This is a genomic window from Thauera mechernichensis (assembly GCF_029588855.1).
Lineage (GTDB): Bacteria > Pseudomonadota > Gammaproteobacteria > Burkholderiales > Rhodocyclaceae > Thauera > Thauera mechernichensis.
Genome location: NZ_JARQZE010000007.1, coordinates 56,442 through 112,751 on the forward strand (window position 1 = coordinate 56,442; position 56,310 = coordinate 112,751).

The following is a 56,310-nucleotide window of genomic DNA, read 5'->3' on the forward strand; positions in this document are numbered from 1 at the left end:
TGTTCCCGTGGCGCCTCGAGTTACATCGCGAGGCGTTCGGCGTAGCCCGTCATCTCGAGATAGCCTTCACCGATCGCACGCGCCTCGTCTGCCGCACCAAGTTCGAACAGGCGAACCGCGCCCTCCCAGTAGATCGCCCCGGTCGACGCGCGGCTATCCAGTTCCTGGTCATCGATCAACGGTCGCAGGCGCAGGCGGCGCCCGGCGAGCTCGATCTCCCACTCCACCGGGTAGCGGATGCCGGTACGCGGTGATTGCCAGTGGCGCAGCGGGGTAAAACGCAGCTCGTCGGGGCCATGGATGCGTGAGGCACCGTCCTCTTCGCTCAGCGTGCCTGCTTGCCAGAGCGCCCTGCCCTCGCCATCGCGCATCTGAAAGGCCATCAGTCCGCCGCCGCCATACAGATTGATACCGACCCAGTCCCAGCCGCGCGCGCCTTCGGGCAGGATCTCGCTCGACCACTCGTGATCGAGCCAGGCATGGCCCTCAACCTCGCGCACCTTGCCACCGATACGCATGCGCCCGCCCACCATCATCTGTGGTCGGCTGTAGTAATAGCTGGCATTGAGTGGATCCGGCGCCTTCTGGCTGAAGCCCTGCTTGCCGTTGAGGACAGGCGCACGACCCGGCTCGAACACCAGTTCGAAGCCAAATTCATCAGTCTCGATGTTCGTCCGATAAGGCGCCAGCACCGTATCGCCGCCTTCCAGGAACCAGTCATCCACCCGCACGGACGTACGCCCCTCGCCCGCCTCGACCAGCCCCGGATAGGCGCGCGCCGAACGCTCGGCGTGGCGCAACCTGCCAATGGACGGGTCCGCGATGGCGGCATGGGCAAGGATCAGCTGACGCGGGGCAAAGCGGCTCGGATTGTCCTCGCCGATACGCGTACGTACGCGGAAAAAGGTGAGCTGGAAACCATAGCCTCCAGCCCTTACTTCGGCCCCTCCCTCTCCGGCGCCCTGCCAGTGCCTGCCTGTCCCGCCGCCCGCTTCGCGCAACCAGCCGGTGACATACCACCACTCGGTGCGAAACTGCGGATGAGCACCAAAGTCCTGCGGAAACTGCAACAGCGCACCCTCCACCACCGGAGGGTAGGCCGAGGCCTCTGCACTGGCCGCATGCCCGCCTGCACGTGCAAGCAAAGGCACGCCCGGCAAGGCCAGTGCAAGCAAGCTGCCGACGACCGGGCGCAGCAGAAAGTGCCGCCGATCCGCAGCAGTTGGGGGTAGCCGCTTGTTCCTCATCCAAACTCCGTCAGCTTGTCTGCCATGTCATTCGGGGCCTTGCTTACCAGTCCGCCTTCACCGCCTGAACGGCCGAGCGCTGCATCGCGTGCCGGCCTGCCAGCCGGGCAACCCCGCCTGCCAGTACCACCAGGCTGGTAGCGAACACGCCAAGCGCCAGCCACGGCACGGCAAGATCCATGCTCCAGTGAAAACTCTGGCGGTTGATGATCTCGATCAGCACCCAGGCGATCGCGCCGCCCGCGAGCAGACCCGCGAGCACTCCGAGCCCTGCTGTTAGCGCACCCTCAAGCGCAATCAGCCGGCCGATCTCGCCGCGGGTCAGGCCGAGATGGCGCAGCATGCCGAATTCGCCCTGGCGCGTGGTCGCCAGCGCGGCGAAGGTGGTGGCAATGCCGAACAAGCCGATCAGGATGGCCACCGCCTCCATGAGGTAGGTGATCAGGAAGGTGCGATCGAAAATCTCCAGGCTGAGCGCGCGGATCTCGCCCGGCAGCGCGACCGTGATGTGCTCGGGGCCGAAGCGCTGACGCAGCGTTTCGGACACGCTGTGCGGATCGACACCGGCTGCGACCCGGATCGCCACATCGTTGATGCGCGTGTCGCCGGTCAGCGCAACGTAGTCGCGACTGTCGATGAGGGCTGCGCCATGCTGGCGGGCGTAGTCGCGCCAGATGCCGGCGACCACGAAGCCCTGCATGCGGCCGCCGATCGGCAGCTCGAACACGCTGCCCGGCACCAGTCGGTGACGATCGGCTGCGGCCTCCGACACCCAGGTCGCAGGAAGCGTCCCGCCGGCAGGCGCAACAAGGCTTCCTGCAACCAGTGGCAAGCCCCACTCTCCCTGCCCGTCTGCATTTACCGGGCGTGCCAACAGGCTGAACAAGGGTTCGGTATCGGACAGGCGCAGATTGACCAGGCGGGTGGTATCCACCGCAGCCACGCCCTCGACCGCGGCAATGGTGGCGAGCGCGCTTGGGTCGAGGTAGCCACTGGCGGCGGATGATGACGCCCTCACATAGAGATCGGCAGGAAGAACCTGGCCGAGCCATTCGTCCACCGACACGCGGAAAGAACTCACCATGATCGCCATCGACACCGCCAGTGCGACGCTCGCGATCACGCCGGCCCCTGCGACCACGGCCTGTGCAGGCGTTGCGCTCAGGCGCGCGTGGGCAAGTCGCCACAGCACGCTGCGTCCGTGTTCCAGCAATGGCAGCACTGAGCGCGCCAGCGCCGGCAGGGCGAGCACAGCTGCAGCCAGCACCAGCGCGACGGCCGCATAGCCGCCGACCGGGATCCCGCCCTGGGGCGGCAGTAGGCAGGCGAGCGCTGCAAGGCCCAGCAGCCCGCCTGCAAGCCGTCCGTCGACCTTCGCCTGGGGCAGGCCTGCACGTTCGGCCTCACCTGCGCGCAGGGCGCGGGCGGGGGCCACACGCGCCGCTTCATGCGCGGGCACCCAGGTACCGAGGACACCGGCGGCGACGCCAAGCAGCAGGTAAGCCAGGCTCAGTACAGGATCGACCTGCAGACTCGGTGCGAGTCCGCGGAAAAAGCCCGCACCCAGGTCGCCACCCACCAGGCGAAAGGCGCCCCCCGCCAGCGCATGACCCAGCACGACCCCGAGCAGGCCGCCGACGAGGCCGACCAGTGCGCCCTCGGCGAGCAGCCCGTGCATCAGCGCACGCCGCTCCAGGCCGAGCGCCCGCAGCAGCGCGAATTCGCGTCGCCGCCGTGCCACCGCCAGCAACTGGGTTGAGAAAACGAGGAAGCCCCCTGTCAGCAAGGCGATCGCAGCCAGCATCGTGAGGTTTACCCGGTAGGCGCGCGACAGCGAGCCCGCCTCGCTCGCCGCCGCCTCCGGCACACGCAGCGCCACCCCCGCCGGCAACAGCGGTGCGAGCGCGCGCATGGCAGTGTCGACCGCGACCCCATCGGCGAGCTTGAGATCGATGCGGCTGAGCTGACCCAAGCGCTCGAAGTGCTGTTGTACCCCTGCGATGTCCATGACGCCGACCAATCCACTCGCCCCCGGCACCTCGCCGGCCACCCGCAGTCGCAGGCTGCGCAGCCCCGACTGCGCGAGCAACCAGCCATCCTGAATCGCGGGCGGTTGCAACTCGCCCTCAGCTCGGCCGTTGCCCCCGGCTGCCTGCTGACGCCCGCCAACGCGCAGCGGCTGCTGCAGGAGCGCACGCGCATCTGCACTCAGGAACAGGTTCGACGGTTGCAGCGCAGCAAGGCGACCATCGCCCCCGGCGTCATCGACGTCGCGCCCCGCCGTTGCGACGACGCGAGGCATCAGCCCGGGCTGCACCTGCATCACCCGGAACAGGTCCAGGCCGAGGATGCGCAGGCTGTCGTCTCGCCCGGGCAGGCGGGCCTCGATCTCGAGCACCGGGCTGGCGGCAGCGACCTCGGGCCGCATCGCCAGCAGAGGGTAAAGTGACTCGTCGAAGCCCTCGCGCGCACCCACGACCTGCAGGTCTGCCTCGCCGGCCAGCAGGCGCACGCCGCGGCCGAACTCGTCGAGCGCGGCGCCATGGATCAGCTGCACCGCCAGCCCAAGCGCGACGCCGAGTGCGATCGCGACCAGAGATAGCGCGGTGGCGAGCCGTCTGCGCAGCAGGCTGGCGAGAAAGAGATGACGCAGCCGGGTGTTCATGATCCGTGGCGCACCGCATGCAGGCGGCCATCCACGAGTTCCATGACGCGGTCTGCCCGTGCCGCGGCCGCCCGCGAATGGGTCACCAGGATGCCCGCTGCGCTGCGGGCGCGGAGTTGCTCGAGGAGCAGGTCGAGCACCTCCATCGCACGCCCGGGGTCGAGGTTGCCGGTAGGCTCGTCGGCAAGCACCACCGCAGGCTGGTGCACCAGCGCACGTGCGATCGCCACGCGCTGCAACTCGCCACCCGACAGCAGGTGGGGCGAGTCGTCTGCTCGCCTCCCAAGCCCCACGCGGCCGAGCATCTCGCGCGCACGCCGGTCGGCCTCAGCCTCCCGCTGCTGCAGCAACCATAAGGGCAAGGCCACGTTCTGCGCCAGGCTCAGATGCGGCAGGATGTGGAAGGCCTGAAAAACGAAGCCGAAGTGCCTGCGGCGCAGGCGTGCGAGGCCGTCGTCATCGAGCCGCGCAAGTTCCGTCCCGGCCACCCGGATCTCGCCGCCATCGAAAGGCTCAAGGCCAGCGATGCAGTTGAGCAGGGTGGATTTGCCCACGCCCGACTCGCCGACGATGGCGACACATTCGCCGCCGGCGACCTGCAGTTCGAGCGCATCGAAGAGCACGCGTGGTGGCGCACCGGGAAGGGTCTTTATCAGTCCGGATAGTTGCAGCATGAGATCCCCGCGTGCGCGGCCGTGTTCTGGTGTTCTTGCGGTGACCGCGCAATGTCCGCCTTGTGTCAGCTGTCGCGGCCGAAAGTTGCATGCCGGCACGGTATACTCCGCCCGCCCTGCAAGGCGATGCCCGCTGTGCACGGCAAGCGCTGTCCCTATTACTCGCACCCGCATGGTGTGCACCCAGTCCAGGTCATGCCGGTCGAGCACTACGAGAACTTTCCTGTTGCGTCCCTGCTGCTGCCGGCGCGCTTGCGCGAGCCGGTCGAGGCCATCTACGCCTTCGCGCGCAGCGCAGACGATGTCGCCGACGAGGGCGACGCGGCGAGCGTGGAACGTCTGGCCCGCCTGCACGACTATCGTCTCGCGCTCGAAACCAGCGCGCGTGGCGGCCCGGTTCGCGACCCGACCCTGGTGCCGATCTTCGACCGCCTGGGACGAAGCATCCGTGCCCACGGCCTGCCCGTCCAGCCCTTTCGCGATCTGCTCGACGCCTTCGCGCAGGACGTGGTCAAGACACGCTACCGCGACTTCGCCGAGCTGCTCGACTATTGCCGGCGCTCGGCCAACCCCGTCGGACGTCTGATGCTCTGCCTCTACGGTGCGGCGACGCCCGACAAGCTGCGTCAGTCGGACGCCATCTGCACCAGCCTGCAGCTGATCAACTTCTGGCAGGACGTCGCCATCGACTGGCGCAAGGCGCGCATCTACCTGCCGCAGGATGAACTCGCCCGCTTCGGTGTCGATGAGGTCTTCCTCGAACGCGCCAGCACGCAGGGCCTCGATGGCGTGGACGGCGAGGGCACCGCCCGCTGGCGCGCGCTGATGGCCTTCCAGGCCGGGCGCGCGCGCTCGATGATGCTCGATGGCGCCGGCCTTGCGCGCGCCCTGCCCGGACGCATCGGCTGGGAACTGCGCCTGGTCGTGCTGGGCGGACTGCGCATCCTCGAGCGCCTGGATGCAACCGGCTACGACGTCTTTTCCCGCCGCCCGACCCTGGGCAAGAGCGACTGGCTGCGCCTGGCATGGCGCGCACTGAACTACGGACCCCGCGCATGAACCCGCACGACTACTGCCAGGACAAGGCCGCCAAGAGCGGCTCGAGCTTCTACTACAGCTTCATGTTCCTGCCCGCCGAGCGACGCCAGGCCATCACCGCGCTGTACGCCTTCTGCCGCGAGGTGGACGACGTCGTAGACGAGTGCCACGACCTGTCGCTGGCGCAGACCAAGCTCGAATGGTGGCGACAGGAGGTTCAGCGCACCTGGGCCGGGACGCCCACGCACCCGGTCGGCCATGCACTCAAGGATGTGCTGACGCGCTTCAACCTGCCACAGGAACAGCTGCTCGAGATTATCGACGGCATGGCGATGGATCTCTCGCAGACCCGCTACCTCGACTTCAAGGCGCTGCAGCTCTACTGCTACCGGGTGGCGAGCGTGGTTGGCCTGCTCGCGGCCGAGATCTTCGGCTACCAGGACCGCCAGACACTCAAGTACGCGCACGACCTCGGCATGGCTTTCCAGCTCACCAACATCATCCGCGATGTCGGCGAGGACGCCCGTCGTGGCCGCATCTATCTGCCGATCGAGGACCTGCAGCGCTTCAACGTGCCGGCCAAGGACATCCTCGAGGCGCGCTACTCCGACAACTTCCGTGCGCTGATGGCCTTCCAGGCCGAGCGCGCGGAAAGATTCTATGACCAGGCCTTCGCCCAGCTGCCCGCGAGCGACCGCAAGGCCCAGCGCCCGGGGCTGGTAATGGCCGCCATCTACCGCACCCTGCTGCGCGAGATTGCCGCCGATGGCTTCATGGTCCTCGATCGGCGCACCTCGCTGACGCCGCTGCGCAAGGTCTGGCTCGCCGGCACCACCTGGTTCAAGGGCTGAGCGCATGAGCGTCCCCGTCGTCGCCGTCATCGGTGCTGGCTACGCCGGCCTGGCCTGTGCCGTCGAACTCGCGCGAGCCGGCGTGCATGTCACCGTGTTCGAGCGTTCGCATACCCTGGGCGGGCGGGCGCGGGTGGTGCATAAGGACCACCACTGGCGGGTAGACAACGGCCAGCACATCCTCATCGGCGCCTATGGCGAGCTCACCCGCCTGATGCGTCTCACTGGCTGCTCGCCCAAGCAGCTCGCACACCTGCCGCTCACCCTGCACGTTCCCGACCGGCTGCAGCTCAAGGCCGCAAGCCTGCCCGCGCCCTTTCATCTCGCCGTCGGGCTGCTGCGCGCGCGCGGGCTGAGCTGGGCCGATCGCCTGGCCATGCTGCGGCTGATGCGCTGGCTCAAGAAGCGCAGCTTCCGCGTACCCGCCGACATGACCGTTACCGGCCTGCTGCAGGCAACGCGCCAGACGCCGCCATTGGTGCAACTGGTTTGGGAACCGCTCTGCGTCGCCGCGCTAAACACCCCGGCCGCCGAGGCCGATGCACAGGTGTTCGCCAACGTGCTGCGCGACAGTCTGGCCGCAGGCGCCGCAGCCAGCGAACTGCTGTTGCCGCGCGTCGATCTGTCCGAACTCTTCCCCGTGCCTGCAGCGCGCTACCTTGCCACCCGCCGTGGCAAGCTGCGCACCGGCAACGCGATCGAGGCGGTCGAGCCGGTGGCCGGCGGCTACCGGCTGCAGGGCGACCCCGGGAGCCAGCCCTGGCCGCAGGTCGTACTTGCCACCGCGCCCTATCATGCGAGCCCGCTACTGGCCAGCGCGGGTGGCTGCGAACGCCTGGTCGAGCAGATCGATGCGCTCGATCATGAGCCGATCACGACCGTGTACCTCGCCCTCGGCAAGGGCCAGCGCCTGCCCGAGGCGATGATCGGGCTCGTCTCAGGAACCGCAGTCGACCCTGCGCAATGGGCGTTCGACCGCGGCCAGCTCGGCGGTCCCGAAGGCCTGATGGCTTGCGTGATCAGCGCCAGCGGGCCGCACGAGGCCCTGGAACGCGACGCACTCATCGTCGCCTGCCACGCCCAGCTCGAACGCCAGCTCGGCCGTCGCCTGCCCGCGCCCGAGTGGTCGCAGGTGATCACCGAGAAGCGCGCCACCATCGCCTGCCGCCCCGGCATCCTGCGCCCGGGCATTCGCACGCCCCTGCCCGGCCTGTGGCTGGCGGGCGACTACCTAGACTCCGATTATCCGGCCACGCTGGAATCCGCGGTGCGTTCCGGCGTCGCCTGCGCCGCCGCCATCCTCGCCGAACTGGGACGCAAGGCGGGCGGCTGAGCCCTGCCCGTCCGTCCTTGCCGTGACCTCGTTACGAGCCGCGGCCGCGCCCTGAGTACCTTCTGCGCCGGAACTCAGGCGCTGGATGAAGTTGCTGCGTCAATGAGATGGCGCAGGATCGGGTTGAGCATCGCCGCGCCCAGGCGCTTGCTGCGGGCGCCGTTCCATCCGGCCACCGGATCGGGCAGCAAGGCATTGTCCTTGAACGGCATCTCCAGCGTCAGCGACACGCAGCCAAAGCGATGCGCCACCCACTTGCTCGCCAGCGTCAGCAATTCCTCGCCGAAACGGCCCGGTTTGTAGCCTTCGACGGTCTGGAAGTCCGGGCTTGCGGCAGCAAAGGCTTCGATGAAGCGTGCCTGAGCACGCGCCGCTTCGGCGCTGAAGCCGGGAACCTCCTCGGCGGTCGAGAAGAAGACGTAGGGCAGCGATTCGTCGCCGTGGATGTCGAGGAACAGCGCGCAGCCGGTGCGCTCCATCTCCGCGCGCACCAGGAAGACCTCCGGGCTGGCGAGCGGATCGGGCTCGCGCCATTCGCGGTTCAGGTTGCGCCCGGCCACATTGGTGCGCAGGTTGCCGCGCACGGCGCCGTCCGGGTTCATGTTCGGCACGATGTAGAGCACGGCGAGTTCGCGGATGCGCCGTGCCACGGGGTCCGCAGGGTCGAGCAGGCGCTCGAGCAGGCCTTCGACGAACCACTCGGCCATGGTCTCGCCCGGGTGCTGGCGGGCGATGATCCACAGCGGCGGACGGCCCGCCGCTGGATCGCCGACGACCACGAGGTCGAGGTCGCGGCCATCGACGGTGCTGCCGAGATCACGGATCCTGGCGAAGGGCGACTGAGCGACATGGCCGATCAGGTCGAGGTGGCGTTCGTAGGAATACGGCTCGAAATAGGCGTAGTAGACGCTGTCGCGCTCGGGCGTGTGCTCGACGATCAGTGCGCCGTCGCGGAAATGCGTGCCCTCCACGCGGAACCAGTGCTGGCGGTCGTAGGACGCGACGCAGCGGTAGTCCGGCCAACCGTCCGGGTAGGCCGCCGCCGCGGCGTTCTCGAACACCATGCGCACCGCCCTGCCCGCAGCGCCATGCAGGCGGAAGTGGAACCACTGGTGGAAGGCTGCGGCATTGTCCGCACGCAGGCGCAGGCGGATGTCCTGCGGATCGTCGAGGCTGAGTACCTCGATTGCACCGGAATCGAAACAGCTGCTGATCTTCATTGGCGCTATCCGGTTGCGCCCGCACGAGGCGGGCGGTGGATTCAGGCTTCGCGGCGACGGAACACGAGCGTGTCGGCGTCCGACGCGTCTGCGGCGAAGACATAGCCCTCGCTGTCGAAGTCCTTCAAACCGTCGACCTCGTCGATGCGGTTGCGGATCACGAAGCGACTCATCAGGCCTCGTGCACGCTTGGCGTAGAAGCTGATGATCTTGTAGCGCCCGCCCTTCCAGTCCTCGAACACCGGCGTCACCAGCCGGGCCTTGAGCAGCTTCGGCTTGACCGACTTGAAGTACTCGTCCGAGGCGAGGTTGAGCAGCACGCGCTCGCAGCCGCCCGCTGCATCGCCATCGAGCAACTGGTTGAGCGCCGCGGTGATGCGCTCGCCCCAGAACTCGTAGAGGTTCTTGCCGCGCGGGTTGGCAAGCCGCGTTCCCATCTCGAGGCGGTAGGCCTGCATGAGGTCGAGCGGACGCAGCACGCCGTAGAGGCCTGAAAGGATGCGCAGGTGGTCCTGCGCCCAGGCCAGGTCCTCTGCACTCAGGCTGCCGGCATCGAGGCCCTCATAGACATCGCCATTGAAGGCCAGCACGGCCTGCTTGGCGTTGCCGGCATCGAAAGGCAGCGACCAGTTCGCGTAGCGTGCGACGTTGAGGCTGGCGAGCTGGTCCGACAGCGACATCAGCTCGGCGATCTGTGCGGGCGAGCGCTCGCGCAGCACGTCTATGAGTTGTGCGGAATCGTCGAGGAAGTCGGGCTGGGTGCAGACAGTGGTGGTAGGCGGCGTCTCGTAGTCGAGCGCCTTGGCTGGAGAGATGACGAGGATCATGTGCAAAGCGAGCGGTGAAAGGCGTGAAGCCCAGGGCCTTCGAATGGTAGCGCGATTCGCTGCGCCGATCGTGCTTCGAAACGCGCCCAACCAATGATCGGGGTCGGCGACACGTGCCGCTGGTCATTCGAGCAGACTTCTACATCACCTTGAGCAGTCTCTCCGAGAGCTCGTCAGCGCGCTTGCGTCCCATTGTCGTCTCAGTGATCGCCTGTAGCCATTCGTCAAAGAGTTCACGCAGTTCTTCTTCACGCCGCGATGCGTGGATACGCTTGACGAGATCGAGCTTGGCGTAGGGGCCGTTGAAGGTGCGCAGCGTGTTCATCATGAAATCGCGGGCCATCTGCAAGTCCTTGGCTCCGCCCGGGGCGCCCGCGAGCGCTTGAACGGCGTTGGGCGTCGGTACGGCACCCCCTGCAGGGGGTGCAGCGGCTACGCGCTCCAGAAAGCCGCCGTCCTCGAGCTCCTGAAGCGTGGCCGCGGCGTTCTCGTCACCCGAGAGCCGCGTCAGTTCGTCCAGTGTGCGCTGCCCGTCGGCCAGGATCAGAAGTCGGCGCGCGCGCGCACCGAGTCTGCCGCTACGTGTGGTGAGCTCTTCTTGCCCGCGCGCCGTCTTGACGAAACACGTCATGGGGGTCTGTCTCCTCGTCGAGGATGCGGCCTTTGGCCGTCTGAAGGTTGGATGCACTACCTGCGGCCGGCGCACGCGCGGGACCGCCGCCGACGCCTTGCCGACTCATGCGCCGAGCATGCCGCCCGGGGTCCGCGCACGTCAAGTCGCCATGGCCGAAATGCGTGACGATTCTAACGCAGGCTCCGTTGCCGAACCTGCTCGAACAGGCAGACTGCCACCGCGGCGCCCACATTGAGTGACTCGACACCCGCACACATCGGGATACTGACGCGGCGGTCGGCCATCGCGAGCAGCGCGGATGACAGGCCTTGCCCCTCTGCACCAAACAACCAGGCAACCTGCGCTCGGATGTCTATCTGGAAGAGCCCCTGTGAGCCCTCCCCGAGCGCAGTGGCAATGCGCGAGCCGGGGAAGTCCACCAGACGGTTGGGGAGGTCCACCCGCTCTTCGAGCTGGAGCAGGAAATGCGCGCCCATGCCGGCACGCAACACCCTGGGTGCCCAGGCCTGGGCACAACCTTCTCCAAGCAGGACATGGTGCACGCCCGCGGCCGCAGCCGTACGCAGAATGGTGCCGAGGTTGCCGGGATCCTGTATGCCATCGAGCGCGAGCACGTCGGCTCTGAACGGCAAGTTGCCGGTCGAGGCGGGGAGATCGATGAGCGCCAGAATGCCTGACGGCGTATCTACCGGGCTTACGTGCGCAAACAGCGTATCGGCGAGCACGATCTGCTGTACCGCAGCTGGCGCCTTCGCTCGCAGTTGGGCAATCTCTCCGTGCTCCTCGATCCCTGCGGCAACAATCAGGCTCTTGATCGGCCAGCCTGCCGCGAGTGCGGCGTCGATCAGGTGCACCCCGTCGAGCAAGGTCTCGCCGTGCTTGCGCCTGTCGCGCGCGGAATACGCGAGCGCGTGCAGACGCTTCACGGTCGGGTTGTCGCGGGAGCTGATCTCCTTCGTCATGGCCGAGGGCTTCCGCAGCCCTGCTCAATCAGCCTGCGCACGGGGCCGAAGCTCCTGCGGTAGAACGGCGCGACGCCATGCTTCTCCAGTGCTGCAAGGTGCGCCGGAGTTGGATAGCCCTTATGGAGGGCCAGTCCGTAATGAGGCCAGCTCTGGTCGAGGGTGCGCATCATGCTGTCGCGGGCGGTCTTGGCCAGGATGGAGGCGGCCGAGATCGCGGGTTCGGTCGCATCGCCCTTGACGATGGCTCGCACCGCATACGGCAGGCGCGGACAGCGGTTACCGTCGACAAGCACCTGAGCGGGCTGAAGCTTCAGCGCCATCACTGCACGCTGCATTGCCAGCATCGTTGCGTGCAGGATATTGAGCTGATCGATCTCCTCGACGCTCGCTTCGCCCAGCGCCCAGGCCAGCGCATGCTCGCGGATCTGCGTGGCCAGGCGCTCGCGCGCCTCCGCGCTGAGCTTTTTCGAGTCGGCTAGGCCGGCGATCGGACGGGTTGGGTCAAGGATCACTGCGGCTGCGACCACGGGCCCGCATAAAGGCCCGCGTCCAGCCTCGTCCACGCCGCAGACATGCGCGCCGTCCGCGTCGGCGGCTGCGAACAGGTCTCTTGTCATCGTTCCACTCTCAAGCCCGCGTGCTGGCGAGGTAAGGCAGAATAGCCTCTGCCGCACGTCGCGCTGTATCCTGGCGCAAGCTCAGGTGCAGCTCCCGGAAGCGGCTCTCGGCTGCTGCCCGCCGTGCAGGGTCGCGCAGCCAATCCGCCACCGCCTCCGCGAGTCTGTCGGGTGTCGCCTCGTCTTGAAGCAGCTCGGGCACGATCGTCTCGCGACAAAGGATGTTGGGAAGCCCCACCCAGGGTAGATAGGCCATGTGCTTCATGAGTCTGTACTGCCACTTGCCGATGCGGTAGGTGATGACCATGGGGCGCTTGAGCAGGGCCGCCTCCAGACTGGCCGTGCCGCTTGCAACCAGGACAACGTCGGCTGCAGTCATCGCATCGACAGCGTGGCCGAACAGCATCCGCACTGGCAGATCGGCTGCCTGGTTACGCCGTAACGCCTCTTCAAAGATCTGTCGCGTTTCCCGCGTTGCGAGCGGCACGAGGAATATGATCTCCGGGTTGCCGGCTTGCAGTAGCCTGGCAGTGGCGATGTAGGTGTCGGCCAGGTTGCGCACCTCCGACTGGCGGCTACCAGGAAGTAGCGCGACGACTGCCGCGTTGGCGGGCACCCCCAGCCGGGCCCGTGTCTCAGCGCGATCGGGTTCGAGCGGGAACACGTCGGCGAGCGGATGCCCCACGTAGCTCACCGGAACGCCAGCACGCTCGTAGATCTCGGGCTCGAAGGGAAACAGGCACAGCATGTGCGATACCGAACGAGCGATGCGCTTTATGCGCCCTCCCCGCCAGGCCCAGATCGACGGGCTGACGAAGTGGATGGAAGGCATGCCTTCGTCGCGCACCTTCCCCTCGAGCCACAGGTTGAAATCGGGGGCATCGACGCCGATGAATGCCGTCGGGCGCTCCTTGCGGATCTGTGCCAGAAACGTCCGCCTGATTCCCGACAGCTCACGGTAGCGCTTCAGGGCGTCGACGTAACCATGAACCGCCAGTAGCTCGCTCGGCCAACGCACTTCGAAGCCTTCGGCTTGCATCTTGGGGCCACCGATGCCGAAAAACTCGGCGTCCGGGATGTGCTGACGCAGCGCGCGGATGAGATGACTGGCAAGAAGATCGCCGGAGGTTTCTCCGGCGACCATCGCGATGCGGACCTTCATTGCCGAAACCGACCCTCAGCGAACGATGCCACGCCCCGACTGCGCGATGAAGTCGGAGAACAGCTGGACCTCCGATTGCCCGGCAGCGAGCTCGGCGACGCTTTGACGAGCCTCCTCCAGGGACAGGCCGGAGCGATAGAGCGCGCGATAGGCACGCTTGATCGCTGCAATGCCTTCGGCCGAGTAACCACGCCGCTTGAGGCCCTCGCTGTTGATGCCGTGCGGCTTCGCCGGATTGCCGGCAACCGTCACGAAAGGAGGCAGATCCTGCAGCAGCACGGTACCGACGCCACAAAAACTGTGGGGACCCACGCGGCAGAACTGATGTACCCCGGTAAACCCACCGAGGATCGCCCAATCGCCCACCTGCACATGACCTGCGAGTGTCGCATTGTTGGCAAAGATCGTGTGGCTACCGACCTGGCAGTCGTGCGCGATGTGCACGTAAGCCATGATCCAGTTGTCGTTGCCGATGCGCGTGACGTGCGCATCCTGGCTGGTACCGACGTTGAAGGAGCAGAACTCGCGGATCGTGTTGCGGTCGCCGATCTCGAGCCGGGTAGGCTCGTCATCGTACTTCTTGTCCTGCGGACTTGCGCCGATCGAGCAGAACTGAAAGATCTCGTTGTCGCGGCCGATGCGGGTGTGCCCTTCGACCACCACGTGCGGGCCGATGCGGGTACCCGCGCCGATCTCGACATGCTCGCCGATCAACGAGTAGGCCCCCACGCTGACGCCTTCCCCGAGCTTGGCGCCGGGGTGGATGATCGCGGTCGGATGAATCATAGGGTCTTGATCGCACACATCAGTTCGGCTTCTGCGGCGAGTTCGCCATCCACGCTTGCACGCGCCTTGTATTTGTAGATGTTGCGCTTGGACTGGGTGATCTCGACGTCGAATATCAACTGGTCACCCGGTACGACCGGCCGCTTGAAGCGCGCATTGTCGATGCCGGCGAAGTAGACGACCGAGTTGTCATCGGGCTTGACGCCACTGCTCTTGAACGAAAGCAGCGCTGCGGTCTGCGCCATGGCTTCGATGATCAGGACTCCAGGCATCACCGGGTGGTGGGGGAAATGGCCCGGGAAGAAGGGCTCGTTCATGGTGACGTTCTTCAAGCCGCGCGCACGCACGCCCGGCTCGATCTCCAGCATGCGATCCACAAGGAGGAAGGGGTAGCGATGCGGCAGGTACTGCAGGATTTCCTTGATGTCCATGACGGCTCAGCCTGGGTCGCGGTCCTTGGGACCGTCGTTGTTCTGTTGTTCGAGATGGCGCACTCGCTTGGCGAGCGCGTCGAGATGACGTAGATGCGAGAAGTTCCTGACCCAGTCGCCGTGCGTCTGAAGAGGCAGGTTGCTGGTGTACACCCCCGCCTTGGGAATCGACTTGGCAACCAGAGTCCAGGCGGAGACCACAACGTCATCGGCGATGTTCAGATGCCCCGAAATGCCGGCCTGGCCACCGATCATGCAGCGTGCGCCGATCTGGGCACTTCCTGCAACACCGGCGCAACCCGCCATGATCGTGTGATCGCCGATGCGTACGTTGTGTGCGATCTGGATCAGGTTGTCGAGCTTGACGCCATCGCCGATAACCGTATCGTCGAGCGCCCCACGGTCGATCGTGGTGTTGGCACCGATCTCCACGTCGTTGCCAATGAGTACGCGTCCAACCTGAGGAATCTTGACCCACGCACCCGAACGTTCGCGGGCAAAGCCGAAACCGTCTGCGCCGATCACCACGCCAGCATGCAGGATGCAATCTTCACCGATCACGCAATCGTGGTAGATGGTGACATTGGCGGCCAGGCGGGTTCCCCGCCCGATCCGGGTACCGCGCCCGACATGACAGTTTGGTCCGATCACGACGTCTTCGCCGAGCTCGACCCCCTCTTCAATCGACGCGCCGGGCCCTACCTGAACGCTGCCGGGCACTGCACAGGCGACTGCAGCGAGGCGATGAACGCCCGGCTGCACCGCCGGAGGCGGACTGAACAGTTGGGCGACACGTGCAAAGTAGAGGTAAGGGTCGGGGGTGACGATGAGGCTGCGACCACTCATCTGCTCGACGGCATCGGGGCTGACGATAAGCGCCGTCGCCGCACAGGCCCTGGCTTGTGCGACGTACTTGCGGTTGGCGAGAAAGGCCAGGTCACCCTCCCCGGCCTGCTCGAGCGTGGCAACGCGTGCAACCGCAAGTGCCGGTTCGCCCAGCAGATCACCCCCGAGGCGATCGACGATTTCCTGAAGCTGGAACATCCTGTCGGTGGGCTTACTTCGCGGCTGACAGGGCCTTGATGACCTTGTCGGTAATGTCGATGCGCGGGCTGGCGTAGACCGCCTCCTGAAGGATGATGTCGTACTTCTCGCTCTCGGCAATCTGCTTGACCGTGCGGTTGGCTTGGTCAAGCACCGATGCCAGTTCTTCGTTACGCCGCTGGTTGAGATCCTCGCGGAACTCGCGCTGCTTGCGCTGGAAGTCGCGGTTCAACTCGTTGAACGTACGCTCCTTGTTGCGGCGGTCGTTTTCGCTCATCGTGGGTGCGTTACGCTCGAGGTCTTCCTGCATCGATTGCAGGTCGCGGGCCAGGCGCTGGAGCTCCTGGTCACGCTTCTCGAATTCCTTCTCGAGGCGTTGCTGAGCGCGGACGGCGGGAGCCGCCTCGCGCATCAGGCGATCCGAGTTGACAAAGCCGATCTTGGATTCGGCGATTGCAGCCTGGGACGCCCCAAGCAACGCTGCAGCGATCAGGGAAAGGGGGATGAATCTCACATGTGCCTCCGGAAAACTCTTCTATGCCGGCGCGTCAGAAGACACTGCCAAGTTGGAACTGGAACCGCTGGATCTCGTCGTTATCCTGCTTCTTGAGCGGGTGACCGAAACTGAACTTGAGGGGGCCGATCGGCGAACTCCAGGAGAACGCCAGGCCGGTACTGTAGCGCAGGTCACTGAAGCGAACCTTCTGGTTGACGAAGTTGTCACTGCCCAGCGGCCGCTCGTCCTCACCCCACACGTAGCCGGCATCGAAGAAGGCTGAGATACGGAAGGAACGATCCTGACCCGAGCCCGGCATGGGGAAGAAGAACTCGGCGTTGCCGACCACCTTGCGGGTACCGCCGGTCGAGGTTACGTCACCGTCTGTGTCGCGGAACTTCGGACCGATCGAGCCCTGATCGAAGCCGCGTACCGAGCCGATGCCGCCGACGTAGTAATTCTTGTAGAACGGCACATCCTTGCCACCAAAGCCCTTCGCGTAACCGACGTCCGCATTGAGCATCAGAGCATAGTCACGTCCGATCGGGAACCAGTGCTGGTACTGGTAGCCAAGCTTGCCATAGCGCAGATCGCCAACAGGAACCGTTGCTTCACCGTACAGGCGCTGATAGCTGCCAGAACGCGGATAGATGAAGCTGTCGCGGCTGTCGCGCGACCAGCCGACCGTCGCCAGCAGGCTGCGTACGGTCACCGTACCGGTGCCGTCGGTATTGTTGCAACCGCCGTAGTCCTTGCAGAAGTCCTTGTAGAGCTTGGGACTCTGCGGGTACGTCGTGATCTCGGTCTGGTCGGCGGTCAGGCCGAAGTTGACCTGGTCATCTTCGGCAATCGGCCATCCCAGGCGAATGCCGGCACCTGTGGACACGGTCTTGTAGGGCGACACCGAGTCGAGCTCATCGGCGTCGTAGGTGCGGTGATAGACATCCCAGCCCAGGCTCACGCCATCGGGGGTGAAATAGGGGTTGGTGAACGACAACGCGAGTGTGCGGCTCGACTTGCTGGTGTTCAGGCCAAAGGTCAGCGCGTTGCCGCTGCCGAACAGGTTCTGCTGGGAAATCGACGCCGACAGCACGATGTTCTCGGCACTCGAGAAGCCAGCGCCGAGCATCAGGTTGCCGGTCGGTCTTTCCTTGACGGTGAAGTTGGCGTCGACCTGGTCGGTGGTACCCGCCACCGCAGGTGTCTCCACGGTCACTTCGTCGAAGAAGCCCAGGCGATCGATGCGGGTCCGCGAGCGATTGATGGCCGAGGCATCGTACCAACCGCCTTCCATCTGGCGCATCTCTCGGCGCACTACCTCGTCGCGCGTCTTGGTGTTGCCGCCGATGTTGATCCGACGGACATAGACCCTGCGTCCCGGATCGACGAAAACCGTGAACTCGACTTCACGCTTTTCCTTGTCTACTTCGGGGGCAGCGTTCACGTTGGCGAAGGCGTAACCCTCGTTGCCGAGTCGGTCCGTGATGGCCTTGGTAGTCTCGGTGAGGCGCTCGCGGGAGAAGGTCTCGCCCGGACGGATACGCGTCAGCGCGAGGTACTCCGATTCAGGCAGGACGAGATCACCGGTGAAACGTACGCCGGTGACGGTGTACTTCTCGCCCTCGGTGATGTTGATGGTGATGTAGATGTCCTGTTTGTCCGGCGTGATCGATACCTGGGTCGAGTCGATGTTGAAATCGAGATAGCCCTGGTTCAGGTAATAGGAGCGCAGGCTCTCCAGGTCAGCCGACAGTTTCTGACGGGAGTACTGATCATTCTTGGTGTACCACGTCAACCAGCCCGGCGTGGTGAGCTGCATCTGGCTGATGAGGTCCTTGGTGCGGAAGGCATTGGCACCAACGATATTGATCTGGCGGATCTTGGCGACACCGCCTTCCTCGACGGCAAAGTTGATCCCCACCCGATTACGCTCGAGCGGCGTGACCGTCGTCTTCACCGTGGCCGCATACTTGCCGCGCGACAGATACTGACGCTTGAGTTCTTGTTCGGCACGTTCGAGCAAAGCACGATCGAAAATCCGGGACTCGGCGAGACCGACCTCGCGAAGCCCCTTCTTGAGCGCATCCTTGTCGAACTCCTTGACGCCGTCGAAGGTGATGTCGGCGATCGCCGGTCGCTCATCAACGACCACCACGATGACCTCGCCTTCGGTCTCGATGCGCACGTCGCTGAAGAAACCGGTTGCGAACAATGCGCGGATCGCGTCAGCCGCCTGCGACTCGGTAAAGGTGTCGCCGACACGCACCGGAAGATAATTGAAGACGGTGCCAGCTTCGGTGCGCTGGATACCCTCGACACGGATGTCCTTGACCACGAAGGGATCGAATGCAAACGCCGGGGCAGCGGCAAGGAGGGCCATGACGAGCCCGGGCAGGAGCTTGCGTTTCATGCAGGAGGTTCAGCCGGAAATGAGACGATTGATGTCGTTGAAGAAGGCGAATGCCATCAGCATCACGAGCAAAGCCAGACCGATCTGTTGACCGATCTCCATTACACGTTCTGGAATGGGTCCGCCCTTGATGATTTCGACCGTATAGTACATCAAGTGCCCCCCGTCCAGAACGGGGATGGGGAGCAGGTTGAGTACCCCGAGACTGATGCTGATCAGGGCCACGAACTTGAGGTAATGGCTCAGCCCAAGTTGCGCAGTCTGGCCTGCGTAATCGGCGATCGTGACCGGGCCAGAGAGGTTCTTCCACGACACCTCACCGGTGAACATGCGCCCGATCATGCGCAAGCTCAGCACACTGGTTTCCCAGGTCTGGCGCACCGCCTTGGCCATTGCCTCGAGCGGGCCGTAGCGCACCTCGGCAAACATCGACAGCCCGCCAGGTGCCGGGTCGGCAACACCGACACCGATGCGTCCCACCCGCGCCCCCCCCTCGTTCGCCTCATCGGGCGTCACGACTACCGAGAACGCCGCGGCGTCGCGGCGAAGGTCGAAGCGCAACTCACGCCCCGCACCGTCTCGGACGATCTGCACGAGATCACTCCAGGACGTTATGGCGACACCGTCTATCGCAGTCACTTCGTCCCCGGACTGCAGGCCCGCGCGCGCGGCAGCCCCGCCTTCAACCAGACGCCCGATGACTGCAGGAATCTGCGGACGCCAGGGTTTGAGTCCAAGCCGTGCGATCAGATCGCCACTGTCATCGTCAATGCGCACTCCCGCAAGATCGAGCCTGCGGAACGCTTCCACATCTTCGAGCGTACGTACGCGCAGCACGACCTCGCGCTGATCGAGCGTATGTTGCAGCAGGATCCAGCGCAGGTCCTGCCAGCTGCGCACCGACTGTTCGTCCACCGCCAACACCAGGTCGCCGTCACGCACACCCGCCGCCTCGGCAACCTGCGGCGTTTCAGATAGTGCGACGCGCGCCCGCAGCTCGTCCGTGCCAGCGACAAAAAGCCCCCAATAGAGCACGATCGCAAGCAGGAAGTTGGCCAGGGGGCCGGCGGCAACGATTGCGAAGCGGCGGTAGACCGATTGCCGGTTAAAGGTGCGATGCAGCTCTTCCGGCGCGACCGGAGCTTCGCGCTCGTCGAGCATCTTGACGTAGCCGCCCAACGGAAAGGCGGCAAGAGCCCATTCGGTGCCATCGCGACCCGCACGGCGAACGATCAGAGGCTTGCCGAAGCCGATCGAGAAGCGCAGCACCTTGACGCCACACCAACGTGCAACGAGGTAGTGGCCCAGCTCGTGCACGAGGATGAGCACACCCAGCGCGAGCGCAAACGGAAGGAGGTAGTCTAGAAGGTTCATCGGCCAGGGGTTCGGTTGCGGATCTCGGCATGCGCCCATTCCCGAGCGCACGCATCGGCTGCGACAACAGCCTCCAGGCAATCGACCGCAAGGCCGGCACTGCGTTCCAGGCAGCGCTCGATAACGCGGGCGATATCGAGAAAGCCGATACGATGATCCAGGAAGGCCGCGACAGCCTCCTCGTTGGCGGCGTTGAGCACCGCGGCTGCGGCGCCTCCCTCGCGCAGCGCGTCGAAAGCGAGACGCAGGCATGGAAAGCGCGCAAAGTCCGGCCGTTCGAAATCGAGCCGCGCAATCTCGAACAGGTCGAGTGGCCTGACGCCGGCCTCGATGCGCTCGGGCCAGGCCATCGCGTGCGCGATCGGGGTGCGCATGTCAGGATTGCCAAGCTGAGCGAGCACCGATCCGTCCGCGTACTCCACCATCGAGTGGATAACGCTCTGGCGATGCACGACCACCTCGATCATGTCGGCAGGCACGCCAAACAGCCAATGGGCCTCGATGACCTCGAGCCCCTTGTTCATCATGCTGGCAGAATCGACGGAGATCTTGCGGCCCATCACCCAGTTCGGATGCGCACACGCCTGCTCTGGCGTCACAGCCTCGAGGTTGGCCAGCGGTGTCTCGCGAAACGGACCGCCAGATGCAGTCAGGAGAATGCGCCGCACCCCAGCAGGCGACGGCTCCCGGGCATAACCCTGCGGCAGCGCCTGAAACACGGCGTTGTGCTCGCTGTCGATCGGCAGCAACTGCGCTCCGCTGTCGGCTACTGCGCGCATGAAGATCGCACCGGACAGCACCAGCGCCTCCTTGTTGGCGAGCAGCACCTTCTTGCCGGCCCGCGCAGCAGCCAGCGTCGGCTTCAGCCCGGCCGCGCCAACAATGGCCGCCATCACCATATCGACATCAGCAGCTGAAGCGACGCCCTCAAGGGCAGCCTCGCCATGAAGCACCTCTGTTGGACAGCCCCGCGCCCGTAATGCAGCAGCCAGGCGTTGGGCGGCTTCCGGACTCCCTACGACGGCATGGCGGGGGCGAAAGCGCAGGCAGGGCTCGACCAGCTTGTCGTCCTGGCGATGCGCCGTGAGTGCGAACACCTCGAAGCGGTCGGGGTGGCGCCCAACAACGTCCAGGGTGCTCTGGCCGATCGATCCGGTCGCCCCAAGAATGGTGATGCGCTGCATTGCGTGTTCAGCCTCGAGAAATGCGGCCCTGAGGAGCATGAGCGGCCCAGCCGCTGCGGGGCCTCAGTGTGACAACAGGACGAAAACGAGCGCCACGATCGGCAGCGTGGACGTGAGGCTGTCGATCCGGTCAAGGATGCCGCCGTGCCCGGGAAGGATACTACCGCTGTCCTTGAGCCCCGCCTGCCGCTTGAGCAGCGATTCGAACAGATCGCCGATGATGCTGAGCGCCGTCCAGGTCACCAACGCCAGGCCGATCACCAGCGCACCGCCCGCCTGGCCTGCGCCGAGCCAGACGAGGACGCCGATGCCATAGAGCAGGACGGCAGCCACGGCACCCATCGCGCCCTCCCAGGTCTTGCCCGGGCTGATTGTTGGGGCAAGCTTGTTTCGTCCGAGGGTGCGTCCGGTGAAATAGGCGGCAATGTCGGCAACCCAGACCACAGCCATCGTACCAAGCAAGACCCACGGCCCGACGACGCGCAGGTGGGCGAGCGCCAGCGCGGTCGGGATGAGGACGATGAAGCCCACAAGTGACGCAAGCATCGGTTTGTCCAGCGGCCACTTGCGCAGCAACCACATCGGTACGACGAACATCCAGAACAAGGCGCTGATCGCATACAACGGCAGCAGCAGCGGAGTGCCAGCAAGCGTGCCGCTACCAAGCCCGGTCAGGTAGCCGAGCATCAGGCAGGACACCGCGAATACCACCGCCGTGGACATGCGCAAGGGCCGATCGAAGCGGGCGAGCCCGCCCCACTCCCATGCTGCCAGGCCGCATAGCGCCGCGCACACGGCAAGCCAGGCTATCGCCGGCAGCAGGAATACTGCGCCCAGCAGGCCGGCAAGCAGCAACAAGGCGGTGACGACGCGATCCTTAAGCATTGGGTTCCTGCAGTTCGGCAGCGCTTTGCTTGAGCTGCTCGCTGGTACGCCCGAAACGGCGCTCCCGCCCCTGGTAGGAGTCGATCGCCATGTCGAGCGCAGCCTCATCGAAATCGGGCCAGAGCGTATCGGTGAAATACAGCTCGGTGTAAGCGAGCTGCCACAGCATGAAGTTACTGATCCGCTTCTCGCCACCGGTGCGGATGAACAGATCAGGCTCTGGTGCGAAGCTCATCGACAACTCGGCTGCGAGCTCATCCTCGCTGAAGTCCCCGTCACGCCCAGGGTTGTTGGCGATCAAGCGCGACATGGCGTTCATGAGGTCCCAGCGCCCGCCATAGTTGGCCGCCACCGTAAGGTGGAAACGGTCGTTGGCGGCCGTGAGCGCCTCGGCCTCACGCACCACGCCCACCAACTGCGAGTCGAACCGTGACAGGTCGCCGATGACCCTGAAACGGATACCGTTCTCGTGCAGGCGCTTGACCTCGCGGCGCAGCGACTTCAAGAACAACTGCATCAGAAAGGAGACTTCGTCTGGCGGACGCCTCCAGTTCTCGGAGCTGAAGGCAAACACGGTGAGATAGCCGACGCCACGCTCGATGCACCCCCGGGTCACTGCGCGCAAAGCCTCGACGCCACGGCTGTGCCCCGCTACGCGCGGCATCAGACGCTTGCGCGCCCATCTGCCGTTGCCGTCCATGATCACCGCAATGTGCTGCGGCACGGATGCAACTTCCGGAATCTCCCTTGTGGAGCTCCTGAACAATCTACCGACCATGACCTGCCTCCTGTCCCGCCGTGCTGGCAACTGCCGATCCGGGGCCGGATCAGATCTGCATCAGCTCCTGTTCCTTCTGCGCGAGCAGCTTGTCGATCTCGGCAACGTATTTGTCGGTGAGTTTCTGGATGTCATCCTCGGCGCGACGCTCGTCGTCTTCCGAGATGAGCTTGTCCTTCACCGCGTCCTTGAGCTGCTGGTTCGCGTCACGGCGCAGGTTGCGGATGGCGACCTTCGCATTCTCGCCTTCGTGGCGAACGACCTTGGTGAGGTCGCGGCGGCGCTCTTCGGTAAGCGCGGGCATGGGCACGCGCAAGAGCTCGCCCATGTTCGACGGATTGAGACCGAGATCACTGTCGCGAATCGCCTTTTCGACCTTGGGCAGCATCGGCTTTTCCCAAGTCTGTACGCCGATGGTACGAGCATCGATCAGGGTGATGTTGGCGACCTGGTTCACCGGCACCATCGAGCCGTAGTACTCGACCATGACATGGTCGAGCAGGCCGGTATGGGCACGCCCGGTGCGGACCTTGGCGAGATCGGTCTTGAGCGATTCGACCGACTTCTGCATCTTCTGCTCGGCCGTTTTTTTGAGTTCAGGAATCATGCGCGCACTCTCCAGTAATCAGGAATGGACCAGCGTTCCTTCGTCCTCGCCCATCACCACGCGCTTGAGCGCGCCCGGCTTGAAGATCGAGAACACGTTGATCGGCAGCTTCTGGTCACGGCACAGCGCGAACGCCGTGGCATCGAGGACCGCCAGATTGCGGCCGATGGCCTCATCGAAGCTGATGCGATGATAGCGCTGGGCGCTCGGATCCTTCTTGGGGTCTGCCGTGTAGACGCCATCGACCTTGGTGGCCTTGAGGACGATCTGGGCGCCGATCTCCGCGCCGCGCAGGGCGGCAGCGGTATCGGTGGTAAAGAAAGGGTTGCCGGTGCCGGCAGCGAAGATGACGACCCGCCCCTCTTCGAGGTGGCGGATCGCGCGACCGCGGATGTAAGGCTCGACGACCTGGTCGATACGCAGCGCGGATTGCACGCGAGCCTCGAGGTCCATGCGACGCATCGCATCGGCCAGGGCCATTGCATTCATCACCGTCGCCAGCATGCCCATGTAGTCGGCCGTGGCGCGATCCATGCCGGATGCCGCCCCCTTCATGCCGCGAAAGATGTTGCCGCCGCCAATCACCACACCCACCTGCACACCGAGCCGTGTAACCTCGGCGATCTCGGAGACGATGCGGGTTACGACATCCTCGTTGATACCATAGGCGTCATCTCCCATCAGGGCTTCGCCCGAGAGCTTGAGCAGGATGCGTTTGTAGGCGGCGGACATATCCATCTCCCTCTTACTTCTTTGCAGCAGCTGCGGCCTGCTCGGCCACTTCGGCAGCGAAGTCGGTCACTTTCTTCTCGATGCCTTCGCCGACGATGTAGAGGGTGAACGACGCGACGCTTGCGCCCTTCGCCTTGAGCAATTGCTCGATCGTCTGCTTGCCGTCCTCGGCCTTCACGAAGATCTGGCCGAGCAGGGTGACTTCCTTCAGGAACTTCTGCACCGTACCTTCGGCGATCTTCTCCAGCATCGCCTCCGGCTTGCCGGCTTCACGCCCCTTCTCGATGGCAATGCGGCGCTCGGCTTCGATCAGCTCGGCCGACACACCGGAAGAGTCGAGCGACTTCGGCTTGGAGGCCGCGATATGCATCGCGATGTCACGCCCGAGTTGCTCGTCACCGCCGACGAGGTCCAGCAGTACGCCGATCTTGGCGCCACCGTGAATGTAGGAGAACAGCTGGCCCTTGGCTTCGACGCGAGCGAAGCGGCGGATCGACATGTTCTCGCCGATCTTGCCGACCAGCGCGGTACGGGTCGACTCGACCGTACCCTCGCCCAGCGGCAGTGCCGACAGCGCAGCGACGTCGGCCGGATTGTTTGCCGACACCAGCTCGGCGCAGTTCTGCACCAGCGCGAGGAAGTCGTCGTTCTTGGCCACGAAGTCGGTCTCGCAATTGACCTCGATGATGGTGCCGAGCTTGCCGTCCGCAGCAATGCTGATGCCGACGATGCCTTCAGCGGCAATACGGGCGGCAGCCTTGGAAGCCTTGTTGCCGAGCTTGACGCGCAGGATCTCTTCAGCCTTGTCCATGTCGCCGCCGGCCTCGGTCAGCGCCTTCTTGCACTCCATCATCGGCGCGTCAGTCTTCTCGCGCAGTTCCTTGACCATGCTCGCGGTGATTTCCGCCATGCTAGCTCCTGAATGTTCGGTTGTGTGTCAGATATGGGTGGAGTCCCGGCCAGGCGGCCGCTCCACGGAGACCAGATTGCAAAAGGGGCCTCGCGGCCCCTGTGCAGAGGATCAGGCCTGTTCCTGCGTACCTTCTTCCTCGACCTCGACGAATTCGTCGCCGCCCGCATCGACGATCTCCTGCAGCACCTGGCTGCGGCCCTGCAGCACGGCATCGGCCACGCCACGAGCGTAGAGACGGATTGCGCGCGACGAGTCGTCGTTACCCGGGATCACGTAATCAACGCCATCCGGCGAGTGGTTGGTATCGACCACGGCAACGACCGGAATACCCAGCTTCTGTGCTTCGGTAATGGCGATCTTGTGGTAACCGACGTCGATGACGAAGAGCGCATCGGGCAGGCCACCCATGTCCTTGATGCCGCCGATCGACTTCTGCAGCTTCTCGAGTTCGCGGCGAACGGTCAGCGCTTCGCGTTTGGACAGACGCTCGATCGAACCGTCTTCCATCATCGCCTCGACTTCCTTGAGACGCTTGATCGACTGCTTGACCGTCTTGAAGTTGGTCAGCATGCCGCCGAGCCAGCGCTCATCGACGAAAGGCATGCCGGCACGACCCGCCTCTTCGGCGATGATCTCGCGCGCCTGGCGCTTGGTGCTGACAAACAGAACGTTGCCGCGGTTGGCAGCGAGCTTGCGGACGAAGTCCATCGCCTCGTTGTACTTGGCCATCGTCTTTTCGAGGTTGACGATGTGAATCTTGTTGCGCTGACCGAAGATATACGGGGCCATGCGCGGGTTCCAGAAACGGGTCTGGTGACCGAAGTGGACGCCGGCTTCCAGCATCTGACGCATCGTAACGGACATGAATAACTCCAAATTTCAAAGGGTTGTACCTCCGCCCTGAGGTGCGCAAGCTCGCCGCAAAATGCTAACGAACAAGCCGCAAAAAACGCCACCGGCAGGCCGTCAGGTACCTGCAGCCCTTGAACGGCGTACTGGCACCACAGCGCTGACCCGGCAGACCCCCTTCCATCAGGACGTGCGGATTTTGCCTGTCACTACAGACAAGCCGGCGATAATATCACGTCAGAATCACAGCACTCAAGGCGCGATTCACTCCGGGTTTGCCGGCAAGGGGCGCATGCGATAGCCTTCAGTCCTTGGCAGGGGCCTTCAACCCCTCCCTCCCCCAACTCCCACGCCACTCGCACCCATAAACATAATGAGCATCGTCATCAAAACACCGGAAGAGATCGAGCAGATGAGGGTGGCGTGCCGCCTGGCTGCCGAAGTCCTCGACTACATCGAACCCTTCGTCAAGCCCGGCGTCACCACGGCCGAACTCGACCGCCTGTGCCACGATTACATGGTCGGCGTGCAGAACACGGTTCCGGCACCGCTCAACTATGCGCCCCCGGGTTACTCGCCCTATCCGAAGTCGATCTGCACCTCGGTCAACCATCAGGTGTGCCATGGCGTACCCGGCGACAAGGCACTCAAGAAGGGCGACATCGTCAACCTCGATATCACCGTCATCAAGGATGGCTTCCATGGCGACACGAGTCGCATGTTCATCGTCGGCGGCGAGGCCAGCATCATCGCCAAGCGCCTGACCCAGATCACCTATGAGTGCATGTGGCTGGGTATCGCCGCGGTGCGAGCGGGTGGGCGACTGGGCGACATTGGTGCGGCCATCCAGAAGCACGCCGAAGGCAACGGCTTTTCCGTGGTGCGCGAGTTCTGCGGACACGGTATCGGCCGCAAGTTTCACGAGGAGCCACAGGTTCTCCACTACGGCAAGGCAGGCACCGGCCCCGAGCTCAAGCCGGGGATGATCTTCACCATCGAGCCAATGATCAACGCCGGCAAGGCGGCGATCTCCGAACTGCCGGACGGCTGGACAATCGTGACCAAGGACCGCAGCCTGTCGGCGCAGTGGGAGCACACGATTCTCGTCACCGAGTCCGGCGTCGAGGTACTCACGGTTTCGCCCAAGGCGCCCGCTCCGCCCGCCATCGTCGCCGACCGTTTCGCCGCGACACACTGAGACGGACAAGGCGCATGAACGACGCGCTCACCGAATCACTGCAGGGCTTCGTCGCCGCGGCCAGGCGCCGGCTCGGCGAGGGCATGGCCGCACTGCGCACCGCCTACGAGGCGCGCCCGCACACCGGCAACATGCTCAAGGGGCGAGCCACGCTCGTGGACGATGAGATCGTCCGTCTATGGCACGACTGCGCAATGCCTGCCGATGCCGCAGTCGTTGCAGTGGGCGGCTATGGCCGTGGCGAGCTGTTTCCGGCCTCCGACGTTGACCTGCTTATCCTGCTACCGAAGGCTGCCGATGCGGCACTGCAGGGCAAGCTCTCCGGCCTCGTGAGTGCGTTGTGGGACATGGGCCTCGAAATCGGCCATTCAGTGCGCACGATCGACGAGTGCCTGGTGGCCGCAGCCGACGACATCACCGTCCAGACCAGTCTTCTTGAGGCTCGACTGCTCACCGGCGACGGCAGGCTGTTCGAACTGCTCAACAGCCTCTTCCGCGATGGCCTCGACCTGCGCACTTTCTATAAGGCCAAGCTGCTCGAGCAGGAACAGCGCTACGCGCGCTTCAATGAAACGCCGTACGCACTGGAGCCTAATTGCAAGGAGAGCCCCGGTGGGCTTCGCGACCTGCAGATGCTCGGCTGGATCGCGCGCGCCGGTGGTCTTGGACGCAGCTGGCGGGATCTCGCGCGGCGGCGCCTGATTACCGGAAGCGAGGCCGGGGAGCTACGCAATGTCGAGCGTTTCCTCCAGCACCTGCGCATCCGTCTGCACTTGCTGACCGGGCGCAGCGAGGATCGGCTGCTGTTCGACCACCAGGAGAAGCTCGCGCGCATCCTCGGCATCGAACCCACGGCGACCCGACGCGCATCCGAAGTTCTGATGCAGCGCTACTACGTGACCGCGAAGATGGTCATGCAGCTCAACACTGTACTGCTGCAGAACTACGGCAGCGTGATCTTCCCCGACCGCGGCGCGGCGATCACGGTCAACCCCCGCTTCCAGGTCGTGCGCGAACTGCTCGACATCCGCCATGAGGATGTGTTCGAGCGCGAACCCGCCGCACTGCTCGAGTGCTTCCTGTTGCTGCAGCAGCGCTCCGAACTTAAGGGCATGACTGCGCGCACGCTGCGAGCCCTGTGGATCAATCGCAACCGTGTGAATGCCGCCTTCCGGGCGCGCCCCGAGCATCGCGCCCTGTTCCTGCAGATCCTGCAGCAGAAGCGCGGCATCGTGCGCAGCTTCAGGCGCATGAACGAATACGGCATCCTGTCGCGCTACATTGTCCCGTGGCGCCGTATCGTCGGACAGATGCAGCACGACCTGTTCCATGTCTACACGGTCGATCAGCACATCCTCATGGTGTTGCGCAACATGCGGCGCTTCACGATGGGCGAACATGCGCACGAATACCCGCTGATGACCCGGCTCATCATCGGCTTCGAGCGCCACTGGCTGCTCTATATCGCCGCCCTCTTTCACGACATCGCAAAGGGACGCGGCGGCGACCATTCGACGCTTGGCATGGCCGATGCGCGGGAGTTCTGCACCCAGCACGAACTGCCGACCGAGGACACCGAACTCGTGGTCTGGCTCGTCGAGCACCACCTCACCATGTCGCGTGTGGCGCAGAAGGAAGACACCTCGGACCCCGAAGTGATTCAGCGCTTTGCAGATACGGTGGGCGAAGAGCGCCGCCTGACAGCCCTCTACCTGCTCACCCATGCCGACGTGCGCGGCACCAGCCCCAAGGTCTGGAATGGCTGGAAGGGCAAGCTGCTCGAGGATCTTTTCTTCGCCACCCAGCGCCTGCTGCGCGGTGCAACTCCGCAGGCGGCACTGGGCCTGGATGACCGACTGGAGGACACGCGGCGCCTGCTGCGCTACCACGGCCTGCGCCCCGGCGTGGAAAACACGCTCTGGGATCACCTCGATCCGGTGTATTTCATGCGCCACTCTGCCGAGGAGATCGCATGGCACACCCGTCTGCTTTACTATCGCAGCGACTCGCCCGAACCGGTCGTCAAGGCGCGTGTGGCTGAAGACGAGGATGGCGTCCAGGTGATGGTCTTCACGCGCGACCAGCGCGACCTCTTCGTGCGCCTAACCGGCTTCTTCGGGCGCATGGGGTTCTCGATCCTCGACGCCAAGGTACATACGACGCGCCATGGCTTCGCACTCGACAGCTTCATGCTCCAGGACCCGGGGCAACGAGCATCCTACAGGGATATCGTGACCCTGATCGAGCACGAGCTGGCCGTGCGCCTGCAACAGCAGGGCGCGCCCGAGCGCCCCGCGCGCGGACGCATGTCGCGCCACGTGAAGCACTTCCCGATCAGCCCCGAAGTCAGCATCCGCGCCGACGAAGCCGGGCGGCATCACGTCCTGTCACTGACCGCGGCCGACCGCCCCGGCCTGCTCTTCGATGTTGCCTCTGTGCTTGCCGATCATGGCATCCGCCTGCATACGGCCAAGATCGCCACACTGGGCGAGCGCGTCGAAGACACCTTCCTGCTCACTGGCCAGGCCCTGAACCAGGACGCGCTCGTGCTCAAGATCGAGCGCGAGATCCTGGACCGCCTGCAGACATGACAAGGGGGCTTTCGCCCCCTTGCCTCTTCCTTGCGCCCATCCGGGCCCCAGCAGCCTGCAGGCGTCCGCCGCAGGGATCAGTGCCCCTTGCCGGCAATGCGATCCATGGCTGCGTAGAGCAGGCCGGAGAACAGGAAGGTGACATGGATGCCCACCATCCAGGCGAGCTGACGGTCGGTCATGTTGTGGGCATTCATGAAGCCCTTGAGCAACTCGATCCCCGAGATGGCGACGATCGAACCGATCAGCTTGAGCTTCAGGTCCGAAAAGCCTATGTGTCCCATCCAGTCCGGCCGGTCGCGGTGGGAGTGCAAGTCCTCCATCTTCGACACGAAGTTCTCGTAGCCGCTGAACATGATGATGATCAGCAGATTCATGATCAGCGCAACGTCCACCAGGGTGAGCACGCCGATGATCAACTCGCTCCCCGATGCGGACCAGATCTCGGCGAACAGCCCGAACAGCTCCTTCATGAACTTGAACAGCAGCAACAGCATCGCCATCGCCAGGCCCAGGTAGACCGGCGCCATCAGCCAGCGGCTGGTGAAGAGCACATGCTCGAATGTGGTTTCGATACGTTTCATGCGATTTGCTCCGGCCCCTGGCCTCAAACCCTGCACAAGCACTCGAGTACGTTGCGCACCCTCAGCATGGATTCCTGCAGCACGATCTCGATGTCGGGAAAGTGGATGCCCGCCTCGCTCGACCAGCGCCCGGCAGCGTAATTGACCACCACACCAATCGCTGCATAGGGGAGATCGAGCTCGCGCGCCAAAGCAGCCTCGGGCATGCCGGTCATGCCGACGATGTCGGCACCATCACGGTCGAGCCGGTTGATCTCCGCTGCGGTCTCCAGCCGCGGCCCCTGGGTGCTGGCATAGACACCGCCATCGACCGCGTGCTCGCCCGCAGCGGAGATCGCCGCAAGCAGGCGCTGGCGCAGCGCCTGGTCGTAGGGGTGAGTGAAGTCGATATGGCGCACCGGGGTATCGCCACCCTCGAAGAAGGTGCTCTTGCGACCCCAGGTGTAATCGATGATCTGGTCGGGCACCATCAAGGTGCCCGGCGCCAGTTCGGCCCGGATGCCACCGACCGATGCCACCGAGACGATGCCGCTTACCCGCGCATCCTTGAGCGCCCAGATGTTGGCGCGGTAATTGACTAGATGCGGAGGAATCGTGTGGCCGTATCCATGTCGCGCCAGGAACACGACGGGCTCGTTGCACATGCGGCCAAAGACGAGCGCGCCCGAAGGCTCGCCAAACGGGGTGCGCACAACCTCGCGCCGCTCGATCTCCATGTTCGACAACTGGGTGAGTCCGCTGCCGCCGATGATCGCAAGCATTCGTGGTCTTCTCCGTGATGGGCGCGCGATTCTAGCACGTCACCGGACAGGCTCGATAATTCCATGCTGCGCCGCCGCAGCACGTGATAGAATCCTCGCCCTTTCAAAGACTTCGCACGCCCTCCTCCATGTCCCGCGCCATTCGCAACATCGCCATCATCGCCCACGTCGATCATGGCAAGACCACCCTCGTCGACCAGCTCCTGCGCCAGTCCGGCACCTTCCGCGAAAACCAGCAGGTCGCAGAACGCGTCATGGACTCGGGGGACATCGAAAAGGAACGCGGCATCACGATCCTGTCGAAGAACTGTGCCATCCAGTACGGCGACACCCACATCAACATCGTAGACACCCCGGGTCACGCCGACTTCGGTGGCGAGGTCGAGCGCGTGCTGTCGATGGTCGACAGCGTTCTGCTGCTGGTCGATGCGGTCGAAGGCCCAATGCCGCAGACGCGTTTCGTCACCCGCAAGGCACTCGCCCTGGGCCTGAAGCCGATCGTCGTGATCAACAAGATCGATCGCCCGGGCGCGCGTCCGGACTGGGTCATCAACCACACCTTCGACCTCTTCGACAAGCTCGGCGCCACCGAAGAGCAGCTCGACTTCCCCGTGATCTACGCTTCGGGCCTGAACGGCTTCGCGATCATCAACGAGGGTGACGAGCGCAAGGACATGCGTCCGCTGTTCGAGGCCATCCTCGAGCACGTGCCGGCGCCCGAGGTCGATGCCGACGGCCCGCTGCAACTCCAGGTCTGCTCGCTCGACTACTCCACCTACATGGGGCAGCTCGGCATCGGCCGCATCAAGCGTGGCCGCGTGCGCCCGAACCAGGAAGTTGTGGTCATGTACGGCGACGAGAACCGTGGCAAGGGCAAGGTCAGCCAGATTCTGACCTTCAAGGGCCTGGAGCGCTCCCCTGCCGAATCGGCCGAAGCCGGCGACATCGTGCTGATCGCGGGCATTCAGCAGGTCAATATCGGTGTCACGCTGTGCGACCCGGACTGCCTCGAGGGCATGAAGCCGATCGCGGTCGACGAGCCGACGCTGACCATGAACTTCATGGTCAACACTTCGCCCTTGGCCGGCCGCGAAGGCAAGTTCGTCACCAGCCGCCAGATCCGCGAGCGCCTGGAAAAGGAACTGCTTAAGAACGTCGCATTGCGCGTGAATTACACCGGCGATTCGGACGTCTTCGAGGTGTCGGGCCGTGGCGAGCTGCACCTGACGATCCTGCTCGAGAACATGCGCCGTGAAGGCTACGAGCTGGCGGTTGGCCGCCCGCGCGTGGTGTACAAGGAAATCGACGGCGTGAAATGCGAGCCGTACGAAATGCTCACAGTGGACGTCGAGGAAGACCACCAGGGCGGCGTCATGGAAGAACTCGGCCGCCGCCGCGGCGAACTGCAGGACATGCAGCCGGACGGTAAAGGTCGTGTGCGTCTCGAATACCGCATTCCGGCCCGCGGCCTGATCGGCTTCCAGGGCGAATTTCTCACCATGACGCGCGGCACCGGCCTTGCCAGCCACGTGTTCGACGACTACGGTCCGATGGCCGGCGCGATGGCCGAGCGTCGCAATGGCGTGCTGATCTCGCAGAACGACGGCGACGCGGTCGCCTACGCGCTGTGGAATCTGCAGGACCGCGGTCGCATGTTCGTGAGCCCGGGCGAAGCGCTGTACGAAGGCATGATCATCGGCATCCACACGCGCGACAACGACCTCGTTGTAAACCCGATCAAGGGCAAGCAACTCACCAACGTGCGTGCCTCCGGCACCGACGAGGCCGTGCGCCTGATCACGCCGATCGCGCTGACGCTGGAGTCCGCGATCGAGTTCATCGCCGACGACGAACTGGTCGAGATCACGCCGAAGAACATCCGCCTGCGCAAGCGTCACCTGAAGGAAAACGATCGCAAGCGCGCTGCAAAGGCGGCCGAAGCCTGATTACTGGCCCGGCTGCCAACGGTCGGGCCGGTTTCGTAAGGCAAGCATGCCTCAGAACGCTCGCATCAGGGGCCGCTCCTACGGCCCCTGATGGCGCTGGGTCCTGCGGTTACAACCGCGCCGCGGCTTGGGGTCTTTATGTAGGAGCGACGCCAGTCGCGAGCCCCGAAAAGCTCGCGACTGGCGTCGCTCCTACAACGGCGCTTGCGGCCCGGCTTACTTCTTCTTGCTGCCGCCGGACTCTGCGCCGAAACGGGCGTTCAGGTACTGGGCAAATTCGCCACCTGTCTCCGGGTGACGCAGGCCGAACTCGATCGTGGCCTTCAGATAGCCGAGCTTGGAGCCGCAGTCGTAGCGTACGCCGTCAAACTGGTAGGCCAGCACGGCTTCTTCCTTGAGCAGCGAGGCGATGGCGTCGGTCAGCTGGTACTCGCCACCGGCGCCAGGCTTGAGTGCGCGGATGTGATCGAAGATGCGCGGGGTCAGGATGTAACGCCCCACCACCGCCTGCGTCGTCGGTGCCTCTTCGGGCTTTGGTTTTTCCACGATGCCGGTCATGCGCTGCACCTGCCCGTTCTGGGTCTCCGTGCTGACGATGCCGTAGCTGCGGGTTTCCTCGCGCGGAACGTTCATGGTGCCCAGCACCGAGCAGCGGTGGTAGTTGTACACATCAACCATCTGCTTGAGTACCGGCGTATCGTTCTTGTTGTCGAGCAGATCGTCGGCCAGGATCACGGCGAAAGCCTCGTCGCTCACGACATGGCTGGCGCACATCACGGCATGTCCCAGGCCCAGCGCTTCGGACTGGCGGATGTAGATGCAGTTGACCCCTTTCGGCACCGTCTTGCGCACAATCTCGAGGAGTTCCTTCTTGCCGCGTGCCTCGAGTTCGGTCTCGAGCTCGTAGGCCTTGTCGAAGTGATCCTCGATCGAGCGCTTGGTACGCCCGGTAATGAAGATCATGTCGGTGATGCCGGCTGCCACCGCTTCCTCGACCGCGTACTGGATCAAGGGCTTGTCCACGATCGGCAGCATCTCCTTGGGGCTGGCCTTGGTTGCGGGCAGGAAGCGCGTGCCCATGCCGGCAACCGGAAAGACCGCCTTGGTGACCTTCTTCATTGTTCTCTGACTCCCATATTGACTGACCGGGCTGTATAGCGAGCCCGAAACGACCCGAAATGACTATGATGTGATTGTGCGGCGCAGCAGCCCGCCATGATGCCTTAAGCCGGGACCGGCGGTATCAACGATCTGTATCCGATTCGTTCATAAGCGTGCGCAATGCCTGCTCGTCGACCACGGTGACGCCCAGCTCGAGCGCCTTGGTGAGCTTGGAGCCGGCCTCAGCACCGGCGACCAGATAGTGGGTCTTCTTCGATACCGAGCCCGCAACCTTGCCGCCTCTCGCCTCGATCTGCGCCTTGGCCTCGTCGCGCGTCATCGACGGCAGCGTCCCGGTAAGGACGAAAGTCTTGCCCACCAGTGCGCCGACTGCACCCTCGGCTGGTGCCCCCTCGGTCCAATTCACGCCGGCGGCCCGCAGTTGTTCGATCACCTCGCGGTTGTGCGGCTCGGCAAAGAACTCGGCAATCGAACGCGCAACGATGGGACCCACGTCGGCAACCTGCTGCAAGGCATCCACGTCGGCCTCCATCAGCGCGTCAAGCGCACCGAAATGGCGCGCGAGCTCGCGCGCGGTGGCCTCGCCCACGGTGCGGATGCCAAGCGCAAAGATGAAGCGCGCGAGCGTTGTCGAACGGCTCTTGTCGATCGCCGCCAGCAGGTTGTGCGCGGACTTCTCGCCCATGCGCTCGAGGTTTGCCAGTGCAAGCAGACCAAGTCGATAAAGGTCGACCGTCGTCTTCACGATCGCTGCATCGACCAGCTGGTCGACGAGCTTCTCCCCCAGGCCCTCGATATCCATCGCACGCCGGCTGGCAAAGTGCAGCAAGGCCTGCTTGCGCTGCGCGGGGCAGAACAGCCCTCCCGTGCAGCGTGCGACCGCCTCGTCCTCGCCACGCACGACGTGGGAACCGCACACCGGGCAGTTCGGAAAGCGTTCAAGGAGCACGAAGCGCGGCAGTGCCGTCTGCCGGCGCTCGGGCACCGGTGCCACGACTTCCGGAATCACGTCACCGGCACGGCGCACGACCACCCAGTCGCCGATGCGCACATCCTTGCGATCGATCTCGTCCTGATTATGAAGGGTCGCGTTGGTGACCGTGACGCCGCCCACGAAAACCGGCTCCAGTCGCGCAACGGGCGTCAGCGCGCCGGTTCGACCAACCTGCACCTCGATATCGCGCAACAAGGTGATCGCCTCCTGCGCCGGGTACTTGTGCGCGACGGCCCAACGCGGCTCGCGCGTGACGAAGCCCAACCGTTGCTGCAAGGCGAGCGCATTCACCTTGTACACGACACCATCGATGTCGAAACCGAGGCTGTCGCGCAGGCCGGCGATCCTGGCGTGGAAAGCCGCGAGGCCCTCGGCGCCGCTCACCACCGCGCGGTGCGCGCATACCGGAAGCCCGAAGGCCTCGAGCGCATCGAGCACCTGTGCATGGCTGTCGGGCAGCAGCCAGCCGTCCACGTCGCCCACGCCGTAAGCGAAAAAAGACAGCGGTCGGCGGGCGGCGACCGTGGGGTCGAGCTGCCGGATGCTGCCTGCGGCGGCGTTGCGCGGGTTAACGAAGACCTTCTCGCCTGCCGCTGCCTGGCGGGCATTCAGGCGTTCGAAATCGTCGCGCCGCATGTAGATCTCGCCACGCACCTCCAGCACCGGAGGGGGCGCGCCGCGCAGACGCAGGGGAACGGCCTTGACCGTGCGCACATTGCTGGTGACGTCCTCGCCGGTTTCGCCATCGCCGCGCGTGGCGGCCTGCACGAGCAGGCCGTGCTCGTAGCGCAGGCTGATGGCAAGTCCATCGAACTTGAGTTCGGCAGCATACTCGACGGCGGGTGCCGCCGACGCCAGGCCCAGCTCACGCCGCACCCTCGCGTCGAAACCCTCAGCCCCGCTCGCCTCGGTGTCGGTCTCGGTGCGGATCGACAGCATCGGAATGCGGTGGCGTACCGCCGGAAAGGCAGCCAGAGGCCGCCCGCCTACGCGTTGAGTGGGCGAGTCTGCGGTCTTCAGATCGGGGTGCCGGGCTTCTATCGCCTGCAACTCGCGGAACAGGTCGTCGTACTGGGCATCGGCGATGGTCGGCGCGTCGAGGACGTAGTAGGCATGGTCATGCTGCGCGATCAGGGCGCGCAACTCGGCCGCGCGCGCTTCGAGCGCGCGCAATGCATCACCCTGCGCCCGGGCATGTTCGAAGAGATCCATCAGACTGCAAACAGGCGTTGGGCAAGGGAGCTGCCGGCAGGGATGTCATTGGCCGCCATACGCCCCTGGAACTGCTCGATCTGTACCCGGATGAGGTTGGCCGCCTCGTCACCGAATGGCGCACGGTTGTCGTCGACCACGACGCCACCGAGCTGCTCGGCCAGGTCGACCGCGATGCGCATCATGCGGTCGAACACGGCGCGGCCGTCGCTCACGCGTGGAACGTCGATCACCAGGGTCAGGCCCTGTGTCACGATCTGCCGCATTGCGTCGGGCGCGAACAGGCCCGGCTCCAGGTTGCCGAGGGAAAACAGGCTTGCCCCGCGCTCATCGAGGGCATGAAAGCAGCCATCGTTGGCGAGGCTGAGACCGTGGCGTTCGGCGAGCTGCTGGATCGCACGGCCCTCAAACTGGCCGTCGCGTGCAACGACGTTGACACCGATCTGGACGTCCACGTCGGCGCAGAAGCGGTCGAGTTCGGTCGCATTGCGCAAGGTATCGGCGCGCTGCGGCAATCCGGGCGGCAGGGCCATCACCGCATCCGCCACACGCTGCACACCACCGGTGAAGCGCAGGAAATCGCCTTCGCCGATCGAGCCCTGGCGATCTACCAGCTGCAGCGCAGCGCAAAACCAGTGGCAGGCGCCAGCACTGTGTGGACCGAGCGCTTGCCATACGTTCTGCGCATCGTTGAACCCGAACCAACGCACGGGCTTGTTCACGCCCGCGAGCTGCTCGGCCTGCGCCGCCCAGACTTTGTGCACATCGAGCGCCTCGATGGCCTCCAGGCGGATGACGCAGTCGGCGCGCTCATCCAGAAAGTTCGGAATCTCGGGCACGCTGCGCTTGACCGGCGCCTCGCTGAAGCGGCGCGGCGACTCGTCGAGCCCAAGTCCCGGCTCGCGGCGCTCGTCGGCTGCAGCACCGTCGGTGCGCGGCTCGAGCAAGACGTCGCGGTGCTCGGACTTGAACGCACGTTCGGCCTGACGGCGATGCTTGCGCTCCTGCCACTTGTTGTAGCCAACGATCAAGACGACCGCGGCAAGCCCTGCTCCAATCAGCGCAATCTGAAGTTCGCTGTCCATGTATGTTCCCGAATGACCCCGTGTATTCCCATGCCTCAGGCTGCCGCCGGCTCCGCCAGGCGCAGCGCTTCCTCGATGTCCACTTCCACCACTCTCGACACCCCTTGCTCCTGCATCGTCACGCCGACCAGCTGCTGTGCGAACTCCATCGTGATCTTGCTGTGACTGATGAAGATGAACTGTGTCTGCGATGACATGCGTTTGACCATGTTCGCGTAGCGCTCGGTGTTCGTATCGTCCAGCGGGGCATCGACCTCGTCAAGCATGCAGAACGGCGCCGGATTGAGCTGGAACATCGAGAACACCAGCGCGATCGCCGTCAGCGCCTTCTCGCCGCCGGACAGCAGGTGTATCGAGGTGTTCTTCTTGCCCGGCGGTTGCGCCACGATCTGGATGCCCGCATCGAGGATCTCCTCGCCCGTCAGCACCAGTTCGGCACGCCCGCCGCCGAAAAGCTGCGGGAAGAGCGTGCCGAACTGCCGATTGACCGTATTGTAGGTGTCCTGCAGTTGCTCGCGTGTTTCGCGGTCTATACGGCGGATCGCATCCTCGAGGGTGTCGATCGCCAGCAAGAGATCTTCGGTCTGAGTGTCGAGATAGCCCTTGCGTTCCGAAGCCGTCCGCAATTCATCCAGTGCCGCGAGATTCACCGCCCCAAGCTCGGCAATCTCCCGCGCCAGGCGCGCCACCTCGCGCTGCAGGCTGTTCTCCTTGAGCTCTGGCGTAAGCAGCGGCGCAAGCGCGTCCTCGTCGGCGGCGACCTCGCGCAGGCGCTCTTCATGCTGGCTCACTGCAAGTTCGGCCGCCTGTACCGCCAGGCGCAGTTCGCCGACCCTGACCCGCACTGGCGCCGCCTCATGTTCGGTGCGCATACGCAGCTCCTCGGCCTGACGCAGGGCCGCACTGGCCTCCTCGAGCGCATCCCTGCGTACCCCGAGCGCGGCCTCGCGGCTGCCACGCAGCGCAAGCGCCTCGTGCAAGGCTTCCACGCTGCGGCGATCGTCGGCCGCTTCGAGTTCGCCCCGACGTACCACCGCCTCATTCGCGATACGCGCGAGTTGCTCGTCCGCAAGCTGTCGGTTGCGTGCAATGTCCTCGAGCTTGCCGTCGCACTCGCGTGCCGAAAAGCGTGCCTCCTGCAGGTCGCGGCCAGTTGCCTGCTCGAGCGCACGTGCTTCACGCAGCGCCTGCTCGCGCTCGCGCAGGACCTCGCCCGCCGCATCCAGCCGTGCGCGTTGCATGTCGGCGAGTTCGGCCGCGCGAGCCTGCTCCAGCTCGGCTCGCGACAGATGTTCGCGCTCGATCGCCGCCAGCTGAACGATGTCGTCGAGGTCGCGCGCAAGCTGGCCACGGCGCTCATCCGCGCGACTGCGCGCCTGGCTGAGCTTGAGCAGCTCGACCTGTTCGGCATGTACGCCCGCCTGCCGCACCTGCAAGTCCCGGCGCAGTTCCGCGACACGCTCCTGCAGTGCGGCAGCATGCGCTTCTGCAGCCGCCAGCGCGTCATGGGCAATGCTGGCTTCGTCCTCGAGGGTGGCCTGCTCCGCTGCGAGCATGTCGATCTCGCGCTGGCGCTCGATTACGCCATGAGTACGGCTGTCCACCGCGAAGTGACGCAATGCGTTGCGATCCAGCACCTGCCCACGCGGGCCGACCAGCGTCACGCCCGCGGGCAGTTCGGCCCGCCGGGGTAGCCACTCCTCGAGGTGCTCGGCTGCCCAGCTGCCGTGCAGGAAGCCTGCGATCAGCGGTCGCAAGCCGGGATCGGTGACGTCGACCAGCGCCTCCAGCGGCCGCAGGCCGGGCGCGGAAAAGTCCGCAGCTACGCCACCCTCTGTCGCCGGCAAGAGCACAATGGCCAGCGATTCGGGCGGAGCCTCGTCGAGCACAACCCGCGCAGCCGCCAGCGCCGCCTCGGCGTCGACAGCAAGCAGCGCCGCCAGGCGTTCTCGCAGCACCGCCTCCACCGCCGTATCCCAACCCTGCTCGACGCGTAAGTGTTTCCACAAAGGGGCCAGGCCATCCAGCCCATGACGCTTGAGCCAGTCGCCCAGCTTGCCCTGGGCCTGCAGTCGGGCCTGGAGCTGCGCCAGCGCATCGCGACGGGCACGCAGCTCGGTCAGCCGGCGCTGGACCATGCGCTCATGGTCCAGCGCCGCCTTGAGCCGGGCCTGGGTATCCGGCAGTCGTGCCTGTTCGCTGGCAAGCGCGTGCTGCAATGTCTCGAGCTCATCTTCCATATACTCCAGGCGAGCCTCGCGTTCCGCTATCGCCCGCTCATCGGGGCCGACGATCGCACCCTGCTCGGCCTCCAGCCTGGCGCGCCGCTGCGCCAATGCATCGAGCGCACGAACGGCACTGTTGCGGTTGGCGTCCTCGACGCGCAGCTGTTGCTCGGTGTGGGCCAGCTCGCGCCGTGCTGCGCCGACGGTAGTGTCGGCCGCCTGGCGGGCGGCGTCGAGTTCGGGCAGGCGCTCACTGACCTCTGCATGACGCGCCTCGGCGTGCTCGGCACGCAGGGCGGCATTCTCGGCCAGCGCCTCCCAACGCGCCTGATCCTCGCCCAGCGCACTGGCGCGCGCGCGCCAGTGCGCATCGTCGAGTTCGAGCTGGGCAAGCCGGGCCTCCAGCCGCTTGCGGGCCTCGCCGACGTGCTGGAGTTCGGTCTCGAGGCGTGCCACCTCCGCACTCACTGCAAACAGATCGCCTTGCGCGACATGCACGGCTTCCGACGCTGCGAACTGGGCATCGCGTGCCGCTTCGACACGCCCCTCGAGTTCCTGCAGGCGCGCGTTGTCGGTGTCGATGCGCGCGCTGGCTTCACCCAGCTCAGCGCGGCTGCGCTCGAGTTCGGTGCGCGCCTCGTTACGCTTGAGCAACCAGAGCAGCTGCTGCTTCTGCACATGCGCACCGTTGAGGGCGTTGTAGCGCGCTGCCACTTCGGCCTGCGCCTCGAGGTGGGCGATGCGTTCGCCCAGCTCCATGCGGATATCGTCGAGGCGGGCAAGGTTATCGCGCGCATCGCGCAGCCGCCCCTCGGTCTCCTTGCGCCGCTCGCGATACTTGGTCACCCCAGCGGCTTCTTCCAGGAAGCCGCGAATATCCTCTGGCCGCGCCTCGATGATGCGCGAGATCATGCCCTGCTCGATGATCGCGTAGGCCCGCGGCCCGAGCCCGGTACCCAGGAAAAGGTCGATCACATCCTTGCGCCGGACATGGACGCCATTGATGTAGTAGGTGGACTCGCCCGAGCGGTCGAGCACGCGCTTGACCGAGATTTCTGCATAACGCGACCACTGCCCGGCCGCCTTGCCCTCGGCGTTGTCGAACACCAGCTCGACGCTGGCGCGCGATACCGCCTTGCGCGTGGTCGAACCGTTGAAGATGACGTCCTGCATCGACTCGCCGCGCAGCGCCGACGCGCGAGTCTCACCCAGCACCCAGCGCACGGCATCGATGATGTTGGATTTGCCGCAACCGTTCGGTCCCACCACGCCGACCAGGCTACCCGGGGTGAGCACGGTCGTCGGATCGACAAAGGTCTTGAAGCCGGCGAGTTTGAGCTTGGAGAGGCGCACTTCGGGAAACAGGCAGGGGCGAGAGCGTGGCAGCGCCGCCACGGACGGGCGCAGAGGCTTCGCATGATAACATTTCCGCCCCTACCGACTTCGCGCGGACGCGCCCGGCGCGTACCCGATCCGTATCAAAGTGAATCCAAACCTCGCCCGACTGCAGCCCTACCCGTTCGAGAAGCTGCGCGCACTGTTTGCCGGCATCGAGCCGCCCGCGCACCTGAAGCCGATCCGCCTGTCGATCGGCGAGCCGCAGCACCCCACCCCCGGCTTCATCCGCCAGACCCTGGCGGACAACCTGGGCGGGCTGTCCAGCTATCCGGTGACGCTGGGCTCGGATGCCCTGCGCGGCGCGATCGCCCACTGGCTCGAGCGCCGTTTCGGGCTGCCGCAGGTCGACCCCGCCACCCAGGTCATACCGGTGGCGGGTACGCGCGAGGCGCTCTTCGCCTTCGCACAGTGCGTGGTCGATGGCAGCCGCCCTGGCGCCAAGGTGCTGTGCCCGAATCCGTTCTATCAGATCTACGAAGGCGCTGCGCTGCTTGCCAACGCCGAGCCACTCTTCATCAACAACCTGCCCGAGAACGGCTTCGGTTCGGACTTCGCGGCGATCGACGACGCGACCTGGCGGGACATCCAGCTCGTCTACGTCTGTTCGCCTGGCAATCCCACCGGTCGCCTGCTCAAGCTCGACGAGTGGAAGACCCTTTTTGAGCTGTCGGACCGTCACGGCTTCGTCATCGCGGCCGACGAATGCTACTCGGAGATCTACTTCGACGACCACGCCAAACCGATCGGCGGCCTGGAAGCCGCATGGCGCCTGGGGCGCACCGACTTCCGCAATATCGTCATGTTCTCCAGCCTGTCCAAGCGCTCCAACGTCCCCGGGATGCGCTCGGGCTTCGTCGCCGGCGATGCGCGCATCCTCAAGAACTTCCTGCTCTACCGGACCTACCACGGTTGCGCCTTGAGCCCCGCGGTCCAGGCCGCCTCGGTGGCAGCATGGAACGATGAGACCCACGTCGAGGAGAACCGCCGTCTCTATCGCGACAAGTTTGCTCGCGTCACGCCCATGCTGCGCCCCTACCTTCCCGTTCAATTGCCCGATGCCGGCTTCTACTACTGGGTACGTACGCCATTGCCGGACACCGAGTTCGCCCGCAGGCTGCAGGCTGAATATAATGTGACGGTCCTGCCCGGCAGCTATCTCGCGCGCGAGGCCCAGGGCGTCAACCCGGGCGCCGGCTTCGTCCGCATTGCGCTGGTGGCCGATACACACGAATGCGTCGAAGCCGCCGAGCGCATCATCGATTTCTGCAAAACCCTCTGAGAGAGAAACCCCCAATGCACGCTCTGCAACAGATCATCGACGACGCCTTCGAAAACCGCGCCAGCCTTTCGCCCACCTCCGCTCCGGCCGAGATCCGTGACGCGGTCGAGCAGGTGATCGCAGGCCTCGATGCCGGCACCCTGCGCGTGGCCGAGAAGAAGGATGGCCAGTGGGTGGTCAACCAGTGGATCAAGAAGGCGGTGCTCATTTCCTTCCGCCTGCGCGACAACGAAGTGGTGCAGGCCGGCGGCCTCAACTTCTTCGACAAGGTCGCGACCAAGTTTGGCGACTACACGCCGGATCAGTTCCGCGATGGCGGCTTCCGCGTCGTTCCCCCGGCCGTGGCCCGCAAGGGCAGCTTCATCGGCAAGAACGTGGTGCTGATGCCCTCGTACGTGAATATCGGCGCCTACGTCGACGAAGGCACGATGGTCGACACCTGGGCAACCGTCGGTTCGTGCGCGCAGATCGGCAAGAATGTGCACCTGTCAGGCGGCGTCGGTATCGGTGGCGTGCTCGAACCGGTGCAAGCCGGCCCGGTGATCATCGAGGACAACGTTTTCGTAGGCGCCCGCTCCGAGGTCGTGGAAGGCGTCATCATCGAGGAGAACGCCGTGCTGTCGATGGGCGTGTACATCGGCCAGAGCACCAAGATCTATGATCGCGAGACCGGCACCGTCACCTACGGCCGTGTACCGGCCGGCGCGGTGGTCGTTCCGGGCAGCCTGCCCTCGGCATGCGGCAAGTACAGCCTGTACTGCGCGGTGATCGTCAAGAAGGTGGATGCCCAGACGCGCGCCAAGACTGCCATCAACGAACTGCTGCGCGGAGCGTAAGCCGCACATCGCAGCCGGGGGCTGCGTGCCCCCACGCACAACATTCGCAGGAGTCCGGAGCCATGATTTTCGACAGCCTTTTCCAGCTCATGGCCGAAAAGAAGGCCTCGGACATCTTCATCACCGCAGGCGCCCCGATCCACATCAAGATCCAGGGCCACACCATGCCGATCAACCAGCAGGTCATGGACCCGCTGATGATCCAGCGCATCATCCAGGAGGCGATCACCCCTTCGCAGATCGCCGCGCTCGAGCGCGACCGGGAACTCAACCTCTCGTTCGGGCGCCGGGACCTGGGCAACTTCCGTATCAACGTCTTCTGGCAGCGCAATTCGATGGCGATCGTCGTGCGCTACATCCAGAGCGACATCCCGGAAGTCCAGTCACTCGGCCTGCCTGCGGTGCTGACCGAGGTGGTGATGGACAAGCGCGGCCTGATCCTCGTGGTCGGCGCCACCGGTTCGGGCAAATCGACCACGCTGGCGTCGATGCTCGACCACCGCAACCGCAACCGCAGTGGCCACATCCTCACGGTCGAGGACCCCATCGAGTACCTGTTCAAGCATCGCAAGTCGGTGGTCAATCAGCGCGAGGTCGGGATCGATACGCTGAGTTGGAACGAAGCTCTGCGCAACGCGATGCGCCAGGCCCCTGACTGCATCCTGATCGGCGAGATTCGCGACCGCGAGACCATGCAGGCCGCCATATCGTACGCACAGACAGGCCACCTATGCCTGGCGACCCTGCACGCGAACAACGCGTACCACGCGCTCAACCGCATCGTGAACTTCTTCCCGATCGAGAACCGCCAGCTCCTTTACCTCGATCTTGCCGTCGCGCTGCGCTGCATCGTCTCCCAGCGCCTCGTGCGCAAGCCTGACGGCAAACGCGTACCCGCGGTCGAGATCCTGATGAACACGCGCCACATCAGCGAGCTGATCGAGCGCGGCGAGCTCAACGGCATCAAGGAGGCCATGGAGCAATCCCTGGCGCCAAGCTCGCAGACCTTCGAGCAGGCGCTGTACCAGCTCTACACCGAAAAGACGATCACCCTGGAGGAGGCACTCGCCAATGCCGACTCGCCAACCAACCTCCACTGGCTGATCAACAATGCCCAGATCAACGAACCCGAGTCGCCCTCGTTGAAGAGCGCGCGCGAAGGCAAGGCGCTGGACTTCGAGGGCATCAACGAAGAGGGAGCGTCCTTCAAGGAATTCACCCTCGACATGAGCAACAACTGAGCGTCAGGGGCGCGGCATGCCGCGCCACCGCGCCATACTCCCCCAACCGACTCTTCACATGCACGCCAACCATACCCCGACGCTCACCCTCGCCTGCGAGCTCATCGCCCGTCCCTCGGTCACCCCTGAGGACGCCGGCTGCCTCGACCTCATCTCCGCACGCCTGCAGGCGCTGGGTTTTACCTGCGAACGCATCGACACCGGTGGGGTGTCGAACCTGTGGGCGCGCCGCGGCAGCCAGGCACCGGTGCTATGCCTCGCCGGCCACACCGACGTGGTGCCGCCCGGCCCTGCCGCAGCCTGGGATACGCCCCCGTTCGAGCCGAACCTGCGCGACGGCCTTCTTTACGGGCGTGGCGCTGCGGACATGAAGACCTCGCTCGCTGCTTTCGTAACCGCAATCGAACGCTTCGTCAGCGCCTGCCCTGATCATGAAGGCAGCATCGCGCTGCTGCTGACCTCGGACGAGGAAGGGGTCGCCACCCATGGCACGGTCAAGGTGGTGGAGGCATTGGCAGCCCGCGGCGAGCGCATCGACTACTGCATCGTCGGGGAGCCGACCTCGGTCAGCACGCTTGGCGACATGATCAAGAACGGCCGCCGTGGCTCGCTCTCGGGCTCGCTTCGCGTCAAGGGGCTGCAAGGGCATGTAGCCTACCCGCAGCTCGCACGCAATCCCATTCACCTCTTCGCCCCGGCACTGGCCGAACTCGCCGCCATCCGCTGGGACGAGGGCAACGAGTTCTTCCCGCCGACCACCTGGCAGGTGTCGAACATCCACGCCGGCACGGGTGCCAACAACGTGATTCCGGGCGTGTGCGAGGTGTTGTTCAACTTCCGCTTCGGCTCGGTGTCGACTGCGGACGATCTCAAGCGTCGCACCTGCGAGATCCTCGACCGCCATGGCCTCGACTACGAGATCGACTGGCATCTGTCCGGCAAGCCCTTCATCACTGGCCGAGGGCAGCTAGTAAGGGCACTGTCGGCTGCCATCCACGACACCGTCGGCGTCACCACCGAGCTGTCGACCACCGGCGGCACGTCGGACGGCCGCTTCATTGCCGATATCTGCCCAGAGGTGGTCGAGTTCGGGCCGGTCAACGCCACCATTCACAAGATCAATGAGTGCGTCGCCATCGACGCGGTCGAACCGTTGTCCGCGATCTACGAACGCACGCTTGCTGCCCTGCTCCAGCCCGCGGGCTGACTCCTATCGGGCACGACCAACCTCTTCGCCGGAAAAACCATGCAAGACAATCACTTCGAGCAAGCGCAGGACGAACATGATCATGAGCACGACCATGGCCACGAACATGGACCGCTCGCCGAGCTCGTCACCGTGCGCGACTGGCTGCGCTATGCCGTGACGCGCTTCAACCGTGCCGGCATCTTCTGCGGCCATGGCGTTTCCGACACCTACGACGAGGCGGTCTGGCTCATCCTCGGTACGCTCGCGCTACCGCTGAACAGGCTCGAACCCTTTCTCGATGCGTGCATACCGAGCGAGGAGCGCATTTCAGTGCTCGAAGCCATCGAACAACGCGCGGACGAGCGCATCCCCACGGCTTACATTCTTGGCGAAGCCTGGCTGGGTGACTTCCGTTTCACCGTCGATCCGCGCGTCATCGTGCCGCGTTCGTTCTTTGCCGAGTTGCTTGAAGATGGGCTCGCCCCCTGGATCGAGGAGCCCGAAGCGGTGCACAGCGCACTCGACATGTGCACCGGATCGGCGTGCCTGGCCATCCTGATGGCTCATGCGTTCCCCAACGCGGACATCACCGGGGCGGACCTGTCCGAGGATGCGCTTGAACTGGCGCATCTGAACGTGAACGACTATGGTCTGAGCGAGAGGGTCGAGCTTGTCCATAGCGACGTGTTCTCCGGACTTGAAGGTCGCAGCTTCGATCTGATCCTGAGCAATCCACCTTACGTCACGGCCGAATCTATGGACGAACTGCCTGCGGAGTATCTCCACGAGCCGCAGATGGCCCTCGCCGCGGGCGAAGACGGGCTGGATGTCGTGCGTACCCTGCTCGCTCAGGCACGCGATCACCTCAATCCGAATGGCATCCTCGCTGTAGAAGTCGGGCATAATCGCCACCTCGTCGAAGACGCCTTCCCCGACCTGCCCTTTACCTGGCTGTCGACCGCTGGCGGGGATGACTCGATCTTCCTGCTTCGCAGGGAGGACCTCTAGATCGCCTTGCCCGGTTCGAGATCGGGCGGGCATGAGCCACAAGGAATCCAACATGGCAACTGCGCGCCCCATCCTGCTTGTCGAAGACAACCCCGACGACGAGACCCTGACCTTGCGCGCATTGGGTAAGAACCAGATAGAAGCGCCTGTCGTGGTCGCACACGATGGCGTCGAGGCCGTGGATTACCTTTTCGGTCTCGAGGCCAATGGCAGTCGCCACGCGAATCCGCTGCCCGTCGTCGTCCTGCTTGACCTGAAGCTTCCCCGCATCGACGGGCTGGAGGTGCTGCGCCGGATCCGCGCCGACGAGCGCACAGCCACCTTGCCAGTGGTCGTGCTGACCACCTCCTGTGAGAGCCTGGACCTGCGCCAGGCCTATAGCCTGGGCGCCAACAGCTACATCCGCAAACCCGTGGATTTCGAACGCTTCGAGCGCGCCATCGGCCTCATTGGCCATTACTGGCTGGACCTGAACGAGACCACTGACAGCGCGGCACGCAGCGCCTACTGAGGCGCTGTCGCGCGCGCACTCAAGCGAGCTCGTCGATCCAGGCCTGCTGAATGCCTTCGAGGATGCGCTCGCCACAGCGCTTGGGGTCGCCGTCGAACTCCGGCAAGGCCAGCACCCAGTTCATCAGATCGACGAAGTTCACCCGCGTCGGGTCAACATCGGGGTGAGCGTCGGCAAGCTGAATGGCGATTTCTTCCACCTCGGTCCACTTCATGTCAGTGCTTTCCTTCGCGAGCCATGTTGATCGTATAGCGGGGAATCTCGACCACGAGCGCAGCCTCGCCGACCACGGCCTGGCATGACAGGCGGGATTGCGGCTCGAGGCCCCAGGCCTTGTCGAGCAGGTCCTCCTCGTCTTCGGTTGCCTCGTTCAGCGATTCGAAGCCCTCGCGCACGATGACATGACAGGTCGTGCAAGCACAGGACTTCTCGCACGCGTGCTCGATGTCGATACCGTGCCCCAGCAGGCTGTCGCAAACGGTTGTGCCGGGAGTCGCTTCGATCACACTGCCGTCGGGGCAGAGTTCGACGTGAGGTAGGACGATGATCTGGGTCATGATGTGTTCGGATCAGAGTTCGAGTTCGTCGACCTTGTGGCCGGCGAGCGCAGTGCGGATGCTGTTGTCCATGCGGCGTGCAGCAAAGTCGTCGGTGGCGCGCGCGAGAGCGTCGATACTCGCCTTGATCGCACGATGGTCGTCGCCGGCAAGCAAGGCGCGCAGGTTAACGATCGCGGTCAGGATGGCGTCACGTTCGTGCACTGCCAGCAGCCCGCCATCCTTGTCCAGCGCGTGTTCGGTCGCCTCGATCACACGCTCTGCCTCGACCTGTTGCTCGCGCAGCGCGCGCGCGCGCATGTCTTCGCCCGCGTGCTCGACACCCGATCTCAGCATGCCAGCGATCTCCTCGTCGGACAGCCCGTAGGATGGCTTGACGAGTACGCTTGCCTCGACGCCCGAGGACATCTCGCGCGCGGACACCGACAGCAGACCATCCGCATCAACCTGGAAGCTGACACGAATACGGGCTGCGCCCGCCACCATCGGTGGGATGCCGCGCAGTTCGAAGCGAGCGAGCGAGCGGCAGTCGGCGACGAGCTCGCGCTCGCCCTGGACGACATGGAAAGCCATCGCGGTCTGGCCGTCCTTGAAGGTGGTGAATTCCTGCGCGCGAGCGCTGGGGAGCGTCGAATTGCGCGGAATGACCTTCTCGACCAGCCCTCCCATGGTCTCCAGACCGAGCGAAAGGGGAATGACATCGAGCAGCAACCAGTCGTCCTCCGCCGCACGGTTGCCGGCAAGCACGTTCGCCTGCATCGCGGCGCCCAGCGCGACGACCTTGTCGGGGTCCAGATTGGTGAGCGGCTCCTGGCCGAAGTAGCGCGCCACGGCGCGCTGGATGTGGGGCATGCGGGTGGCGCCGCCGACCATGACCACACCCTTGACTTCGTCCGGAGCGAGCCCCGCGTCACGCAAGGCCTTGCGCACCGGACCCAAGGTCTTCTGCACGAGGGGCTGGGTCATTTCCGCGAACTCGTCGCGGCTGACGACAAGATCCACCTCCTCGCCCGAGGCCAGCCTGACGTGGACGGGTGCCTGCTCGCAGGCGGTGAGAAGCTCCTTCGCCTCGCGCGCCTTCATCTGCAGACGACGTGCATCCTCGAGCGAAGGCGGCGAGATGCGCGCCTTGTCGAGAATCCAGCAGAACAGACGGTGGTCGAAGTCATCGCCGCCCAGGGCCGCATCGCCGTTGGTCGACAACACCTCGAAGACGCCGCGCGAGAGCTTGAGGATGGACAGGTCGAATGTGCCGCCGCCGAGGTCATAGACCGCATAGACGCCTTCGGCAGCATTGTCCAGGCCATATGCAACTGCCGCGGCAGTGGGCTCGTTGAGCAGGCGCAACACGTCGATCCCGGCCAGGCGCGCAGCATCCTTGGTCGCCTGGCGCTGTGCATCGTCGAAATAGGCCGGCACCGTGATGACCGCACCTACGAGCGGCCCGCCAAGGCTGGCTTCCGCACGCTCGCGCAACCGACGCAGGATCTCGGCCGAAACCTCGACCGGGCTCTTGACGCCTTGCACGGTCCTCAGGCGCACCATGCCGGGGCTGTCCTCGAAGTCGTAAGGCATGGCTTCGATGTGCGCAACATCCTTGAGACCACGACCCATGAAGCGCTTGAACGAGACGATCGTGTTACGAGGATCGACCGCCTGGGCTTCGAGCGCAGCCCGGCCGACCTCAAGACTGCCGTCGCTGCGGTAACGGACCGCCGAAGGCAGCATCGTCCGCCCACTCTCATCGGGCAGGCACACGGCAATCCCGTTACGGACGGTCGCAACGAGCGAATTGGTGGTACCGAGGTCGATGCCTACCGCGAGCCGGTGCTTGTGCGGCTCGGGAGACATGCCGGGTTCAGCGATCTGCAACAGGGCCATCAGCTAGTTTCCGTGCGTTCTTTTCAGTTCTCGAGGGCGATCAGCGCCTCGTCGATTTCTTGCTGGAGCTTGTCGATGAACATGAGCCGGCGCACGGTGTCGGCCGCTCCTTCGAAGTCGTGATCGTCGTCGAGTTGTTGGGCGAGTTGCGCGCGCACTTCGCGCGCATGGGCGAGCAGGCGCCGATGCAAGTCCTCGAGTTCGCTGATCTCGGCGGCCGCCCGCGCCTCCTCGACCGCCTCGCGCCACTCCATCTGCTCCATCAGGAACGCCGGCGACATGGCGGTATTGGTCTCGAGCGCTGTATCGACGCCAGCCAGCTCAAGCAGGTACTGAGCGCGTGCAAGCGGCTTGCGCAAAGTGCGGAAGCCCTCGTTCACCCGCGTCGCCCACTGCATGGACAGCCGTTTCTCGAGGTCGGACAGGTGGGCGTGGCGATCAGGGTGCACCTGAGCCTGCAGGCCATGCCACGCCTGCTCGAGCGCGGTTTCGTCGAGCTTGAAACGGCGCGGCAGGCCGAACAGGGCGAAAAAGTCCTGCGTAAGGTCGATGCTCATCGTGTGCGGCTCAGACGTTGAAGCTCTCGCCGCAGCCGCACTGGTCCTTGACGTTCGGGTTGTTGAACTTGAAGCCTTCGTTGAGCCCTTCCTTCACGAAGTCCAGCTCGGTGCCTTCAAGATAGGCCAGGCTCTTGGGGTCGACCACAACCTTGACGCCATGGCTCTCGAAGACGAGGTCCTCGTCCTCGGTACCGTCGACAAACTCGAGCTTGTAGGCCATGCCCGAGCAGCCGGAGGTCTTCACGCCGAGCCGGATGCCGACACCCTTGCCACGCTTGGCAATGAAGTTCGACACGTGACGAGCAGCGGATTCTGACAGCGTTACGCCCATGGTTCCTCCTGTGTTCGTAGACAAGCTCAGGCTTCGTGCTTCTTCTTGTAGTCGGCAACCGCCGCCTTGATCGCATCCTCAGCGAGGATGGAGCAATGGATCTTGACCGGCGGCAGGGCGAGCTCTTCGGCAATTTCGGTGTTCTTGATCTCGAGCGCCTGGTCCAGGGTCTTGCCCTTGACCCACTCGGTCACCAGCGAACTCGACGCAATTGCCGAGCCGCAGCCGTATGTCTTGAACTTGGCGTCCTCGATGACGCCGTCCTTGCCAACCTTGATCTGCAGCTTCATCACGTCGCCACAGGCCGGCGCGCCCACCATGCCGGTGGCCACGCCCTCCTCGTCCTTGCCGAAGGAGCCGACATTGCGGGGGTTTTCGTAGTGGTCGAGGACCTTTTCACTGTAGGCCATGTTCTTTCTCCGTCAGGGGATATCTACTTTATTCCGACCGCGGCCATCTGCCGCGGCGCTTTCGAGTTTCAGCTTCGTTCGAGCCGTGTTCGCAGCGATCTCAGTGCGCGGCCCACTGCACGGTGTCGAGGTCAACGCCATCCTTGTACATCTCCCACAGCGGCGACAGCTCGCGCAGCTTGCCGATCTTGCGACGCAGCAGGTCGATGGCGTAGTCCACCTCTTCTTCCGTGGTGAAGCGCCCGATCGAGAAACGAATGGAGCTGTGGGCAAGCTCGTCATTGCGCCCCAATGCGCGCAGCACGTAGGAGGGCTCCAGGCTCGCCGAGGTGCAGGCCGAACCGGAGGACACGGCGATCTCCTTGATGGCCATGATCAGCGACTCGCCCTCGACGTAGGCGAAGGAAATATTGAGGTTGTGCGGAACGCGCTGCTCGAGGTCGCCGTTGACATAGGTTGCCTCGATGTCCGTGAGCCCGGCCAGCAACTTGTCGCGCAAGCGGCGGATGCGCTCGTTCTCCACACCCATCTCCTCGCGCGCAAGACGGAAGGCTTCGCCCATGCCGACGATCTGATGCGTGGCCAGGGTGCCCGAGCGCAGGCCGCGCTCATGGCCGCCGCCGTGCATCTGCGCCTCCAGGCGCACACGCGGCTTGCGCCGAACATAGAGCGCGCCAATGCCCTTGGGACCGTAAGTCTTGTGGGCACTGAAGCTCATCAGGTCCACCTTGAGCGCAGCAAGGTCGATCCCGATCTTGCCCGTCGCCTGCGCGGCGTCCACATGGAAGACGATACCCTTCTCGCGGCACAGCTCACCGATCTCCGCGATCGGCTGGATGACACCGACCTCGTTGTTCACAAACATCACCGAGATCACGATGGTGTCGGGACGAATCGCAGCCTTGAGGGCCTCCAGATCGACAAGGCCATTCTCCTGCACGTCGAGATAAGTCGCCTCGAAGCCTTCGCGCTCGAGTTCGCGCACGGTGTCGAGCACGGCCTTGTGTTCGGTCTTGAGGGTGATGACGTGCTTGCCCTTGCCCTTGTAGAAGTGCGCAGCACCCTTGATGGCCAGGTTGTTCGACTCCGTCGCACCCGAGGTCCAGATGATCTCCTTGGGGTCGGCATTGACCAGCGCGGCGACCTGCTCGCGCGCCGTCTCGACGGCCTCCTCCGCAGCCCAGCCGTAGGCGTGGGAGCGGCTGGCCGGGTTGCCGAAGTGCTCGGTAAGCCAGGGAATCATCTGTTCCGCCACTCGGGGATCCACCGGGGTCGTGGCCGAGTAGTCGAGGTAGATCGGGAACTTCATTCAGTCTCTCCGCAGAGTCGTTGTTCGAGTATTGGGTGTCGTGCCGGGCAGTCGCGGTCAGGCTGCAACCGAGGCCAGATTCCTGAGATTGTCGGTCACACCTGCAAGCGCGCCCAGGAAAGCGCGCACCTGCTCCGCCGTCGTGTCGCGACCGAGGCTGATACGCACCGCCGCTCGCGCCAGGCCGCGCTCCACACCCATCGCCAACAGTGTGTGAGAGGGCTCGGGATTGGCGCTTGAGCAGGCCGAACCGCTTGCGCAGGCAAAGCCCGCACGATCGAGCTTGGCAACCAGGGTTTCGCCGTCGATCTGACCGATGGCAAAGAAAACGGTATTCGGCAGCCTCGGGGCCTGAGCCGAGAAGATCGATGCACCGCACTGCAGCAGCCCACGCTCGAGTTCTTCACGCAGCGCGCCAAGCCGCTGCGCTTCTTGCGCCTGGGCCGCCCGCGCACGCTCACAGGCCACTCCGAAGCCCACGATCGCGGCCACGTTCTCGGTGCCCGAGCGCAATCCGCGCTCCTGGCCGCCGCCTGCGATCAGGGGCGTGAGCTCGACCCGCTTGTCGACGATCAAGGCTCCCGCCCCGAGCGGGCCGCCGATCTTGTGCGCCGACAGGCTCAGCGCATGCACGCCGAGCGTACGGAAATCGACTTCAAGCTTGCCCACGGCCTGTACCGCATCGGTATGAACCCATGCGCCCACGGTGCGGGCCTGCGCAGCAATGCGTGCAAGGTCCTGCACGACACCGGTCTCGTTGTTGGCCATCATCACCGAGACAAGGCGCGGCCGGTCTGCCAGCACTGCTTGCCAGGAGGCTTCATCGACCAGCCCCTGCGCATCCACGCCGATCTCGCGCAGCGCCCATCCACCACGCTGCAACTGGCGAGCTGGCTCGCGTACGCAAGGGTGCTCGATGGCACTGATCGCAAGCAGCGCCGGCTTGAACACTCCCGCCGCGCCCTTGAGGAAGAGGTTGTTGGCTTCCGAGCCACCGCTGGTAAAGACCACCTCGGTAGCATGCGCACCGACCGCCGATGCCACGCGCACCCGCGCCTCGTCTATCGCGGCGCGCGCCTGGCGGCCGTACTCATGCCGGCTCGATGCATTGCCGAAGCGCGCCTGCTCACCCACACCCAGCCAGGGCAGCATCGCCTCGCGCACGACGTCATCGAGCGGCGTGGTGGCGTTCCAGTCGAGATAGACCGGTGCGAAACTCATCGACGAACTCTCAGGCAACCGCGCTTGCATGCAGCGCAAGCGTAGCGCGACGGCGGATGTTCTTGAGCACTGCCATGTCGGCATCAGGGCGCACCTGACGATTCACCAAGGCCTCGAGCGTGACCGAGTCGAGATAGGCGTACATGCGCTTATTGAGGTTGGCCCACAGGTCGTGCGTCATGCAGCGATGCGCATCATGGCAATTTTCCTTGCCGCCACACTGGGTGGCATCGAGCGGCTCGTCCACGGCGATGATGATGTCGGCCACGGTAATGGCGTCCATCTCGCGCGCAAGCCGGTAGCCGCCACCGGGGCCGCGGACGCTACTGACGATCTGATGCCGGCGCAGCTTGCCGAACAACTGTTCGAGGTAGGAAAGCGAGATGTGCTGACGCTCTGCGATTCCGGCGAGCGTAACCGGCCCCTCGGCCTGGCGCGAGGCCAGATCGATCATTGCCGTCACGGCGAAACGTCCCTTGGTCGTCAATCTCATGTCGGCTCCTGGATGTCCAACGGCCCCGCTGCGACTGCATGAATGCCGCGCACTGCGAATACCTTAACGTTTCGGTCGACTATACGTATCCCGACAAAAACGGTCAACTACTCGCCAGCCAGGCTACGAGGCCTTGTACGCTCAGTCCACCATCCTCGACAAACGGCTCGCGTCGAAGTCATCGGCCCGCTCGACCGCTTCGTCAAGCTTCACCCCGGCCGCCTCCAGCCTGGCGATGATGGCCTGCAGTCGCCTGTCGGTTTCCACCGAGTGATCCAGCAACCCGTGCAGCGCCTTGGACACTGGATCATCCATGTCGCGTGTCACGCCGTAGGCACTGAAACCCATCTGCTCGGCCTTGTTCTCGCGCGCGGCATCACGCTCGGGATCGATCAGGCGCGCAGGATTGCCCACTGCCGTCACGCCCGCCGGAACGGGCTTGACGACTACTGCGTTGGAGCCAACCTTGGCACCATCGCCCACGGTAAAACCGCCAAGCACTTTTGCACCGGCACCGATCACGACGCCCTTGCCAAGCGTCGGGTGACGCTTGGCGCCGCGGTAGAGCGAGGTTCCGCCCAAGGTCACGCCCTGGTAGATCGTGCAGTCGTCACCGATCTCCGCAGTCTCGCCGATCACCACACCCATGCCGTGATCAATGAAGACGCGACGCCCGATCACTGCGCCGGGATGAATCTCGATACCGGTCAGAAATCGCCCGATGTGGCTGATGAAGCGCCCCAGCCAATGCCATTCCCGCGTCCACGCGGCGTGCGCAAGACGATGGAACATCAACGCATGGATGCCCGGATAACACGTAAGCACCTCCAAGGTCGAACGTGCGGCGGGGTCGCGCTCACGGACACTGGCGAGGTCTTCACGCAGGCGGCTGAACATTTTCGAGAAACACTCCGGATAGGATTGCGGCCGGGAAGGCACGGAACCAATTCCCGACTATTTTAATCGACTTTAGGCGATGAATTCAAAGCCTGGTCATCGGGGGCGAGTTGCGACGCCTGGACAGGCGCGCGCGACTGCGCCCAAGCCTAGCCACGTCGCCGGGGCTGCTCGAAAGTCGTCAGCATCCCGCGCAGGATGGCCACCTCCTCACGCTCGAGACGGACGCGATTGAACAGGCGGCGGATGCGCGGCAGCAGGCGCTTGGGGTTGGCCGGGTCATGAAAGCCGCTTGCCGTCACCGCGCGCTCGAGGTGGGCCATGAAGCCCTCGAAATCGGCGTGGGTTGCGGGCTCGCCAAAGGTGTCGGGCTCAAGCACGGCCTCGGCACCGATCGCCGCCATTCTCAACTCATACGCCAGCACCTGTACCGCGGCCCCCAGGTTCAACGAAGAGAAGTCGGGATTGGTGGGAATGGTCACCGGCAGGCTGCACAACCCCACCTCCTCGTTGGTCAGGCCACTGGTCTCGTTACCAAAGACGAGCGCCACCGGTCCGTCGGCGCAGCGCCCGACGATCTCAAGCGCCGCGTCGCGAGCCTGCATGCGCGGCAAGGACAGCTCCCGCCGACGCGCGGTGAGCGCTGCCGAGAAGACGGTGTCGGCAAGTGCGTCCTGCAAGCAGTCCACTACCCGCGCCGTCGCCAGGATGTCGCCGGCGCCGGATGCGCGCGCGCTCGCGACCTCGTCGGGAAAGGACTCCGGCGCCACCAGCCACAACTCGTGCAAGCCCATCACTTTCATCGCGCGGGCGGCGGCACCGATGTTTCCGGGGTGCGTGGTGCGCGACAACACGATACGGATGCGGTCAAGCGCAAGTGGGCGATTCATATTAAAATTCTGTGTTTTCCGAGTTCTGCCGGTCAGCCCGACTGACGCGGCGCGCGCCAGGCGCGCTACCGCAATGAAGGCCCCGCATTCTTTAACCGAGACCGCTTCGCATGCATCCCACCCTGAACATCGCCGTCAAGGCCGCCCGTCGCGCAGCGACCGTCATCAATCGCGCCTCGACCCAGCTCGAACTGCTGGCAGTGCAGTCCAAGTCGCCGAACGACTTCGTTACCGAGGTCGACCACGCTGCCGAAAAAGCCATCATCGAGGTGCTGCGCGACGCCTTTCCAGGGCACGGGATTCTAGCAGAGGAGTCGGGTGAGTCCGGCCCCCTCAATGGTCAGGAGAGCGAGTTCAACTGGATCATCGATCCGCTCGACGGCACGACCAACTTCATCCATGGCTTCCCGCAATACGCGGTGTCGATCGCACAGACCAAAAATGGCGTGCTCGAACACGCGGTGATCTACGACCCGAACACCAACGAGATGTTCACTGCCTCGCGCGGCAGCGGCGCCTTCCTCAACGATCGCCGCATTCGCGTGTCGCGACGTGCGCGCCTGAATGAAGCACTCATCGGCACGGGCTTCCCGTTCCGCAAGTTCGACCAGATCGACGCCTACCTGGCGATGTTCAAGGAGCTTACCCAGAAGACAGCGGGTATCCGCCGCCCGGGCGCAGCTGCGCTCGACCTCGCCTATGTCGCCGCCGGACGCCTGGACGGCTTCTGGGAGATGGGCCTGTCGCCGTGGGACATGGCAGCCGGCGCGCTGATCATCCAGGAAGCTGGCGGCCTGGTCTCGGACCTCTCGGGCGAAGGCAACTTCCTCACCACCGGCAACGTCGTCGCCGGCACACC

General features: G+C 64.8%; 52 protein-coding genes (1 of these 52 cut by a window edge). 13 read left to right on the forward strand and 39 right to left on the reverse strand.

What is annotated here, in order from left to right; all coding sequences use genetic code 11:
- Positions 1-20: 20 nt before the first annotated feature.
- Genes P7F68_RS11415 through P7F68_RS11425 form a run of 3 tightly spaced genes read right to left on the reverse strand, consistent with a single transcriptional unit; the run spans position 21 to position 4,586 of the window.
- Positions 21-1,247, reverse strand: coding sequence for a lipocalin-like domain-containing protein (locus P7F68_RS11415; protein WP_277833202.1), 1,227 nt, complete (start codon positions 1,245-1,247; stop codon positions 21-23).
- A 43-nt stretch (positions 1,248-1,290) separates the two neighbouring features.
- A complete protein-coding gene (locus P7F68_RS11420; protein WP_277833203.1) occupies positions 1,291-3,912 on the reverse strand; it encodes an FtsX-like permease family protein in 2,622 nt (873 codons plus the stop codon).
- Positions 3,909-4,586 carry an ABC transporter ATP-binding protein gene (locus P7F68_RS11425; protein WP_277833204.1) on the reverse strand — a complete coding sequence of 226 codons (678 nt, stop codon included), beginning with the start codon at positions 4,584-4,586 and terminating at the stop codon, positions 3,909-3,911. The genes P7F68_RS11420 and P7F68_RS11425 overlap by 4 nt, the downstream gene beginning before the upstream one ends.
- A gap of 195 nt (positions 4,587-4,781) precedes the next feature.
- Here P7F68_RS11425 and hpnC point away from each other — a divergent pair, with 195 nt between their 5' ends.
- Genes hpnC through hpnE form a run of 3 tightly spaced genes read left to right on the forward strand, consistent with a single transcriptional unit; the run spans position 4,782 to position 7,808 of the window.
- A complete protein-coding gene (hpnC, locus tag P7F68_RS11430; RefSeq protein ID WP_198291751.1) occupies positions 4,782-5,645 on the forward strand; it encodes a squalene synthase HpnC in 864 nt (287 codons plus the stop codon).
- On the forward strand, positions 5,642-6,475 hold the full coding sequence (hpnD, locus tag P7F68_RS11435) for a presqualene diphosphate synthase HpnD (RefSeq protein WP_002929102.1): 834 nt from the start codon (positions 5,642-5,644) through the stop codon (positions 6,473-6,475). Before hpnC ends, hpnD begins: the two co-directional genes overlap by 4 nt.
- 4 nt (positions 6,476-6,479) lie before the next feature.
- Positions 6,480-7,808, forward strand: a complete 1,329-nt coding sequence (hpnE, locus tag P7F68_RS11440; protein ID WP_002937422.1) for a hydroxysqualene dehydroxylase HpnE — start codon at positions 6,480-6,482, stop codon at positions 7,806-7,808.
- A 74-nt stretch (positions 7,809-7,882) separates the two neighbouring features.
- Here hpnE and P7F68_RS11445 read toward each other — a convergent pair whose 3' ends face one another.
- From P7F68_RS11445 to rpsB, 19 genes are all read right to left on the reverse strand, one after another.
- Positions 7,883-9,028, reverse strand: a complete 1,146-nt coding sequence (locus P7F68_RS11445; protein ID WP_277833205.1) for a M14 family metallopeptidase — start codon at positions 9,026-9,028, stop codon at positions 7,883-7,885.
- A 41-nt stretch (positions 9,029-9,069) separates the two neighbouring features.
- A complete protein-coding gene (gene yaaA, locus P7F68_RS11450) occupies positions 9,070-9,855 on the reverse strand; it encodes a peroxide stress protein YaaA (protein WP_277833206.1) in 786 nt (261 codons plus the stop codon).
- A 139-nt stretch (positions 9,856-9,994) separates the two neighbouring features.
- Complete coding sequence (locus P7F68_RS11455) at positions 9,995-10,486, reverse strand: hypothetical protein (RefSeq protein WP_270067930.1); 492 nt, start codon at positions 10,484-10,486, stop codon at positions 9,995-9,997.
- Positions 10,487-10,659: 173 nt separating this feature from the next.
- A complete protein-coding gene (locus tag P7F68_RS11460) occupies positions 10,660-11,451 on the reverse strand; it encodes a TrmH family RNA methyltransferase (protein ID WP_277833209.1) in 792 nt (263 codons plus the stop codon).
- The gene (gene rnhB / locus P7F68_RS11465; RefSeq protein ID WP_002929116.1) at positions 11,448-12,071 is read right to left on the reverse strand and encodes a ribonuclease HII; all 624 of its coding nucleotides are present in this window, start codon (positions 12,069-12,071) and stop codon (positions 11,448-11,450) included. The genes P7F68_RS11460 and rnhB overlap by 4 nt, the downstream gene beginning before the upstream one ends.
- Positions 12,072-12,081: 10 nt before the next feature.
- Entirely contained in the window at positions 12,082-13,233 is a 1,152-nt protein-coding gene (lpxB, locus tag P7F68_RS11470) for a lipid-A-disaccharide synthase (protein ID WP_002937412.1), read from the reverse strand.
- Between the two features lie 15 nt (positions 13,234-13,248).
- Positions 13,249-14,019 (reverse strand): acyl-ACP--UDP-N-acetylglucosamine O-acyltransferase, encoded by a 771-nt coding sequence (lpxA, locus tag P7F68_RS11475; RefSeq protein ID WP_002937411.1) that lies wholly within the window; start codon positions 14,017-14,019, stop codon positions 13,249-13,251.
- Positions 14,016-14,450 (reverse strand): 3-hydroxyacyl-ACP dehydratase FabZ, encoded by a 435-nt coding sequence (gene fabZ, locus P7F68_RS11480; RefSeq protein ID WP_002929126.1) that lies wholly within the window; start codon positions 14,448-14,450, stop codon positions 14,016-14,018. Before fabZ ends, lpxA begins: the two co-directional genes overlap by 4 nt.
- 6 nt (positions 14,451-14,456) lie before the next feature.
- Positions 14,457-15,494, reverse strand: a complete 1,038-nt coding sequence (lpxD, locus tag P7F68_RS11485; RefSeq protein WP_277833214.1) for a UDP-3-O-(3-hydroxymyristoyl)glucosamine N-acyltransferase — start codon at positions 15,492-15,494, stop codon at positions 14,457-14,459.
- 13 nt (positions 15,495-15,507) lie between these two features.
- Entirely contained in the window at positions 15,508-16,008 is a 501-nt protein-coding gene (locus P7F68_RS11490; RefSeq protein WP_002929130.1) for an OmpH/Skp family outer membrane protein, read from the reverse strand.
- Between the two features lie 34 nt (positions 16,009-16,042).
- A complete protein-coding gene (gene bamA, locus P7F68_RS11495) occupies positions 16,043-18,400 on the reverse strand; it encodes an outer membrane protein assembly factor BamA (RefSeq protein WP_002929132.1) in 2,358 nt (785 codons plus the stop codon).
- Between the two features lie 9 nt (positions 18,401-18,409).
- Complete coding sequence (gene rseP, locus P7F68_RS11500; RefSeq protein ID WP_277833217.1) at positions 18,410-19,774, reverse strand: RIP metalloprotease RseP; 1,365 nt, start codon at positions 19,772-19,774, stop codon at positions 18,410-18,412.
- Positions 19,771-20,958, reverse strand: coding sequence for a 1-deoxy-D-xylulose-5-phosphate reductoisomerase (gene ispC / locus P7F68_RS11505; RefSeq protein WP_277833219.1), 1,188 nt, complete (start codon positions 20,956-20,958; stop codon positions 19,771-19,773). Before ispC ends, rseP begins: the two co-directional genes overlap by 4 nt.
- 63 nt (positions 20,959-21,021) lie before the next feature.
- A complete protein-coding gene (locus P7F68_RS11510) occupies positions 21,022-21,843 on the reverse strand; it encodes a phosphatidate cytidylyltransferase (protein ID WP_002937406.1) in 822 nt (273 codons plus the stop codon).
- Entirely contained in the window at positions 21,836-22,621 is a 786-nt protein-coding gene (uppS, locus tag P7F68_RS11515) for a polyprenyl diphosphate synthase (RefSeq protein WP_051018567.1), read from the reverse strand. The genes P7F68_RS11510 and uppS overlap by 8 nt, the downstream gene beginning before the upstream one ends.
- A 49-nt stretch (positions 22,622-22,670) precedes the next feature.
- Positions 22,671-23,228, reverse strand: coding sequence for a ribosome recycling factor (gene frr / locus P7F68_RS11520; RefSeq protein ID WP_002937405.1), 558 nt, complete (start codon positions 23,226-23,228; stop codon positions 22,671-22,673).
- Between the two features lie 18 nt (positions 23,229-23,246).
- Positions 23,247-23,960, reverse strand: a complete 714-nt coding sequence (gene pyrH, locus P7F68_RS11525; protein WP_002929149.1) for a UMP kinase — start codon at positions 23,958-23,960, stop codon at positions 23,247-23,249.
- 13 nt (positions 23,961-23,973) lie between these two features.
- Entirely contained in the window at positions 23,974-24,870 is an 897-nt protein-coding gene (tsf, locus tag P7F68_RS11530) for a translation elongation factor Ts (RefSeq protein ID WP_002929150.1), read from the reverse strand.
- Positions 24,871-24,981: 111 nt separating this feature from the next.
- Entirely contained in the window at positions 24,982-25,737 is a 756-nt protein-coding gene (gene rpsB / locus P7F68_RS11535) for a 30S ribosomal protein S2 (protein WP_002937404.1), read from the reverse strand.
- Positions 25,738-26,095: 358 nt separating this feature from the next.
- Here rpsB and map point away from each other — a divergent pair, with 358 nt between their 5' ends.
- On the forward strand, positions 26,096-26,920 hold the full coding sequence (gene map, locus P7F68_RS11540) for a type I methionyl aminopeptidase (RefSeq protein ID WP_002937403.1): 825 nt from the start codon (positions 26,096-26,098) through the stop codon (positions 26,918-26,920).
- Between the two features lie 14 nt (positions 26,921-26,934).
- A complete protein-coding gene (locus P7F68_RS11545) occupies positions 26,935-29,511 on the forward strand; it encodes a [protein-PII] uridylyltransferase (protein WP_277833230.1) in 2,577 nt (858 codons plus the stop codon).
- Between the two features lie 77 nt (positions 29,512-29,588).
- Here the strand turns inward: P7F68_RS11545 and P7F68_RS11550 are convergent, their stop codons facing one another.
- Together P7F68_RS11550 and P7F68_RS11555 are read right to left on the reverse strand one after the other, a co-directional pair.
- Positions 29,589-30,095 carry a TIGR00645 family protein gene (locus P7F68_RS11550; RefSeq protein ID WP_002937400.1) on the reverse strand — a complete coding sequence of 169 codons (507 nt, stop codon included), beginning with the start codon at positions 30,093-30,095 and terminating at the stop codon, positions 29,589-29,591.
- A 23-nt stretch (positions 30,096-30,118) separates the two neighbouring features.
- The gene (locus tag P7F68_RS11555) at positions 30,119-30,856 is read right to left on the reverse strand and encodes an S-methyl-5'-thioinosine phosphorylase (RefSeq protein WP_002937399.1); all 738 of its coding nucleotides are present in this window, start codon (positions 30,854-30,856) and stop codon (positions 30,119-30,121) included.
- A gap of 128 nt (positions 30,857-30,984) precedes the next feature.
- Here P7F68_RS11555 and typA point away from each other — a divergent pair, with 128 nt between their 5' ends.
- Positions 30,985-32,802 (forward strand): translational GTPase TypA, encoded by a 1,818-nt coding sequence (gene typA / locus P7F68_RS11560; protein ID WP_002937398.1) that lies wholly within the window; start codon positions 30,985-30,987, stop codon positions 32,800-32,802.
- A gap of 216 nt (positions 32,803-33,018) precedes the next feature.
- Here typA and galU read toward each other — a convergent pair whose 3' ends face one another.
- The 4 genes from galU to smc form a co-directional block, all read right to left on the reverse strand.
- Positions 33,019-33,921, reverse strand: coding sequence for a UTP--glucose-1-phosphate uridylyltransferase GalU (gene galU / locus P7F68_RS11565; protein WP_277833236.1), 903 nt, complete (start codon positions 33,919-33,921; stop codon positions 33,019-33,021).
- Positions 33,922-34,045: 124 nt separating this feature from the next.
- On the reverse strand, positions 34,046-36,130 hold the full coding sequence (ligA, locus tag P7F68_RS11570) for an NAD-dependent DNA ligase LigA (protein WP_277833238.1): 2,085 nt from the start codon (positions 36,128-36,130) through the stop codon (positions 34,046-34,048).
- Entirely contained in the window at positions 36,130-37,215 is a 1,086-nt protein-coding gene (locus P7F68_RS11575; protein ID WP_002937389.1) for a cell division protein ZipA, read from the reverse strand. The genes ligA and P7F68_RS11575 overlap by 1 nt, the downstream gene beginning before the upstream one ends.
- Before the next feature lie 35 nt (positions 37,216-37,250).
- Positions 37,251-40,793, reverse strand: a complete 3,543-nt coding sequence (smc, locus tag P7F68_RS11580) for a chromosome segregation protein SMC (RefSeq protein WP_277833241.1) — start codon at positions 40,791-40,793, stop codon at positions 37,251-37,253.
- Positions 40,794-40,923: 130 nt separating this feature from the next.
- On the opposite strand from smc, the gene dapC reads away from it, so the two are divergent.
- The 6 genes from dapC (at position 40,924) to P7F68_RS11610 (ending at position 46,902) form a co-directional block, all read left to right on the forward strand.
- Entirely contained in the window at positions 40,924-42,117 is a 1,194-nt protein-coding gene (dapC, locus tag P7F68_RS11585) for a succinyldiaminopimelate transaminase (RefSeq protein ID WP_277833242.1), read from the forward strand.
- 14 nt (positions 42,118-42,131) lie between these two features.
- Positions 42,132-42,953, forward strand: coding sequence for a 2,3,4,5-tetrahydropyridine-2,6-dicarboxylate N-succinyltransferase (gene dapD / locus P7F68_RS11590; protein WP_002932427.1), 822 nt, complete (start codon positions 42,132-42,134; stop codon positions 42,951-42,953).
- A 62-nt stretch (positions 42,954-43,015) separates the two neighbouring features.
- Entirely contained in the window at positions 43,016-44,194 is a 1,179-nt protein-coding gene (locus P7F68_RS11595; RefSeq protein ID WP_002932431.1) for a PilT/PilU family type 4a pilus ATPase, read from the forward strand.
- 58 nt (positions 44,195-44,252) lie between these two features.
- Complete coding sequence (gene dapE / locus P7F68_RS11600; RefSeq protein WP_277833246.1) at positions 44,253-45,401, forward strand: succinyl-diaminopimelate desuccinylase; 1,149 nt, start codon at positions 44,253-44,255, stop codon at positions 45,399-45,401.
- 39 nt (positions 45,402-45,440) lie between these two features.
- Positions 45,441-46,391: a 50S ribosomal protein L3 N(5)-glutamine methyltransferase gene (prmB, locus tag P7F68_RS11605; protein WP_277833248.1), complete on the forward strand. Its 951-nt coding sequence runs from the start codon at positions 45,441-45,443 to the stop codon at positions 46,389-46,391.
- Positions 46,392-46,443: 52 nt separating this feature from the next.
- Complete coding sequence (locus P7F68_RS11610; RefSeq protein ID WP_002932438.1) at positions 46,444-46,902, forward strand: response regulator; 459 nt, start codon at positions 46,444-46,446, stop codon at positions 46,900-46,902.
- A 19-nt stretch (positions 46,903-46,921) separates the two neighbouring features.
- Here P7F68_RS11610 and iscX read toward each other — a convergent pair whose 3' ends face one another.
- The 11 genes from iscX to P7F68_RS11665 all read right to left on the reverse strand — a co-directional run bounded on the left by iscX (position 46,922) and on the right by P7F68_RS11665 (position 55,451).
- The gene (iscX, locus tag P7F68_RS11615; protein WP_277833250.1) at positions 46,922-47,116 is read right to left on the reverse strand and encodes a Fe-S cluster assembly protein IscX; all 195 of its coding nucleotides are present in this window, start codon (positions 47,114-47,116) and stop codon (positions 46,922-46,924) included.
- Between the two features lies 1 nt (position 47,117).
- Entirely contained in the window at positions 47,118-47,459 is a 342-nt protein-coding gene (fdx, locus tag P7F68_RS11620) for an ISC system 2Fe-2S type ferredoxin (RefSeq protein ID WP_277833252.1), read from the reverse strand.
- A gap of 12 nt (positions 47,460-47,471) precedes the next feature.
- On the reverse strand, positions 47,472-49,340 hold the full coding sequence (gene hscA, locus P7F68_RS11625) for a Fe-S protein assembly chaperone HscA (protein WP_277833254.1): 1,869 nt from the start codon (positions 49,338-49,340) through the stop codon (positions 47,472-47,474).
- A gap of 23 nt (positions 49,341-49,363) precedes the next feature.
- Complete coding sequence (gene hscB / locus P7F68_RS11630; protein WP_002937372.1) at positions 49,364-49,897, reverse strand: Fe-S protein assembly co-chaperone HscB; 534 nt, start codon at positions 49,895-49,897, stop codon at positions 49,364-49,366.
- A gap of 10 nt (positions 49,898-49,907) precedes the next feature.
- Complete coding sequence (iscA, locus tag P7F68_RS11635) at positions 49,908-50,231, reverse strand: iron-sulfur cluster assembly protein IscA (protein WP_002932457.1); 324 nt, start codon at positions 50,229-50,231, stop codon at positions 49,908-49,910.
- 26 nt (positions 50,232-50,257) lie between these two features.
- The gene (gene iscU, locus P7F68_RS11640) at positions 50,258-50,641 is read right to left on the reverse strand and encodes a Fe-S cluster assembly scaffold IscU (protein WP_002932459.1); all 384 of its coding nucleotides are present in this window, start codon (positions 50,639-50,641) and stop codon (positions 50,258-50,260) included.
- Positions 50,642-50,741: 100 nt separating this feature from the next.
- Complete coding sequence (locus P7F68_RS11645) at positions 50,742-51,950, reverse strand: IscS subfamily cysteine desulfurase (protein ID WP_002937369.1); 1,209 nt, start codon at positions 51,948-51,950, stop codon at positions 50,742-50,744.
- 57 nt (positions 51,951-52,007) lie between these two features.
- Positions 52,008-53,171: a cysteine desulfurase family protein gene (locus P7F68_RS11650; RefSeq protein ID WP_277833259.1), complete on the reverse strand. Its 1,164-nt coding sequence runs from the start codon at positions 53,169-53,171 to the stop codon at positions 52,008-52,010.
- Between the two features lie 10 nt (positions 53,172-53,181).
- Positions 53,182-53,664: a Fe-S cluster assembly transcriptional regulator IscR gene (iscR, locus tag P7F68_RS11655; RefSeq protein ID WP_037982424.1), complete on the reverse strand. Its 483-nt coding sequence runs from the start codon at positions 53,662-53,664 to the stop codon at positions 53,182-53,184.
- A 141-nt stretch (positions 53,665-53,805) separates the two neighbouring features.
- Complete coding sequence (gene cysE, locus P7F68_RS11660) at positions 53,806-54,561, reverse strand: serine O-acetyltransferase (RefSeq protein WP_002932476.1); 756 nt, start codon at positions 54,559-54,561, stop codon at positions 53,806-53,808.
- Between the two features lie 149 nt (positions 54,562-54,710).
- Positions 54,711-55,451: an RNA methyltransferase gene (locus P7F68_RS11665; protein ID WP_002937359.1), complete on the reverse strand. Its 741-nt coding sequence runs from the start codon at positions 55,449-55,451 to the stop codon at positions 54,711-54,713.
- 110 nt (positions 55,452-55,561) lie between these two features.
- On the opposite strand from P7F68_RS11665, the gene P7F68_RS11670 reads away from it, so the two are divergent.
- Positions 55,562-56,310: the 5' portion of an inositol monophosphatase family protein gene (locus P7F68_RS11670; RefSeq protein ID WP_002932481.1), read on the forward strand. 64 nt of this gene lie beyond the right edge of the window; 749 of the gene's 813 nt are visible here — the first part of the coding sequence; it begins with the start codon at positions 55,562-55,564; its stop codon lies off the right edge, out of view.

What these genes read in the sequence shown, in the direction of transcription:
- P7F68_RS11415 (WP_277833202.1), bottom strand. Translation starts at nt 1,247, where the DNA reads ATGAGGAACAAGCGGCTACCCCCAACTGCTGCGGATCGGCGGCACTTT.
- P7F68_RS11420 (WP_277833203.1), bottom strand. Translation starts at nt 3,912, where the DNA reads ATGAACACCCGGCTGCGTCATCTCTTTCTCGCCAGCCTGCTGCGCAGA.
- P7F68_RS11425 (WP_277833204.1), bottom strand. Translation starts at nt 4,586, where the DNA reads ATGCTGCAACTATCCGGACTGATAAAGACCCTTCCCGGTGCGCCACCA.
- hpnC (WP_198291751.1), top strand. Translation starts at nt 4,782, where the DNA reads ATGCCGGTCGAGCACTACGAGAACTTTCCTGTTGCGTCCCTGCTGCTG.
- hpnD (WP_002929102.1), top strand. Translation starts at nt 5,642, where the DNA reads ATGAACCCGCACGACTACTGCCAGGACAAGGCCGCCAAGAGCGGCTCG.
- hpnE (WP_002937422.1), top strand. Translation starts at nt 6,480, where the DNA reads ATGAGCGTCCCCGTCGTCGCCGTCATCGGTGCTGGCTACGCCGGCCTG.
- P7F68_RS11445 (WP_277833205.1), bottom strand. Translation starts at nt 9,028, where the DNA reads ATGAAGATCAGCAGCTGTTTCGATTCCGGTGCAATCGAGGTACTCAGC.
- yaaA (WP_277833206.1), bottom strand. Translation starts at nt 9,855, where the DNA reads ATGATCCTCGTCATCTCTCCAGCCAAGGCGCTCGACTACGAGACGCCG.
- P7F68_RS11455 (WP_270067930.1), bottom strand. Translation starts at nt 10,486, where the DNA reads ATGACGTGTTTCGTCAAGACGGCGCGCGGGCAAGAAGAGCTCACCACA.
- P7F68_RS11460 (WP_277833209.1), bottom strand. Translation starts at nt 11,451, where the DNA reads ATGACGAAGGAGATCAGCTCCCGCGACAACCCGACCGTGAAGCGTCTG.
- rnhB (WP_002929116.1), bottom strand. Translation starts at nt 12,071, where the DNA reads ATGACAAGAGACCTGTTCGCAGCCGCCGACGCGGACGGCGCGCATGTC.
- lpxB (WP_002937412.1), bottom strand. Translation starts at nt 13,233, where the DNA reads ATGAAGGTCCGCATCGCGATGGTCGCCGGAGAAACCTCCGGCGATCTT.
- lpxA (WP_002937411.1), bottom strand. Translation starts at nt 14,019, where the DNA reads ATGATTCATCCGACCGCGATCATCCACCCCGGCGCCAAGCTCGGGGAA.
- fabZ (WP_002929126.1), bottom strand. Translation starts at nt 14,450, where the DNA reads ATGGACATCAAGGAAATCCTGCAGTACCTGCCGCATCGCTACCCCTTC.
- lpxD (WP_277833214.1), bottom strand. Translation starts at nt 15,494, where the DNA reads ATGTTCCAGCTTCAGGAAATCGTCGATCGCCTCGGGGGTGATCTGCTG.
- bamA (WP_002929132.1), bottom strand. Translation starts at nt 18,400, where the DNA reads ATGAAACGCAAGCTCCTGCCCGGGCTCGTCATGGCCCTCCTTGCCGCT.
- rseP (WP_277833217.1), bottom strand. Translation starts at nt 19,774, where the DNA reads ATGAACCTTCTAGACTACCTCCTTCCGTTTGCGCTCGCGCTGGGTGTG.
- ispC (WP_277833219.1), bottom strand. Translation starts at nt 20,958, where the DNA reads ATGCAGCGCATCACCATTCTTGGGGCGACCGGATCGATCGGCCAGAGC.
- P7F68_RS11510 (WP_002937406.1), bottom strand. Translation starts at nt 21,843, where the DNA reads ATGCTTAAGGATCGCGTCGTCACCGCCTTGTTGCTGCTTGCCGGCCTG.
- uppS (WP_051018567.1), bottom strand. Translation starts at nt 22,621, where the DNA reads ATGGTCGGTAGATTGTTCAGGAGCTCCACAAGGGAGATTCCGGAAGTT.
- frr (WP_002937405.1), bottom strand. Translation starts at nt 23,228, where the DNA reads ATGATTCCTGAACTCAAAAAAACGGCCGAGCAGAAGATGCAGAAGTCG.
- pyrH (WP_002929149.1), bottom strand. Translation starts at nt 23,960, where the DNA reads ATGTCCGCCGCCTACAAACGCATCCTGCTCAAGCTCTCGGGCGAAGCC.
- tsf (WP_002929150.1), bottom strand. Translation starts at nt 24,870, where the DNA reads ATGGCGGAAATCACCGCGAGCATGGTCAAGGAACTGCGCGAGAAGACT.
- rpsB (WP_002937404.1), bottom strand. Translation starts at nt 25,737, where the DNA reads ATGTCCGTTACGATGCGTCAGATGCTGGAAGCCGGCGTCCACTTCGGT.
- map (WP_002937403.1), top strand. Translation starts at nt 26,096, where the DNA reads ATGAGCATCGTCATCAAAACACCGGAAGAGATCGAGCAGATGAGGGTG.
- P7F68_RS11545 (WP_277833230.1), top strand. Translation starts at nt 26,935, where the DNA reads ATGAACGACGCGCTCACCGAATCACTGCAGGGCTTCGTCGCCGCGGCC.
- P7F68_RS11550 (WP_002937400.1), bottom strand. Translation starts at nt 30,095, where the DNA reads ATGAAACGTATCGAAACCACATTCGAGCATGTGCTCTTCACCAGCCGC.
- P7F68_RS11555 (WP_002937399.1), bottom strand. Translation starts at nt 30,856, where the DNA reads ATGCTTGCGATCATCGGCGGCAGCGGACTCACCCAGTTGTCGAACATG.
- typA (WP_002937398.1), top strand. Translation starts at nt 30,985, where the DNA reads ATGTCCCGCGCCATTCGCAACATCGCCATCATCGCCCACGTCGATCAT.
- galU (WP_277833236.1), bottom strand. Translation starts at nt 33,921, where the DNA reads ATGAAGAAGGTCACCAAGGCGGTCTTTCCGGTTGCCGGCATGGGCACG.
- ligA (WP_277833238.1), bottom strand. Translation starts at nt 36,130, where the DNA reads ATGGATCTCTTCGAACATGCCCGGGCGCAGGGTGATGCATTGCGCGCG.
- P7F68_RS11575 (WP_002937389.1), bottom strand. Translation starts at nt 37,215, where the DNA reads ATGGACAGCGAACTTCAGATTGCGCTGATTGGAGCAGGGCTTGCCGCG.
- dapD (WP_002932427.1), top strand. Translation starts at nt 42,132, where the DNA reads ATGCACGCTCTGCAACAGATCATCGACGACGCCTTCGAAAACCGCGCC.
- P7F68_RS11595 (WP_002932431.1), top strand. Translation starts at nt 43,016, where the DNA reads ATGATTTTCGACAGCCTTTTCCAGCTCATGGCCGAAAAGAAGGCCTCG.
- dapE (WP_277833246.1), top strand. Translation starts at nt 44,253, where the DNA reads ATGCACGCCAACCATACCCCGACGCTCACCCTCGCCTGCGAGCTCATC.
- prmB (WP_277833248.1), top strand. Translation starts at nt 45,441, where the DNA reads ATGCAAGACAATCACTTCGAGCAAGCGCAGGACGAACATGATCATGAG.
- P7F68_RS11610 (WP_002932438.1), top strand. Translation starts at nt 46,444, where the DNA reads ATGGCAACTGCGCGCCCCATCCTGCTTGTCGAAGACAACCCCGACGAC.
- iscX (WP_277833250.1), bottom strand. Translation starts at nt 47,116, where the DNA reads ATGAAGTGGACCGAGGTGGAAGAAATCGCCATTCAGCTTGCCGACGCT.
- fdx (WP_277833252.1), bottom strand. Translation starts at nt 47,459, where the DNA reads ATGACCCAGATCATCGTCCTACCTCACGTCGAACTCTGCCCCGACGGC.
- hscA (WP_277833254.1), bottom strand. Translation starts at nt 49,340, where the DNA reads ATGGCCCTGTTGCAGATCGCTGAACCCGGCATGTCTCCCGAGCCGCAC.
- hscB (WP_002937372.1), bottom strand. Translation starts at nt 49,897, where the DNA reads ATGAGCATCGACCTTACGCAGGACTTTTTCGCCCTGTTCGGCCTGCCG.
- iscA (WP_002932457.1), bottom strand. Translation starts at nt 50,231, where the DNA reads ATGGGCGTAACGCTGTCAGAATCCGCTGCTCGTCACGTGTCGAACTTC.
- iscU (WP_002932459.1), bottom strand. Translation starts at nt 50,641, where the DNA reads ATGGCCTACAGTGAAAAGGTCCTCGACCACTACGAAAACCCCCGCAAT.
- P7F68_RS11645 (WP_002937369.1), bottom strand. Translation starts at nt 51,950, where the DNA reads ATGAAGTTCCCGATCTACCTCGACTACTCGGCCACGACCCCGGTGGAT.
- P7F68_RS11650 (WP_277833259.1), bottom strand. Translation starts at nt 53,171, where the DNA reads ATGAGTTTCGCACCGGTCTATCTCGACTGGAACGCCACCACGCCGCTC.
- iscR (WP_037982424.1), bottom strand. Translation starts at nt 53,664, where the DNA reads ATGAGATTGACGACCAAGGGACGTTTCGCCGTGACGGCAATGATCGAT.
- cysE (WP_002932476.1), bottom strand. Translation starts at nt 54,561, where the DNA reads ATGTTCAGCCGCCTGCGTGAAGACCTCGCCAGTGTCCGTGAGCGCGAC.
- P7F68_RS11665 (WP_002937359.1), bottom strand. Translation starts at nt 55,451, where the DNA reads ATGAATCGCCCACTTGCGCTTGACCGCATCCGTATCGTGTTGTCGCGC.